Here is a 56,888-nt window from a genome sequence, read left to right on the forward strand (position 1 = left end):
TGAGCCGTTAGCTCAGTCGGTAGAGCATCTGACTTTTAATCAGAGGGTCGACAGTTCGAGCCTGTCACGGCTCATTTCCAGTAGGATCAGTTTAATGCGGGTGTGGCGGAACTGGCAGACGCGCTAGATTTAGGTTCTAGTGGTTATTCAACCGTGGGGGTTCGAGTCCCTTCACCCGCAGCAGTTAGCTGCCCATGGCAGCTGCTTTACTTTTTAGCCGACTTAGCTCAGTTGGTAGAGCATCTGTCTTGTAAACAGGGGGTCGTAGGTTCGAATCCTATAGTCGGCAGTTACCAAAATAATATGCGGAAGTAGTTCAGTGGTAGAACATCACCTTGCCATGGTGGGGGTCGCGGGTTCGAATCCCGTCTTCCGCTTTTCATGAAGACGCCGGGGTGGCGGAATTGGTAGACGCACTGGACTTAAAATCCAGCGGTGAGTAGTCACCGTACCGGTTCGAACCCGGTCCTCGGCAGAATGAACCAAATTTAATATCACGCACCCATAGCGCAATTGGATAGAGTGTCTGACTACGAATCAGAAGGTTGTAGGTTCGACTCCTACTGGGTGCATTTTTTTTAATCGGGAAATAGCTCAGCTTGGTAGAGCACCTGGTTTGGGACCAGGGGGTCGCAGGTTCGAATCCTGTTTTCCCGATGCCAATATAAATTAGTATGCGGAAGTAGTTCAGTGGTAGAACATCACCTTGCCATGGTGGGGGTCGCGGGTTCGAATCCCGTCTTCCGCTTTTCTAATATCGGGAAATAGCTCAGCTTGGTAGAGCGCTACGTTCGGGACGTAGAGGTCGCAGGTTCGAATCCTGTTTTCCCGACTCAGTACAACGATTTAGCCAGTTTGGTTAGACCGTTTTTTTTGTGCTCTCGTTGACAAGCGGGCCACAAACTGGTAACTTAGACCACCAAACCACCATGTTGTTGCCTGACTATAAATGGCATTTGGCAAAGTTCATTAAAATACGTATAATGAAAGTCAAGATTAGTCAAACACGAAAAGGTGGTGATTGCGTGCAAGAGCAAAGTATGTCGGATATTATTGAGGCGTATCTGAACACGATACTCGCTCAGCAACGGCAAATTGAGATTCGCCGCTCTGAAATTGCGGAACGGTTTAACTGCGTACCCTCGCAGATCAATTACGTTCTGAAGACCCGTTTTACACCACAGCGTGGCTACGCTGTGGAAAGTAAGCGTGGCGGGGGCGGGTACATTCGCATCGTTAAGGCCCGGTTACGGGACGAGCAGGAACCCCTAACGGTGATGCGAGCACACATTCCTGACCAGCTTAATGAGACGGATGCCCGTGTGATGACGCAACAATTATTCGACGCGGATGTAATTAATCGCGAGACGGGGAACGCCATGTTGGCGGCGATGAGTCACCGGACTTTGGCGATTACCGATAGTGAATCAGAGCAGGTTATACGAGCACGCCTGATGCGAGCTTTTCTCGATAGTCTGCGGTATGAACGTTAACCACGTTCCGGGAGGTTTAGTATGGACAATTTATTTACGATTAGTGCCAAGAATGTGCTGTTAATTGCACAAGAACAGGCCAAGTCTTTCCACCACCATGCAGTTGGTTCTGAACACATCCTCCTGGCTTTGGTTGTTGAACAAGAAGGGGTTGCGGGCAAGACGTTGCGCCAACTGGGCGTCAACGAGGACGAGGTGCATGACGACATTGAGGCGTTTACCGGCTACGGTACGGTGCCTGATAGTGCCCTGGGTCCAGACAGCTTCCTACCATACTCGCCCAAAGGCAAAGCCATTCTGGCGGCAGCGGGTGACGAAGCTAAGCAAATTGGTGCCGTCAAAATCGGTACGGAGCATATTCTGCTAGGATTACTCCGCGATGATGACACGATTGCCGCCAAGATCATCCAGAATTCAGACCTTTCACTAACTAAATTACGCCAGCTTGTATTAAAGAAAATGGGTGTCACTGAAGGCCAGCAGGCAAAGCGGCCACGTGCGCGCCAACGCCAGTCCGTTGAAACGCCAACTTTGGATGGGTTGGCCCGCGATCTGACCCAAACCGCGCGGGACAATAAGCTTGACCCCGTTGTGGGCCGCAGCCAGGAAATCCACCGGTTGATTCAAGTGTTGGCACGCCGGACCAAGAACAATCCGGTGCTGGTAGGCGAACCAGGTGTGGGTAAAACCGCTGTGGTTGAGGGCTTTGCCCAGCGAATTGTTGCTGGTGATGTGCCCGTTGAGATGCGGGAAAAGCGGTTGATGATGCTCGATATGGGGTCATTGGTTGCCGGCACCAAGTACCGTGGTGAATTTGAGGACCGTTTGAAAAAGGTGATTGAAGAAGTCGCCGCCAACGGTCAGGTTATCCTGTTCATTGATGAGCTGCACACACTGATTGGTGCGGGTGGTGCCGAGGGCGCTATTGACGCCTCTAACATTCTGAAGCCGGCGCTGGCTCGGGGCGAGCTGCAGTTGATAGGTGCTACCACCTTGGACGAATACCAGAAGTATATTGAAAAGGATGCTGCGCTGGAGCGGCGTTTCGCTACCATCCAGGTGGACGAACCTAGCACGGATGACGCGTTCCGTATTCTGCAGGGGTTGCGCCCACGCTACGAACAGCACCACGGCATTACGATTAGCGATGCGGCTTTGAGTGCCGCCGTACAGTTGTCCAACCGTTACATCTCCTCGCGTTTCCTACCGGATAAGGCGATTGACCTCGTGGACGAAGCTGCCGCAATGGTGCGCTTGGACGCCGATGAGCAGCCAACTGCTGCTGACAAAGACGCGCAGAAGTTGGCCAAATTAGTTGCCGACAAGGAACAGGCCATTAGCGACCAGGACTTTGAGGCTGCTGCCAAGATTCGTAGCCGTGAAATGAAGTTGCGGGATAAAATTGCTAATAACGCCGCGGTGGCCGACGCTGAAGACGCCCAGCCACAGGTGCGCACCGACGTGGTTGTTGGTGAGGAGGACATCGCGAAGGTGGTGGCCCAGTGGACTGGCGTTCCGGTGACACAACTGACTAGTAAAGACAGTGAACGTCTGATCAAGTTGGAACGGGTCCTTCACGAGCGTGTGATTGGTCAGGAAGAGGCCGTTAGTGCGGTTGCTCGGGCTATTCGCCGGGCCCGTAGCGGCATCAAGGACCCTAACCGTCCTATTGGTAGTTTCATGTTCCTGGGTCCAACTGGTGTTGGTAAGACTGAGCTTGCTAAGGCGTTGGCCGAGGCCATGTTTGGGAGTGAGGACGCGCTTATCCGGGTGGACATGTCCGAGTACATGGAGAAGTACAGTACCAGTCGTCTGATTGGTGCGGCTCCGGGCTATGTTGGTTACGAGGAAGGCGGCCAGTTGACGGAAAAGGTGCGGAACAAGCCATACTCCGTTGTACTGCTAGATGAGGTCGAGAAGGCCCACCCGGATGTCTTTAACCTCCTCCTACAGGTACTTGATGATGGTTACCTGCGTGATGCAAAGGGGCGGATGGTGGACTTCCGCAACACCATTCTAATTATGACGTCCAACTTGGGTGCGACCGCACTCCGGGATGAGAAGAGCGTCGGCTTTGCAGCTGAAAACCATGGTGACGACTACAAAACCACCAAGAGTAGGGTTCTCGAAGAGCAAAAGAAGTACTTCCGGCCTGAGTTTATTAACCGAATTGACGAGACGATTGTTTTCCACAGTTTGGATAAAAAAGAACTGCACGCCATCGTTAAGTTGATGGCCAAGACCCTGATTAACCGTGTTACGTCAATGGGCATTGGCGTCCGGATTACGCCAGCCGCGGTTGATGCGATTGCCAAAGCCGGCTTTGACCCTGAATACGGGGCCCGGCCGTTACGCCGTGCGCTTCAGACCAAGGTTGAGGACCGTATGAGCGAGATTCTCCTCGCTGGTGATGCGGTGACTGGAGATACGATTGTCATCGGTGCGCGTAAGGGTGCCATCACCTTTGACGTCAAGAAGCAGGAGCATCCTGCCGACGATGCGGTGACCATCGAGTAGTAGCTCGTAGCCATCAACGTCTGACCTATGTTAGACGCTGGACGATAATGTCCCGATTTTTGTTAAACGTGTGCGCGGGTGGCGGTTCTGGCCGCCGTGGGTGCTGTGGGGTACTCCGACTTTGTGGACCGCTCCACGGTGACTGCTGCTAGGGCGAAACCTACAACCGCAAAAACCGCGGTTTCCGGTGCGAATTATAGCCTGCCTGCCCGTACTTGGCAGGCAGGCTATAATTTCGTCGCGCCGTAACTCGCTTCGCTTCGAACGGCGGCAAGCCCCTTACAGCAGTCACCGTGGAGCGGCCCAGTCGTCTTCACACCCCACGGCACCCCCACCGGTCAGAACCACATTTGTGAAAAATATATGAACGAGTTGGTCAACTGCCAATATCGTATCAGTATGGCTAAAGGTATAGACTAACTATCATATCTACAGGATATATCACGGCCCAAGACTCAGATGGTTAATGCATAATTCGTAATCGAGGTAACTGAGATTGTATCTATTGGATTATCAGGAATCCGTGAACGGGCAAAACACGTCTTGTCGTGACGCCTGTTTACTACGGTAGCGAGAGGCCGTGTCGGTTGGACTGGTGAGCAGAGGCGTGTGGGGTCGGAATGGTAACCACTGCCCGGGGGTACACCGCCGTAGGAACGTAGTGACGTACGCGCGACGAGTTTGGAAACTGCTCGGTGGGTTTCCGGGCAGGTTCCAAATCGCGGCGGAAACACGCCTGCACTTGGCGGGTTGGAGCCTTCGCCCTAGCAGTGGATTACCATGGAGCACTCCACACGCCGCAGCTCACCGGTCCAACCGACGCGGCCGGGCGCCACACTGCGTCCAGCGTTCGACCTATTGACACGGACAACACTTGCTGATAATATTAAACACAGTTGCATTTCGGTTACGAAGCAGAAGGCTAAGCGCGATCTATTGTCCGCGCGATGCCGTAGAGAAAGTCAAAAGGGGTAACGTTAAACTTACCGCTTTTGGTTTTTTTTTGCCTGAAACGTCGTAACCGGAGCAGTTGTAATCTGAACTTAATAAATTTTACGTTCTTTTTACAATGGATTGCCGCCAACAAATTAGAGGGGTGAACAACTTGGCAGAGCAGCACTTAGGACACAATGTGAACTACGGTAAGCACCGTACGCGCCGGTCATACTCCCGAATTAAGGAAGTTTTGGACCTGCCAAACCTGATTGAAATTCAGTCGAATTCCTATCAGTGGTTCCTAGATGAAGGCCTGAAGGAAATGTTCGACGATATTATGCCGATCACTGACTTCCAGGGCAACCTGAGTCTGGAATACGTGGATTACCAGTTGCTAGAACCAAAGTACACGGTGGAGGAAGCCCGTCAGCACGACGCCAACTACTCCGCGCCGTTGCACGTAACGCTACGTTTGACGAACCACGAAACTGGTGAAATCAAGTCTCAAGACGTCTTCTTTGGTGATTTCCCGTTGATGACTGAGCAAGGGACCTTCATCATTAACGGTGCTGAGCGAGTTATCGTTTCGCAGTTGGTACGTTCCCCTGGGGTGTACTTCAACTCTGAAATTGACAAAAACAGCCGGACAACTTGGGGTACAACCGTTATTCCAAACCGTGGTGCATGGTTGGAATACGAAACTGACGCCAAGGATATCGCCTACGTCCGGATTGACCGGACGCGGAAGATTCCGCTGACTGAACTGGTGCGCGCACTTGGCTTTGGCTCCGATCAGGACATCATCGACATGTTCGGGGACAGCGATTCGTTGATGCTGACCCTGGAGAAGGATGTGCACAAGAACACGGATGACTCCCGGACTGACGAAGCCCTGAAGGACATCTACGAGCGTTTACGCCCAGGTGAACCAAAGACGGCTGATTCCAGTCGTTCCTTGCTGTACGCACGCTTCTTTGACCCAAAGCGCTACGACATGGCGCGTGTGGGCCGTTACAAGGTCAACAAGAAACTCTCCCTGAAGTCCCGCCTGTTGGGCCAGACGCTGGCAGAAACGCTGGCCGACCCTGATACTGGTGAAGTAATCGCCAAGAAGGGTGACCGCGTTAACCACAAGATGATGGATACGCTGGGTGAATACCTGGACCGCGAAGACTTCAAGACCATCACGTACCAGCCAAACGAAGATGGGGTGCTCCAAGAACCCGTTACTTTGCAGGTAGTGAAGGTGTACTCCCAGGTCACACCAGACAAAGAAGTCAACGTGATTGGTAATGGTCACATTGACGAGATGCTGAAGCACCTGACGCCAGCTGACATCTTGGCTTCCATGAACTACTTCTTGCTGTTGCAAGAGGGTATTGGTTCCACTGATGACATTGACCACTTGGGTAACCGTCGGATTCGTTCGGTCGGCGAGCTTCTGCAGAACCAGTTCCGGATTGGCCTTTCCCGGATGGAACGTGTCGTACGTGAACGGATGTCCATTCAGGACAGTTCGACCGTCACACCACAACAGCTGATTAACATTCGGCCAGTGGTTGCTTCCATTAAGGAATTCTTTGGGTCATCCCAGCTGTCACAATTCATGGACCAGACTAACCCACTGGGCGAATTGACGCACAAGCGTCGTTTGTCCGCCTTGGGACCTGGTGGTTTGACTCGTGACCGTGCTGGTTATGAAGTTCGAGACGTGCACTACACCCACTATGGTCGTATGTGTCCAATCGAAACTCCAGAAGGTCCTAACATCGGTTTGATCAACAGTCTGGCCAGTTACGCCGTGGTCAACCGGTATGGCTTCATTGAAACCCCATACCGTCGTGTTGACTGGACGTCACACAAGGTTACCGACAAGATCGATTACCTGACTGCTGACGAAGAAGATAACTTTGTTGTTGCCCAAGCCAACTCCGTGTTGAACGAAGATGGTACTTTCCGTGACGCGACCGTTTTGGCCCGGCACAAGGATGACAACATTGAAGTCGGCCCAGACAAGGTCGACTACATGGACGTTTCGCCAAAGCAGGTAGTTGCCGTTGCCACGGCCTGCATTCCTTTCTTGGAAAACGACGACTCCAACCGTGCCCTGATGGGTGCCAACATGCAGCGTCAGGCCGTGCCGCTGGTTCGGCCACACGCACCGTTGGTTGCTACGGGGATGGAATACAAAGCTGCGCACGATTCCGGTACGGCTTTGCTAGCTAAGCACCCAGGTCGCGTTGAATACGTTGACGCCAAGGTGATTAAGATTCGCCGTCAGGACGACACCCAGGACGTTTACCGTCTGATGAAGTTCCGTCGCAGTAACGCCAACAAGAACTACAACCAGATTCCAATCGTGCGCTTGGGCGACCAAGTGGATGCGGGTGAAATCATCGCCGATGGTCCCGCAATGGATCAGGGCGAGTTGGCTCTGGGTCAGAACCCAATCATCGCCTTCATGACGTGGAACATGTACAACTACGAAGACGCCATCGTTATGTCGGAGCGGCTCGTTAAGGAAGACATTTACACGTCCATCCATATCGAGGAATACGAATCAGAATCCCGTGACACCAAGCTGGGACCTGAGGAAGTAACGCGCGAAATCCCGAACGTCGGTGATGACGCGTTGAAGGACCTGGACGAAGACGGTATCGTGCGTGTTGGTGCCGAGGTTAAGGATGGTGACATCCTGGTCGGTAAAGTTACGCCTAAGGGTGTGACGGAACTGTCCGCCGAGGAACGTCTGCTGCACGCCATCTTTGGTGAAAAGGCGCGTGAAGTTCGTGATACCTCCCTCCGTGTTCCTCATGGTGGTGGCGGTATTGTGCAGGACGTTAAGATCTTCACCCGTGAAGATGGCGACGAACTGTCTCCGGGTGTGAACATGATGGTTCGTGTTTACATCACGCAGAAACGTAAGATTCAGGTTGGTGACAAGATGGCCGGCCGTCATGGTAACAAGGGTACCGTGTCCATCGTCGTTCCTGAAGAGGACATGCCGTACTTGCCAGACGGTACGCCAGTTGACATCTGCCTGTCGCCAATGGGTGTGCCATCCCGTATGAATATCGGGCAAGTACTCGAATTGCACTTGGGGATGGCCGCACGTAAGTTGGGCATCCACGTGGCAACGCCAGTCTTTGATGGTGCCACCGAAGACGACATGTGGGCAACCGTCAAGGAAGCGGCATGGCTAGTGATGGTAAGAGCGTATTGTACGATGGCCGCACCGGTGAACCGTTCGAAACGCGGGTTGCCGTTGGGGTGATGTACTACATGAAGCTCTCCCACATGGTTGACGACAAGATTCACGCCCGTTCCATTGGACCTTACTCCTTGGTTACGCAGCAGCCACTGGGTGGTAAAGCTCAGTTTGGTGGCCAGCGTTTCGGGGAAATGGAAGTTTGGGCCCTCGAAGCTTACGGTGCTGCTTACACCCTGCAGGAAATTCTGACGTACAAGTCAGATGACGTTGTGGGTCGTGTGAAGACGTACGAAGCCATCGTGAAGGGTGAACCAATTCCACATCCAGGTGTGCCTGAAAGTTTCCGGGTGCTGGTGAAGGAATTGCAGTCACTGGGTCTGGACATGAAGGTGCTCGACACCCAGAAGAACGAAATTGAACTGCGGGACCTCGATGATGACGAGGACGAAGGCGGCTCTGCCGATGCTTTGGCCAAGTTCGCGGCCCAGCAGGAAGAAAAGAAGGCAGCGGAGGCGGAAGCCAAGGCTGCACAGCAAAACGATAACGAATAGGAGGGTACCCTGTGATTGACGTCAACAAGTTTGACAGCATGCAAGTTAACCTGGCATCGCCAGATAAGATTCGCAGCTGGTCGTATGGGGAAGTAAAGAAGCCCGAAACCATCAACTACCGTACGTTGAAGCCAGAGCGTGATGGTCTGTTCGACGAACGTATCTTTGGCCCCACGAAGGACTGGACCTGTGCCTGTGGTAAGTACAAAGGTATTCGGTACAAGGGCATCGTCTGTGACCGTTGTGGTGTGGAAGTAACCCGCGCCAATGTACGTCGCGAGCGGATGGGCCACATTGAGTTGGCTGCACCCGTATCACACATCTGGTACTTCAAGGGCATCCCTAGCCGGATGGGCTTGGTGCTGGACATGTCCCCACGGTCCCTCGAAGAAGTTATCTACTTTGCTTCCTACGTCGTGATCGACCAATGGACACGCCGCTGGTACAAAAGCAGCTGCTGACCGAAAACGAATTCCGTGAAAAGTACGAGGAGTACAACGGTAAGTTTGTGGCCAAGATGGGTGCTGAGGGTGTTAAGGAACTGCTCGAGCAGGTTGACCTGCAAAAGGAAGTTGCTAACCTCAAAGAAAACCTGAAGTCTGCTACCGGACAGAAGCGTACCCGTGCTATCCGCCGGTTGGATATCCTGGATGCGTTCCTGGAATCCGGCAACAAGCCGGAGTGGATGGTTATGGACACGATTCCGGTTATCCCACCGGACTTGCGGCCCATGGTGCAGTTGGAAGGTGGCCGGTTCGCCACTTCCGACCTGAACGATTTGTACCGTCGTGTCATTAACCGTAACAACCGTCTCAAGCGGTTGCTGGACCTGAAGGCACCAAACATCATCGTGCAGAACGAAAAGCGGATGTTGCAGGAAGCCGTGGACGCGTTGATTGATAACGGTCGTCGTGGCCGTCCGGTGACTGGTCCTGGTAACCGTCCGTTGAAGAGTTTGTCTCACCTGCTCAAAGGTAAGCAGGGCCGGTTCCGTCAGAACCTGCTCGGCAAGCGTGTTGACTACTCTGGCCGTTCCGTTATTGACGTTGGCCCAACGCTGAAGTTCTACCAGTGTGGGTTGCCACGTGAAATGGCCTTGGAGCTCTTCAAGCCGTTCGTCATGCGTGAACTGGTTAAGCGTGAATTGGCTAGCAACATCAAGAATGCCCGCCGGAAGATTGACCGTCAGGATGAGGACATCTGGGATGTGCTCGCCGACGTCATCAAGGAACGTCCGGTTCTGCTGAACCGTGCCCCTACTTTGCACCGTTTGGGTATTCAGGCGTTCGAACCCGTTCTGGTTGACGGTAAGGCTATGCGTTTGCACCCAATCGTGTGTGAAGCCTACAACGCCGACTTTGATGGTGACCAAATGGCTATCCACGTGCCGCTGTCTGATGAAGCTCAGGCCGAAGCACGTATGCTGATGCTGGCTGCACACCACATCCTGGCACCTAAGGACGGTAAGCCAATCGTTACGCCTTCTCAAGATATCGTTTTGGGTAACTACTTCCTGACGATTGAAGAGAAGGGTATGGTTGGCGAAGGCATGATCTTCAAGGACCCTGCCGAAGTAATCATGGCGCACGAAGCCGGCGACGTTACTTTGCACACCCGCATCGGTCTGTCAGCTGAAGGCCTGCCAAACAAGCCGTTCAGCGACAACCAGCGTGGCAAGATTATGGTGACGAGTGTTGGTAAGGTGATCTTTAACGAGATTATGCCCGAAGACCTGCCATTCCTGAACGAACCAACGCGTGACAACATCGTTAACGGTGTTCCAGATCAGTACTTCCTGGCTGAAGGTCAGGACATTAACGAGTACTTGGACGACGCAGAGCCAATTAGTCCGTTCAAGAAGGGCTTCTTGTCCGACATCATTGCGGAAGTCTTCAAGACTTACAAGGTGCAGCGGACTAGTGACTTGCTGGATGACATGAAGACCCTTGGTTACACGCAGGCCACTAAGTCTGGGTTGACCGTTGGGGTTGCCGACGTGCCGCATTTGCCTGAAAAGGCCGACATTGTTGAGGCTGCCCACAAGCAGGTTGACATGGTTTCCAAGCAGTTCCGTCGTGGTTTGATCACTGACGATGAACGTCACGAACGCGTTATTTCCATCTGGAACGACGCTAAGGACCAAGTTCAGCAGAAGCTGATTGAACACTTTGACCAGAAGAACCCAATCTCCATGATGAGTGATTCCGGTGCCCGTGGTAACATCTCTAACTTTACGCAGCTTGCCGGTATGCGTGGTCTGATGGCCGCCCCTAACGGTGGGATGATGGAAGTGCCAGTTATCTCGAACTTCCGTGAAGGCCTGTCCGTCATGGAAATGTTCATGAGTACTCATGGTGCCCGTAAAGGTATGACTGATACCGCCCTGAAGACTGCCGATTCTGGTTACCTGACCCGTCGTCTGGTCGATGTTGCCCAGGACGTGATTGTTCGTGAAGAAGACTGTGGCACTGACCGCGGTCTGGTTGTCCGGGCTATCACTGAAGGTAACGAAATGATCGAACCGCTGTACGACCGTCTGGTTGGTCGTTACAACATGAAGACCATTCGCGACCCACAGACTGGCGAAATCCTCGTGCCACGGATGACGTTGATGGACGAAGATCTCGCCCAGAAGGTTGTCGACGCTGGTGTTGAGGAAGTTACAATTCGTTCCGTCTTCTGCTGCAACACCCGTCATGGTGTCTGCCAGAAGTGCTACGGTCGTAACTTGGCTACCGGTGAAGAAGTTGAAGTTGGTGAAGCCGTTGGTACCGTTGCCGCTCAGTCGATCGGTGAACCAGGTACGCAGCTGACCATGCGTAACTTCCATACTGGTGGTGTTGCCGGTGGTGAAGATATCACCCAAGGGCTGCCTCGTGTTCAGGAAATCTTTGAAGCACGTAACCCTAAAGGTCTTGCGGTTATCACCGAGGTTACTGGTGAGATTACTGCGATTGACGAGAACCCGGCAGAGCACACCCGTGAGATCACGGTACAGGCACGACCGATACACGGACGTACAATGTACCTTACGCATCTAGCGTGGCGGTTGCTGAGGGTGATCACGTTGAACGTGGTGACCGTCTGACTGGTGGTTCGATTGACCCTAAGGAACTGATCAAGGTCAGTGACGTAATGGGTACGGAAAACTACCTGCTCAGTGAAGTTCAGAAGGTTTACCGTATGCAAGGGGTTGAAATCGGGGACAAGCACGTTGAAGTAATGGTGCGGCAAATGCTGCGCAAGATTCGCGTGCTGGACCCTGGTGACACCGACATTTTGCCGGGTACCTTGCTGGATATCGGCGACTTCAAGGACCAGAACAAGGACACCATCGTTAGTGGTGGTATTCCAGCAACTGGTCGTGCCGTCCTGTTGGGGATTACGAAGGCTTCCCTGGAGACGAACAGCTTCCTGTCCGCCGCATCATTCCAGGAAACTACGCGTGTTCTGACCGATGCATCCATTCGCGGGAAGAACGACCCACTGGTTGGTTTGAAGGAAAATGTTATCATCGGGAAGATTATTCCTGCTGGTACTGGGATGGCCACGTACCGTCACGAGGAACCAAAGACGGTCGGGACCGTTTCCGACAATGTCTACTCAATCTCCGACATCGAACAGCAGATGAAGCAGTCCGATGCGCAGGATGAAGACACAGATAAGTAAGGACGTGGCTGATAGCCGCGTTACCGAATAAGCACAAAGGGGCTGACCGCGATAGTTGCGGTCAGCCCCTTTGCTGTACATATAAACGATTAACTGTTGCTATTCGACGGCGAGCAGACGGACGTCGCTCACCCCGGTCAGTGATTTGAGCGCGGCGGTGAGGTCGTCTAGAGTCCCGGTTAGACTGGAGACGTCAAAGGAAATGGTCACACTGGCCCATTCGTGGATGGGGATGTTTTGGTTGATGGTGAGGATGTTGGCCTCTGCGTGCGAGAGGGCGGCCAGTACCTCGGACAGCACGCCGCGCGAATGGTGTAGCATTAGCGAAATGACGGCCTTCCGGGTTGCGGGCTGCGAGTCGCAGCGTAGACCAGATCCTTGTACTTGTAGTATGTACCACGACTAATACCGACCTGCTTGACGGCTTCACTGACCTGCTTCACGCTGCCGTTTTCTAACAGTGTGCGGGCGGCGATAACTTTTTCGATGACGTCGGGTAGCATGGAGCTATCGACGATGTAATATTTTTCCATAAGGGTGCTTCCCTTCCGTGTCGCTATGAATTCACTCCGCGCGGTGGTTTGCCCCACTGAGTATCAGTATAATTAATCTTAATATGTTTACCCAAGCAAGACAAGTGTATATGCACCAATTACAGGTAGTGTGAGGTGTAGGAGCGGCAGTCCCGCGATGACGGCGTTCCCAACGAACAGCGCGGGGACGAAGGGGATGCGGCGTGTACGGGAGCATAGGCAATGGCAACAGCCAAGCATGCAGGCGAGAAGTAGGCCCCACAATGTAGGCAGTAGGCCTAAGGTGCAGCTAATGCCCCAATGACGAGCACGTCGGCGCTACCCATGCCGCGGGTACACCAGGCAAAGGCGCCGGTGACCACCATGACGGCGATTGCAACGGCCAGTAGGTGCCAGTCCCGGATGGCACCGTACAGGCAGATGATGGTGCACCAGATTTCGAGCGGGGCGGCGGGGATGCTCATGGTGCGGTAGTCGAGTATCGCAAAGTAGGCTAGGGGGATGAAACACAGTATGGTTTGGGTAGTGGCAAGCCAGGTCATGGGAGTACCTCCAGATAGATTGTCTATAGGTATATTTCGCAGTTGCATGTCCGTTGACTAGGCGTGGGTGGGCGGCAGCGTCGGTTGGACCGGCGAGCTGCGTCTTAGTGGGGTACTGCATGGTAATCCATTGCTAGGGCGAAGGCTGAGTGGTTACGAACGCGGGCGGGGGTTGGGGTTACGGCTTACGTGCCCTGCACCGTAGGTTGCTACGGTGGTGGTTGGCGGTAGCGTCGGTCGGACCGGTGAGCTGCGGCTTGGTGGGGTACTGCATGGTAATCCACTGCTAGGGCGAAACCTCCAACTCACCAAGCCCGGGTGAGTTTCCGGTGCGATTCCAAGCCCGTCCGGAAACCCATCGGCCGGTCTTGGAACTCGTCGCGCCGTACGTCACTGCGTTCCTACGGCGGTGCCCCCTGGCAGTGGATTACCGCGGAGCGCCCACGAAAGCCTCCACTCACCAACCCGTCCGACACGGCCGTCACCCACTACTGTAGCAATCCACGGCGTAGGGAGGGTAAGCCGCAACCCCACCACCGCTTTGCCAGCACTACTCCACTAACTGTACCCATTCAAAGTTATGGTTGACTTTCACCGTGAAAACTTTGTATACTGTCAAAGGTGCTTTTTTTCAGTTTATGCGGTTCACCCGACGCTGACTGGCACCGCGCCAAACTGCCGCCGAAGTGGCCATTTTTTTACAGTTAAAAATGAACCGCCCGGATGTGTGGACTTAAAATATCAGTACCGAAATCGAAAGGAGGAACCTTAGATATGCCAACAATTAACCAACTGGTACGTCAAGGTCGTAAGTCTCATGGCAAGAAGAGTAACGCTCCTGCCTGAACTTTAGCTACAACAGTAAGACAAAGTCTTTGGGTGACAACCCTGCACCACAGAAGCGTGGTGTTGCTACCCGTGTTGGTACGATGACACCAAAGAAGCCTAACTCCGCCCTGCGGAAGTATGCTCGTGTGCGTTTGTCCAACCTGATTGAAGTTACGGCTTACATCCCTGGTGAAGGTCACAACTTGCAGGAACACTCGGTCGTCTTGATCCGTGGTGGTCGTGTAAAGGACTTGCCTGGGGTACGTTACCACATCGTTCGTGGTGCGCTGGATACTGCCGGTGTTGACGGCCGTATGCAGGGCCGTTCCAAGTACGGTGCAAAGCGCCCTAAGAAGTAATTCGTAATTCAATCGCCCGTTAACGGGTAATAATCAATTAGGAGGGTTTTAGGATGCCACGTAAAGGCTACGTAAAAAAACCGAGATGTCCTGCCTGACCCAGTTTACAACTCAAAGCTGGTTACCCGCTTGATCAACCACATGATGATTGATGGTAAGCGTGGTAAGGCGCAGAAGATTCTCTATGATGCATTTGACATTATCAAGGAACAAACTGGTAACGACCCAGTCGAAGTTTTCGAAGAGGCAATGAAGAACGTTATGCCTGTTCTGGAAGTTAAGGCTCGTCGTATCGGTGGTTCTAACTACCAGGTGCCAATCGAAGTTCGTCCAGAACGTCGGACTACTTTGGGCTTGCGTTGGATCGTACAGTACGCACGTTCTCGTGGTGAACACACCATGGACGAGCGTCTGGCCCGCGAACTGATGGATGCCGCCAACAACACTGGTGCAGCCGTTAAGAAGCGTGAAGATACCCACCGTATGGCAGACGCCAACCGGGCATTTGCACACTATCGTTGGTAATATGAAGGGCTATTATATGCGGTTGCTACGCCATATAGTAGCCCTTTCTTTGAACCAAACACAATTCAACAGCACAAACCGTGCTGTCACTCAGTATTAACTTGAGAGGAGTAAATCTTTCACATGGCTAACAAGCGTGAATTCCCACTTGAAAAGACCCGTAACATTGGGATCATGGCCCACATCGACGCTGGTAAGACAACTACCACTGAACGTATCCTGTACTACACGGGTAAGATTCACAAGATCGGTGAAACTCATGACGGTGCTTCCCAGATGGACTGGATGGCTCAGGAACAAGAACGTGGTATCACGATCACTTCCGCCGCTACCACTGCTCACTGGAAGGGCAACCGGATTAACATCATTGATACCCCAGGGCACGTTGACTTCACTATCGAAGTTGAACGTTCCCTCCGTGTCCTAGATGGTGCGATTACCGTTCTGGACGCCCAGGCCGGTGTTGAACCACAGACCGAAAACGTTTGGCGTCAGGCCACCACGTACAGCGTTCCCCGGATTGTGTTCGTCAACAAGATGGACAAGATTGGTGCGGACTTCCAGTACTCCGTTGGTACTATCCGCGACCGTTTGGGTGCTAACGCCCACGCCGTGCAGTTGCCAATCGGTGCCGAGGACAAGTTCGAAGGTGTTATCGACCTGCTTGAAATGAAGGCCGACCTGTACGACGAAGACGAACTCGGGACTGAATGGGATACTGTTGATATCCCAGACGAATACAAGGAACAGGCAGAAGCCGCTCGCCAGGAGCTGGTTGAAGCCGTTGCCGACGTTGACGATGACGTTATGGAGAAGTACCTGAACGGTGACGATATTAGCGTTGCTGAACTGAAGGCCGCTATCCGTAAGGCTACCATCAACTTGGAATTCTTCCCTGTTTTGGCTGGTTCTGCCTTCAAGAACAAAGGTGTGCAGATGTTGCTCGACGCCACTGTGGACTACCTGCCTAGCCCACTGGACGTTAAGCCATACAACGCCACTGACCCTGACTCTGGTGAACAGGTTGAACTGATGGCCGGCGACGACAAGCCTTTTGCCGCTTTGGCCTTCAAGATTGCCACCGACCCATTTGTTGGTCGTCTGACTTTCATCCGTGTTTACACTGGTAGTTTGGAATCCGGTTCTTACGTTGAGAACACGACTAAGGGCAAGCGTGAACGTGTTGGTCGTCTGCTGCAAATGCACAGTAACCACCGTGAAGAAATCCCAGAAGTCTTTTCTGGTGATATCGCCGCCGTTATCGGTTTGAAGAACACCACTACTGGTGACTCCCTGACCGACCAGGATCACCCGTTGGTTCTGGAATCCCTTGAAATTCCTGACCCAGTTATCCAGGTTTCCGTTGAACCTAAGTCCAAGGAAGACCGTGACAAGCTGGACATTGCCATCCAGAAGCTGGCTGAAGAAGACCCAACGTTCCAGGCTGAAACTAACCCTGAAACTGGTGAAACTTTGATTGCTGGGATGGGTGAATTGCACCTGGACATCATGGTTGACCGTATGCGTCGTGAATTCAACGTTGACGCGCAGATTGGTGAACCACAGGTTGCCTACCGTGAAACCTTCACGAAGCAGGCTAGTGCACAAGGTAAGTTTGTGCGTCAGTCTGGTGGTAAAGGTCAGTATGGTGATGTTTGGGTTGAATTCACACCTAACGAAGAGGGTAAGGGCTTCGAATTCGAAGACGCTATCGTCGGTGGTGTTGTTCCTCGTGAATACATTCCATCCGTTGAGCAGGGTCTGAAGGAAGCCATGGCCAATGGTGTATTGGCTGGCTACCCACTGATTGACGTTAAGGCTAAGCTGTATGATGGTTCTTACCACGAAGTCGATTCTTCTGAAGCAGCGTTCAAGGTTGCCGCATCGATGTCCCTGAAGGCCGCTGCGCCTAAGGCTGGTGCCGTTATCCTCGAACCAATCATGAAGGTTGAAGTTGTGGCCCCAGAAGACAACTTTGGTGACGTTATGGGCCAGGTTACTGCTCGTCGTGGCCGCGTTGAAGGTATGGAGGCTCGTGGTAACGCCCAGGTGGTTAACGCCATGGTACCGCTGGCCGAAATGTTCGGTTACGCTACTACCCTGCGTTCTGCAACCCAGGGTCGTGGTACCTTCACGATGACTTTTGACCACTACGAAGCAACGCCTAAGTCTATTCAAGAAGAAATCATCAAGAAGAACGGCGGCCAGTAATTTTTTTTACTGACTGCAAATGAAACGCCCGCACGGTTTTTCGACCGTCGCGGGCGTTTTTTTGTCGACTCGACTTTTATTATAGAAGTAATTTTAAATGATGGTGGCGCCTAGTACGCTACGGAAATGGTTCAGCGCCCATTCCTGACCGCCGGGAGTGAAGGTGGCGGTGGCATCCGCATTGATGGTAATATGGTAGCCGAGATTATACGCGTCAACAGCAGTGTGCAGTACGCAGATGTCGGTGCAAACGCCGACGAGCTCTAGGTCACGAACGTTGCGTTCGCGCAACCAGATATCCAGCGTGGTACCGGCGAAACTCGAATAGCGCGTTTTGGCAAAGGCGTTGACGCGCTCTTGGTCCTGGTGCTGACTGAACCAGTCGCCGGTTCGACCGTAGTAGTCGCGCCCCCAAGTATTGAGTTCGTTGTGCGGCGGGAACAGCTTGGTTTCGGGGTGAAACTGATCGCCAGCCACGTGCAGGTCCGCGGGTAGGTAAACCCAACCGCCTTCTGCAAGCGTCTTATCCGCAGCGGCGACAATTGCCTCGTCAATGGCCTGGGCGGGCGCTCCAGCCGTCAATGCTCCGTCCGTTGCGACAAAATCATTCGTGTAGTCGATGATGAGTAATGCGTTAGTCATAATTTCCTCCTGGTTTGCGGCTGTAGTTAAGATTGGGATGAGTCACTTGACGTGTCTTGACACCTATTCTACAACAGAAAACAATCAATGAAAATGGCCTGCAAACGTCAAGTGGGTGATTCCCTACAATGGTATGGGTAATCCGAACAAGTGGGGGAGCATCAGCCAACGAGGGTCGGCATACGCGAACAATGAAAGTAGCACAATAAACATGCATAAAGGCCTTGAACTCGGGCTTAATATCATGTATACTTACAAAGTTGCAGGTTAATTCGGGGCGCAGTGCGCGTTCCGGAGCGGTTTGCACGAGTATAGCGCAGATGTGAGAGGTTGCGACACGCCCGGCCGCTTTGCCACGGAGAGCGCGACGGAAATTTTCACGGAGCTAGTCTACTAATGATAATAGACGAAGGAGGACACACAATGGCAAAACAGAAGATTCGGATCCGGCTCAAGGCTTACGAGCACCGGATTATCGATCAGTCCGCAGAGAAGATTGTTGAGACCGCAAAGCGCACAGGTGCTACGATCTCTGGCCCAATCCCACTGCCAACGGAGCGTACACTTTACACGGTGCTGCGTTCCCCACATAAGCACAAGGATTCACGGGAACAGTTCGAAATGCGCACGCACAAGCGTCTGATCGACATTGTTAACCCAACGCCAAAGACAGTTGATGCTTTAATGAAGCTTGACTTGCCTAGCGGTGTTGATATCGAGATTAAACTTTAATCTGTAAGAAACTGGAGGTGTACCCATGTCTCGAAAAGGAATCTTAGGTAAAAAGGTCGGCATGACCCAGGTCTTTACTGACAACGGCGAGTTGGTTCCAGTTACTGTCATTGACGTAACTGGCAACACGGTATTGCAGGTTAAGACTGACGCAACTGATGGCTACGAAGCCGTTCAGTTGGGGTTTGGCGACAAGCGTGAAGTTCTGTCCAACAAGCCAGAAGCTGGCCACGCAAAGAAGGCAGACACCACCCCTAAGCGCTTCATTAAGGAGATCCGTGATGTAGCGCTTGATGATTATGAGGTTGGTGCCGAAGTTAAGGCTGACACCTTTGCAGCAGGCGACATCGTGGATGTCACCGGGATTACAAAGGGTCACGGATACCAAGGTAACATCAAGAAAGACGGTCAGCGTCGCGGTCCTATGGCCCACGGTTCTCGCTACCACCGTCGTCCTGGTTCACTTGGTGCCATCATTAATCGTGTGTTCCCTGGTAAGAAGTTGCCAGGCGCATGGGTAACAAGAAGGTTACCATGCAGAACCTCGAAGTTGTGGCTGTAGATACTGACCACAACGCATTGCTCATCAAGGGTAACGTCCCTGGGGCAAACAAGTCCTTTGTTACCGTTCGCACGGCTGTTAAGTCGGTCGCAAAATAAATCACGAAGGGAGGACATTAACAGATGGCTAACGTTACTTTGTACAAGCAAGATGGCTCAGAAAACGGCTCCGTTGAATTAAACGATGCAATTTTCGCCATTGAACCAAACCAGAACGTGGTGTTTGATGCAATCATCATGCAGCGTGCTTCTCTTCGTCAGGGCACCCACGCGGTTAAGAACCGTTCCGCCGTTTCTGGCGGTGGCCGCAAGCCATGGCGTCAGAAGGGTACCGGTCGTGCCCGTCAGGGTTCCATCCGTTCACCACAGTGGCGTGGCGGTGGGATCGTCTTCGGACCAACCCCACGTAGCTACAGCTACAAGCTGCCTAAGAAGGTTCGTCGCCTGGCCCTGAAGTCTGTACTTTCCGAGAAGGTTACAGACCAGAACCTGGTTGTTGTTGACGCTTTGAGCTTCGACGCACCAAAGACGAAGGCATTCGCACAGGCAATGACTGCCCTGAACGCCAACGAAAAGACCTTGGTTGTTCTGGAAGCCGGCAACGACAACGCTGCTTTGGCTGCCCGGAACCTGCCAAACGTCAAGGTGGTTGTTGCTGATGGTATCAACGTTTTGGATATCGTTAACAACAACAAGCTGGTTGTCACACAAGCAGCTCTCCAAAAGATTGAGGAGGTATTCGCATAATGGATGCACGCGATATTATTCTTCGCCCAATCATTACCGAACAGTCTACCGCCGAGATGGACAACCGCAAGTACACGTTCGAAGTTAACCTGAAGGCCGACAAGACCCAGGTTAAGCGCGCAGTCGAAGAAATCTTCGGCGCCAACGTTAAGAACGTCAACATTGCTAATGTTCGCGGCAAGAAGAAGCGCCAGGGTCGTTACGAAGGTATGACTCGTCGTCGTCGCAAGGCGATTGTGACCCTGACTGCTGATTCCAAAGACATCAAGATTTTCGAAGATTAATTCGAAAAATTTTTAAAAGGAGGTTAATAACGTGGCGATTATTAAGTACAAACCAACCACCAACGGTCGTCGTAACATGTCTGGTTCCGACTTTGCCGACATCACCAAGAAGCGTCCTGAACGCTCCCTGTTGGAAAGCCAGAGCCACACCGCCGGCCGTAACGCACATGGACACATTACTGTCCGTCACCGTGGCGGTGGTAACAAGCAGTTCTACCGTGTGATTGATTTCAAGCGGCAGAAGGATGACATTACCGCTAAGGTAACGGCCATCGAATACGATCCAAACCGTACAGCAAACATTGCTTTGCTGACATATGAAGATGGGGTTAAGTCCTACATCCTAGCACCAAAGGGCCTGAAGGTGGGCGACAAGGTTGTTTCTGGCCCTGACGCCGACATTAAGCCTGGTAACACGTTACCATTGACTAACATTCCTGATGGTACTTTGATTCACAACGTTGAATTGAAGCCAGGCAAAGGTGGTCAGTTGGCACGTTCCGCTGGTGCTTCCGCACAGTTGCTGGGTCACGATGGCAAGTACGTCACCGTTCGCCTGTCTTCCGGTGAAGTCCGGATGATCCTCTCCGTCAACCGTGCAACGATTGGTGAAGTTGGTAACGCAGAACACTCACTGATCAGTATTGGTAAGGCCGGTCGCAAGCGTTGGCTCGGTTTCCGTCCAACTGTTCGTGGTTCGGTTATGAACCTAACGATCACCCACATGGTGGTGGTGAAGGTAAGGCTCCTATCGGTCGTCCATCTCCTCTTTCCCCATGGGGTAAGAAGACGTTGGGTAAGAAGACGCGTGATCACAAGGCTAAGTCCGAGAAGTTCATCGTCCGTCACCGTAAGCACAAGTAAACCACTACGATTAGTAGTTAAGGAGGTCACAAAATGGGTCGCAGTCTTAAAAAAAGGACCTTTTGCCGATGCCAGCCTTCTAAAGAAGGTTGAGGCACAGGCAGATAACGAGAAGAAGACCGTCATCAAGACCTGGTCTCGTCGTTCAACTATTTTCCCAAGTTTCATCGGCTACACCTTTGCAGTGTACGATGGCCGGAAGCACGTTCCAGTTTACGTGTCTGAAGACATGGTTGGTCACAAGCTCGGTGAGTTTGTCCCAACACGGACTTTCCGTGGCCACGCCGTTGATGACAAGAAAACCGGCGCACGCTAGAAAGGAGCAATTCAGACATGGCTGAAACAATTACGTCTGCAACCGCAACGGCGAAGACAGTACGAATTGCTGCTCGCAAAGCGCGGTTGGTAATCGACTTGATTCGCGGCCGGAGCGCAGCAGAAGCTCTGGCAATCCTTGAATTCACGCCTCGCGCGGGTTCACCGATCATTGCTAAGGTATTGAAGAGTGCGATTGCTAACGCAGAACACAACTTCGACTTGGATGCACAAAACCTGTACGTCAAGGACGCTTTCGTTAACGAAGGCCCAACCTTGAAGCGGTTCCGTCCACGGGCCAAGGGTTCTGCATCACCAATCAACAAGCGTACGAGTCACATCACCGTGACCGTCGCTGAGCAAGAAGCATAAGGAGGGATAACGCGTGGGTCAAAAAGTAAATCCTAATGGGTTCCGTGTCGGTGTCATTCGTGACTGGGAAGCTAAGTGGTATGCCGAGAAGGACTATGCCACATTCCTGCACGAGGACCTGCACATCCGCGAATTCATTAACAAGAAGCTCGCCGATGCGTCTGTCTCGACCATCGAAATCGAGCGTGCCGCTAACAAGGTCAACATTTCTATCCACACCGCTAAGCCAGGGATGGTTATCGGTAAGGGTGGTGCTCAGGTCGAAGCCCTGCGTAAGGACATCGTTGCCCTGACCGGCCGTAACGTGCACATTAACATTGTTGAAATTAAGAAACCTGACCTGGACGCCAAGTTGGTTGCTGATAACATCACCGACCAGTTGGAACAGCGTATTGCATTCCGTCGCGCAATGAAGCAGACGATGCAGCGCTCAATGCGTGCAGGTGCTAAGGGTATCAAGGTACAGACGTCCGGCCGTTTGAACGGTGCCGACATGTCTCGCCGTGAGCACTATTCCGAAGGGACTGTGCCTCTGCACACTCTGCGTGCGGATATTGATTACTCTTGGCAGGAAGCTAAAACCACTTACGGTAAGCTGGGCGTTAAGGTCTGGATCTACCGTGGTGAAATCTTGCCGGAAAAGGCAAATAACTCTGCGAAGGGAGCGAAGTAACCAATGCTAGTACCTAAGCGTGTTAAGCACCGCCGTGAATTCCGTGGCAAGATGCGTGGCGCCGCAAAGGGCGGCACCAAAGTTGACTTTGGTGAATATGGACTGCAGGCTCTGGAATCCCACTGGATCTCCAACCGTCAGATTGAAGCTGCTCGTGTTGCCATGACCCGTTACATGAAGCGTGGTGGTAAAGTTTGGATCCGTATCTTCCCACACAAGTCCTACACCAGTAAGGGTGTTGGTGTACGTATGGGTAATGGTAAGGGTGCACCAGAAGGCTGGGTAGCCGTTGTTAAGCGCCAGAAGGTGATGTTTGAAGTTGGTGGCGTCTCTAAAGAGGTCGCAACTGAAGCATTGCGTTTGGCTTCTAACAAGCTCCCAATCCGTACCAAGGTGATCGAGCGCCAGGAAGCAGGTGAGCAGAATGAAGGCTAAAGAAATTACCGCATTGAGCACTGCTGAGATGTTGGACAAGGAAAAGCAATACAAAGACGAATTGTTCAACCTCCGTTTCCAGCAGGCAACCGGTCAGCTGGAAAACACTGCTCGTTTGAAGCAGGTTAAGAAGAACATTGCCCGGATTAAGACGGTTCTGCGTCAGCAGCAACTGAACAAATAATCGGAAAGGAGCCCAGTACTTTGGAAGAACGTAATAGTCGTAAAGTTTATCAGGGCCGCGTTGTCTCTGACAAGATGGACAAGACCATTACCGTCGAGGTCAACACTACCAAGACCCACCCGGTATATGGCAAGCGTGTTAAGTACTCCAAGAAGTACTACGCCCAGGATGACGAAAATGCCGCCCACGTAGGTGACACTGTTCGCATCATGGAAACACGTCCTCTGTCAAAGAACAAGCGTTTCCGGTTGCTCGACATTGTCGAGAAGGCCGTTATTATCTAGAGCATTTCGTGACGAAAGGAGGACACAACAGTGATTCAACAAGAAAGTCGCCTCAAAGTGGCAGACAACTCCGGTGCACGCGAAATCCTCGTGATTAAGGTCCTTGGTGGTTCTTACCGCAAGACCGGTAACATCGGTGACGTCGTAGTCGCAACTGTAAAACAGGCAACACCAGGTGGCGTTGTCAAAAAGGCAGATGTCGTTAAGGCTGTGATTGTACGGACTAAGTCAGGTGCTCACCGTACCGACGGTTCATACATCAAGTTTGACGAAAATGCCGCAGTCATCATCAATGATGACAAGACGCCAAAGGGTACGCGTATCTTTGGCCCCGTTGCTCGTGAGTTGCGTGACAACGACTTTATGAAGATCGTTTCACTAGCACCCGAAGTTCTGTAATTTTCATAGGAGGAGGTGCAACATGTTATTCAAAACAGGTGATAAGGTGCGTGTCATGCGTGGAAAAGACGCTGGCAAAGAAGGCACCATCAAGCAGGTCCTGAAGAGTAAGGACCGCGTCATCGTTGAGGGCATCAACATGGTTAAGAAGCACGTGAAGCCGTCGAATACTAACCCTAACGGTGGTATCGTCGATGCTGAAGCAGCAATTCACGTTTCTAACGTCATGTTGCTCAACCCGAAGGACAACAAGCCATCCCGTGTCGGTATCGCCGAACAGGACGGCAAGCGTGTGCGCGTAGCCAAGAAGTCTGGCACCGCTCTCGACAAGTAAAGGAAAGGAGGACCTATTTTTCATGGCAAACCGTTTACAAGAACGTTATAAGCAGGAAATTGCACCGGCGCTGAACAAGCAGTTCAGTTACAAGAGCACGATGCAGACGCCAAAGATTGACAAGATTGTTTTGAACATGGGTGTTGGTGATGCTACACAGAACGCCAAGAACCTTGACGAAGCCGTTAGTGAATTGGCACTGATTTCTGGTCAGCAGCCAATGACGACTAAGGCTAAGAAGTCAATTGCCAACTTCCGTCTGCGTGAAGGCATGCCAATTGGTGCGAAGGTCACCCTTCGTGGCGAGCGGATGTACGACTTCCTGGACAAGTTAATCAACGTTTCCCTACCACGTGTCCGTGACTTCCGCGGTATCTCACCAAAGAGTTTCGACGGTCGTGGCAACTACACCCTGGGTGTACGCGAACAGTTGATTTTCCCAGAAATCGACTATGACAAGGTTAACCACGTACGTGGGCTCGATGTTGTCATTGTTACTACTGCGCAAAATGATGAAGAAGGTCTCGCACTGCTCAAGCAGTTCGGGATGCCATTCGCTAAGTAAGGAGGTCAACCACTTGGCTAAGAAGTCTTTAATTGTAAAGAACCACCGGCCTGCTAAGTTCGCTGTTCAAGAATACACTCGTTGCGAACGCTGTGGTCGGCCACACTCCGTTTACCGCAAGTTCAAGCTTTGCCGGATTTGCCTTCGTGAGTTAGCACACGCCGGTCAGATTCCTGGTTTGAAGAAGGCCAGCTGGTAATCAATTCACTTAGACAAAGGAGGTTAAATCAATGGCTCTGACAGATCCTATTGCAGACTACTTGACTCGCATTCGTAACGCCAACATGGTGCGTCACGAAAGCCTAGAAGTACCTGCTTCCAAGATGAAGAAATCCCTTTCCGAAATCTTGAAGAACGAAGGGTTCATCCGTGACTACGAAGTTATCGATGACGACAAGCAAGGCATGATCCGCATCTTCCTGAAGTACGGGAAGGACAACGAAAAGGTCATCTCTGGTTTGAAGCGTATCAGCAAGCCCGGCTTACGTACTTACGTTAAGGCGGACGCTGTCCCTAAGGTTCTCAATGGTCTCGGGATTGCAATCATTTCCACTTCCAACGGTGTTATCACCGACAAGGAAGCTCGTGCCAAGAACGTCGGTGGCGAAGTACTCGCCTACGTTTGGTAATACAAAATTAACAAAGGAGGTGCCTACCTGTGAGTCGTATTGGTTATAAGGACGTCACGCTGCCAGAAGGGGTTTCTGTTTCCCGCGACGGCAACGTTGTGACCGTTAAGGGTTCCAAGGGTGAACTCACCCGCGAACTGAGCGCCGACATTAAGATGACGGTGGACGGTAACACGGTATCATTTGACCGTGACAACGATAATTTAAAGGCTATCCACGGTACTACCCGTGCCGTATTCAACAACATGGTTGTTGGGGTAACTGAGGGCTTCAAGAAGGACTTGTCTCTGGTCGGTGTTGGTTACCGTGCCCAGATGCAGGGTTCTAAGCTGGTCCTGAACGTTGGTTACTCTCACCCGGTTGAAATGGAAGCACCAGAGGGCGTGAAGGTTGAAGTGCCTAGCACAACTGCCATCACTGTTTCTGGTATCAGCAAAGAGAAGGTTGGCCAGTTCGCCGCTGAAATCCGCGCTGTCCGCTCCCCAGAACCATACAAGGGTAAGGGTATCCGTTACGTCGATGAATATGTTCGGCGTAAGGAAGGTAAGACTGGTAAGTAGTAGTCAGTTATTGGCTGCATAAAACATTTATGAGGTGAACATTGTGATTTCAAAGCCAGATAAGAACAAGACTCGTGCAAAGCGCCACGCGCGTGTACGGGGCAAGATTTCTGGTACGAGCGAGCGCCCACGCTTGAACGTATTCCGTTCCAACAAAAACATCTACGCTCAATTAATTGATGACGTAGCGGGTGTGACGTTAGCAAGTGCCTCCACTCTCGATAAAGAAGTTAAAGCCGATGCTACTAAGACTGAACAAGCCGCAACGGTTGGTGAACTGATTGCCAAGCGTGCCGTTGCTGCTGGTAAGGCCAACGTAGTTTTCGATCGTGGTGGTTACGTCTACCATGGTCGTGTTGCTGCACTAGCCGAGGCTGCTCGCGAGAACGGCCTCGAATTCTAACACAGGAGGAAAAACCTAACATGGCATCATTTATCGATCCAAACCAACTCGATTTGGAAGACGAAGTCGTCGCTATCAACCGAGTTACTAAAGTTGTCAAGGGTGGTCGCCGCCTGCGTTTCGCTGCTATTGCGATTGTTGGTGACAAGAACGGCCACGTCGGCCTTGGTACTGGGAAGGCTCAGGAAGTTCCTGAAGCTATCCGCAAGGCCGTTGAAAACGGTAAGAAGAACCTGATTGCAGTGCCACGTGTTGGTACTACGATTCCGCACGAAGTGATTGGTCACTACGGCGCTGGTGAAGTGCTGTTGAAGCCATCCGTTGAAGGTTCTGGGGTTGCCGCTGGTGGTGCCGTCCGTGCCGTTATGGAATTGGCCGGTATCGGTGATATCACTAGTAAGTCCCTTGGTCGTAACACACCAATCAACATGGTTCGTGCTACCATCGAAGGCTTGAAGCAGCTGAAGACCGCTGAAGAAGTTGCTGATCTGCGCGGCGTGTCCGTTGCACACCTACAAGACTAGGAGGTAGTCAACAATGGCTCAATTGAAAATCACGTTGACTCGGTCTGCGGCACACCGTCTGCCGAAGCAGCGCAAGATTGTCAAGGAATTTGGCCTGGGCCGTGTGAACAGCTCGGTTATCAAGCCAGATAACGCCGCAACTCGTGGTGTTATCAACCAGATTTCCCACCTGGTTTCCGTTGAAGAAGTTAAGGACTAACAAAACTATATACAAGGAGGTGCGCACATCCATGAAGTTACACGAACTCACTCCAAGTGAAGGTTCACGTCACAGCCGCAAGCGTCTTGGCCGTGGTACTTCTAGCGGTCAGGGTAAGACTGCCGGTAAGGGTACTAAGGGTCAATTGGCACGTCAGGGTGGCAAGACTCGTCTTGGGTTTGAAGGTGGCCAGATGCCACTGTTCCGTCGTATGCCTAAGCGCGGTTTCAAGAACGTTAACCGCAAGGACTACGCCGTAATCAACCTGGCAGACCTGAACCGTTTTGATGATGGTACTGAGGTTACTCCAGCATTGCTCGTTGAGAGTGGCTTGGTTAAGAACGAACTCGACGGTATCAAGCTGTTGGGTAACGGTGAATTAACCAAGAAGCTGACCATCAAGGTAGCAAAAGCATCCGCAACTGCTAAAGAAGCTGTTGCAGCAGCAGGCGGTTCGATTGAGGTGATCTAATGATTGCGACCCTCAAAAACGCTCTCAAGGTAAAGGACATCCGGCACAAGATGTTGTTCACCCTGATCGTTTTGCTGGTTTACCGGTTAGGCGCAAGTATTTCGGTACCTGGGATTGATGCTGGTCAACTCACTAAGATGGGTGATACCGGCCTCATTTCCATTCTATCGACCGTCAGTGGTGGTGGCCTGTCGAACTACTCCATCTTTGCTTTGGGGGTTTCGCCATACATTACCGCACAGATTATCATTCAACTGTTACAGATGGACATCGTGCCGAAGTTTGTTGAATGGAGTAAACAGGGTGAAGTTGGTCGGCGCAAGCTGAACCAGATTACCCGTTACCTGACCATTATCTTGGCTTTTGTCCAGGGTATTGGTATCACCGCTGGGTTCCAAGTGCTTTCCCAATACGGGTTGGTCAAGGATCCTAGCGTTGAGCAGTACATCGTCATCGGGATTATTTTGACCGGTGGTACGATGCTACTGACTTGGATGGGTGAGCAAATTACCGATAAAGGTCTGGGCAATGGTGTGTCCATGATTATCTTTGCCGGTATCATTGCTCGCCTCCCATCCGGGATTCAGGAAATCTGGACGGACCAAATTACGAACAACAACGCAGCGGATCGTTGGCAGGGAGCCCTCTTCATGGCGGGTCTCGTGGTACTGGTCATCGTTGTCGTTGCGTTCGTAACCTGGGTGCAACAAGCTAACCGTAAAATTCCGATTCAGTACACGCGCCGTGTGACCAGTGCGGGCGACAATTCCTACTTGCCCCTCAAGGTTAACGTTGCCGGTGTGATCCCCGTCATCTTTGCCAGCTCATTAATTGTGACGCCACAAACTATTTTGATGGCGTTCCAAAAGAGTCATGGCAGTGATGGTTGGTACATCACATTGACTAACATCTTTAGCCTAGAGAAGCCAATCGGGATTGTTTTGTACACCGTACTGATTGTTTTGTTCACGTTCTTCTACGCCTTTGTCCAGGTTAACCCGGAAAAGCTGTCGGAGAACTTGGTCAAACAGGGTAGTTACATTCCGGGTGTTTGGCCCGGTAAGGAAACGGAAAAATTCGTTTCCCGGATTCTCATGCGGTTGTCCGTTGTCGGGGCCCTCTTCCTTGGGTTGATTGCCCTGATGCCACAGTTAGCAGCGTTGCTGTGGAACTTACCACAGTCAATTGGTTTGGGTGGTACCAGCCTGTTGATCGTGGTCATGACAGCCATTGAGTTGGTACGCCAGCTGGATGGGTTGCTCATGAAACGCGAATACGTTGGCTTCATTCAGGGCGACCTGGTGAAGAAATAGCTAAACGGAGGCTACAAAAAGTGAATCTGATTTTAATGGGTCTACCAGGCGCGGGTAAGGGTACTCAAGCCGAGAAAATCGTCGTGAAGTACCCAATTGCTCACATTAGTACTGGCGACATGTTCCGGGCAGCGATGGCTAACGGTACTGAGCTCGGCAAACAAGCCAAGTCCTATATGGACCAGGGCCAGTTGGTGCCAGACGAAGTCACTGAAGGTCTCGTCAAGGAGCGTCTGCAGGAACCAGATACTGAATCTGGTTACATGCTGGATGGTTTCCCACGGACGATTGCCCAGGCGGAGGCGTTGACTGATATCACCGCCGAGCTGAACAAGCCGTTGGATGCGGTCATCAACATTGACGTTGACCCAAAAATCCTGGCTGACCGTCTGAGCGCACGTTATATCTGCAAAACCTGTGGGGCAACATACAACAAGTTGTACCATAACCCCAAGGTTGAAGGAACCTGCGACCGCTGTGGTGGTCACGAGTTCTTCCAGCGGGATGACGATAAGCCAGAAACCGTTCAGAACCGTCTGCAGGTAAACATTGAAATGAACACGCCCCTGCTTGATTTCTACGCCGACCGGAAGTTGCTGTACACCGTTAATGGTGATCAGGATATTGACGCGGTGTTCGCAGAGATTGAAAAAAAATTCTCGCGGCTATGGCCTAACTCGAGGATGGCACCGTCTGTCGGCTGACAGACTTGTTTTCAACTTGCGAACTTTGTGGTACACTGCTTTGGTGTGCCGGACGGTCGGCGCCCATTTTTGGGTGCGTGATTAATTGTGACCAAAACGGACGAGGAGGAAAAGGTTTCGTGGCAAAAGACGATGTCATTGAGATTCAGGGCACCGTGGTGGATAGCTACCCAACGCGATGTTTAAAGTAAAGCTTGAAAACGATGCAGAAATTCTCGCGCACGTTTCCGGTAAGATTCGGATGCACTACATTCGGATTCTGCCTGGTGACCGCGTGACGGTGGAGTTATCTCCATACGACCTGACAAAGGGTCGGATTACTTACCGTTTCAAGTAGTCAACACAGGAGGCATTTTAAAGATGAAAGTACGTCCATCTGTTAAGAAAATGTGTGAGCACTGCAAGGTTGTCCGCCGCAAGGGCCGCGTGATGATTATTTGCTCTGCAAACCCAAAGCACAAGCAGCGCCAAGGATAATAACTAACACTAAAATAGGAGGTGTCATCACATGGCTCGTATTGCAGGTATTGATTTACCCCGCAACAAGCAAATTGTCATCGGTCTGACTTACATTTACGGTATCGGTAACACGACTGCGCGTAAGATTGTCGCAGCAGCCGGCGTTCCCGAAAATGTTCGTGTTGCAGACCTGACTCCTGACCAGGAAGACAAGCTGCGTGCGGAAGTAGATAACGTTCGTGTCGAAGGTGATCTGCGTCGTGAAGTTAGCATGAACATTAAGCGGCTTCAGGAAATTGGCTCATACCGTGGCATGCGCCACCGTCGTGGTCTGCCAGTTCGCGGTCAGCACACCAAGAACAACGCACGTACTCGCAAGGGTAAGAAGACTACCATTGCTGGTAAGAAGAAATAATAAAGGAGGTCTGTACTGATGGCAACAAGGAAAACAACGCGCAAGCGTCGTGTGCGTAAGCACATCGAAAGCGGTGTTGCGCACATCCACGCCACTTTCAACAACACTTTGGTCATGATTACTGATGCCCAAGGTAACGCAGTGGCTTGGTCTTCTGCTGGTGCACTTGGCTTCAAGGGCTCCCGTAAGTCCACGCCATACGCTGCACAAATGGCTGCAGAAGCAGCTGCTAAGGAAGCAATGGAACACGGCATGAAGTCCGTTGAAGTAGCCGTTAAGGGTCCTGGTTCGGGCCGTGAAGCTGCTATTCGTGCCATTCAGGCTGCCGGTATTGACGTTACGGCTATTCGCGACGTTACACCAGTGCCTCACAATGGTTCTCGTCCTCCAAAGCGTCGTCGGGTGTAGTTCGCATGCCCTACGCTTTGTTGAGCGCGTGGGTATGTCGCACATCACTCTCGATTTGAAAGGGGTACACAATAGATGATTGAATTTGAAAAGCCAAACATCACCAAGGTTGAAGAAGACAACAACTACGGTAAGTTTGTCGTCGAGCCACTCGAACGCGGGTATGGTACTACGCTCGGCAATTCGTTGCGGCGAATTTTGCTTTCATCTTTGCCTGGGGCAGCGGTTTCCAGCGTACACATTGATGGCGTCGTGCATGAATTCTCGACGATTGATGGTGTATTGGAAGACGTCACCCAGATTATCCTCAACATTAAGAAGCTTGCTTTGAAGGTTGAGGGTGAGGAAGAGGACAAGAAGGCCACCATCTTGGTCGAGGGTCCGGCTGTCGTGACAGCTGCGGACATCAAAACAGATGCTGACGTTGAGGTATTGAACCCTGACCAGTACATCTGTACCATTGCCGAAGGCGGTCGCCTGGAAATGGAAATGACGATCAAGACTGGTCGTGGGTATGTTCCGGCTGATCAGAACAAGTCTGACGACCAGCCGATTGGGGTCATCGCTGTGGATTCCATCTTTACCCCAATTAGTAAAGTTAACTACACGGTTGAGAGTGCTCGTGTGGGCCGTCGCAGTGATTTTGATAAGCTGACGTTGGATGTCTGGACGAACGGGTCAATTACCCCTAGTGCAGCCATTGCGTTGGCCGCCAAGATTTTGACGGATCACCTGGCAATCTTTGTCAACCTGACTGATGACGCCAAGAACGCCGACATCATGGTTGAAAAGGAAGACAGTCAGCGTGAAAAGTTACTTGATATGACTATCGAGGAACTGGACCTGTCTGTTCGTTCTTACAACTGTCTGAAGCGTGCCGGTATCAACACCGTTCAGGAATTGACCGACAAGACTGAAGCAGAAATGATGAAGGTACGTAACCTCGGCCGGAAGTCGCTTGAAGAAGTTAAGAACAAGCTGTCCGACTTGGGCCTTAGCCTACGTCAAGAAGACTAATTGTAAAGGAGGAATAACACATGAGTTACCGGAAATTGGGCCGTACTAGTTCCCAGCGTAAGGCATTGCTCCGTGACCTGACTACTGACTTGATTATCAATGAACGTATCGTCACGACGGAAGCCCGCGCGAAGGAAATTCGTTCGACTACTGAAAAGATGATTACGTTGGGTAAGCATGGTGACCTGCACGCACGTCGTCAGGCTGCTGCGTTTGTTCGCAACGAAATTGCCGATGTTACTGAAGAAGGGGACGCAGTTGTGGTTACATCCGCATTGCAGAAGCTGTTCACTGACCTGGCAAAGCGTTACGAAGGCCGCAATGGTGGTTACACCCGGATTATGAAGACTAGCCCACGGCGTGGTGACGCCGCACCGATGGTTATCATCGAGCTGGTTTAATTATTCAGGTGGCATCTTGATGCCACAACCAGGCGGGTCGCACCCGGCTGGACGGATCAAGACGTGTGCGTAAGCAATTGCGTGCACCACTAAGTAAAACCGAATCGACCCTCGTTGGCCGATTCACTTTGATCATTTGATCGATGGAGCGTTACGATGATGGGTGCCACAGAGCGGAGTGGGGCGTTCAGAAGCTGAGCATTAACTTGACGTTGACGGAGGCGGTTTTCGCCGTAGTCAATGTCGGGTTAAGCGCAAGCTTCTGCCCCACGCAGCTCGACTCAGCTAATGTAAATTAGCACGTGGTATGGCCTATAGTGCCGGGGCGACGGTCCTCTTAGTCTAGCTTGCGAGTGCCAGGGCAACCTGGTCCTCCATCATTAAATGATTTTCTACATAGCAATTAAACGGTGGTTCACTTTGCGCAAGGGTGACCGCGGTTCAGCAACGTTGCTAGGGCGGGTCGTGATGGCCCGCCTTTTTGGTACCCACAAATGAATGTGAGGCCGACGTCGATACCATAACCGTCGCTGTCAACAGTACCCGTGCCTGTGTTATCATAATTGGGTTAAACATACAGACTAAGACCAGTGAGAGGGGTGCCGCGTTTGGAACCAGTCATTAATATTGAGGACCTATCGTTCCGGTATCGGGATGCTGAACAAGATGCTTTACGGCACGTCTCGATGAGCATTCAACCTGGCGAATGGGTTGCCATTATTGGCCGTAATGGTAGTGGTAAGAGCACCCTTGCTGGCAACATTATCGGATTACTCGAACCAGAGCGGGGCCAGGTTACCAGTGGTCACGTGACGGTGAGCGGTTTACCACTGGACGATGAACACGTGTGGGATATCCGTGATCATGTCGGGGTGGTCTTCCAAAATCCGGATAACCAGTTTGTCGGTGCTACCGTTGCGGACGATATTGCCTTTGGAATGGAAAATCGTGCGGTGCCCCGGGAAGAGATGCACGAACGTGTGGCTGCGGCCCTGACTGCTGTCAACATGAGCGACTTTGCCGAGCGTGAACCGGCCCGGCTTTCTGGTGGGCAAAAGCAACGGGTGGCGATTGCCGGCATTGTGGCGCAGGCACCCGATATCATCATTCTCGATGAAGCCACATCAATGCTGGACCCGGCCGGACGCCGTGAGGTCATCGACCTGGTGACGCAGTTGCAGCATGAGCGCCACATGACCGTTTTGTCCATTACGCACGACCTCAGCGAAGCGGCGCGTGCCGACCGGATTATCATGCTGCTCACGGTGAGGTGGCCGACGTTGGCACGCCCGCGGAGATTTTTACCCGCGGACACGAACTGGCCGATAACGGACTGGACGTACCGTATCCGGAGCAACTCAAAGCGGCGTTGCGGGGCCGCGGCATTCAGGTGCCGAACGAATACTTTACGGAGAAAGGACTGGTGGATTACTTATGGACATTACGTTCGACCATGTAAGCTATACCTACCAGCCGGCACGCCGTTTGCGGGCGCGGGTCTGCGTGACGTGTCGACCACAATTCGTGGTGGCGAATACACGGCTATTATCGGCCATACCGGCTCGGGTAAATCGACCCTACTACAGCACCTGAACGCGTTACTGAAACCGACTGAGGGTACCGTCACGATTGGCGACCGGGTGATTACCCCGACAACGAATAACAAACACCTGCGGCCACTACGCCAGCAGGTGGGCATGGTCTTTCAGTTTCCTGAAAGCCAGCTTTTTGAATCCACCGTGCAGCGTGACATTGCCTTTGGTCCGGAAAACTTCGGCATGGGCAAAGACGAAGCCGCCCAGCTGGCTGCCGACACCGCCAAGTTGGTGGGGTTACCCGACGATGTTTTGGGGCGTTCCCCCTTCGACCTCTCTGGTGGACAAATGCGCCGTGTCGCCATTGCGGGCGTGCTGGCAATGCAGCCGTCCGTACTGGTGCTAGACGAGCCTACCGCCGGGCTGGATCCTGCCGGCCGACGCGACTTGATGGCGCTGTTTGCGCAATTGCACCGGGAGCAAGGGTTGACCATCGTTTTGGTGACGCACCAGATGGACGATGTGGCCGACTTTGCGGAACACGTCCTCGTCATGGACGGTGGTGCCCTGGTCAAGGAAGGCACCCCGCGGGAGATTTTTGCGGATGCCGAGTGGTTACAGGCGCACAGCCTAGCGCTACCGACTACTACCCGGATGGCCGGAGAATTAACCGAGCGGGGCTTTCACTTTGACCGCGTACCGCTGACGTTAGCGGAGCTCGCCGATGGGCTTGCACCACAGTTAGGGGGCTCACTTGATGAATAGTATGCTACTGGGACGCTATATTCCCGGCAATTCGCCGGTGCACCAACTCGATCCGCGCACCAAGCTATTGGGGTGTTTCTATTACATCGGCATCGTGTTCCTGGCAAATAACTGGATTACCTACGCGCTATTATTTGTGCTCACGCTAGGTCTGTTGCCCCTGGCGCGCGTGCGCTTGGGCTTCTTTCTCCGCGGACTACGGGCCATCATGTTTCTAATTCTGTTTACGGTGCTACTGCAGCTCTTCTTCACGACCGGGGGACACGTCTGGTGGCAGTGGGGATGGCTAACCGTGACGAGCAAAGGTGTACTGAACGCCGTGTACATTTTGTGCCGGTTGGTGCTCATCATCTTTGCGTCCACGTTACTGACGCTGACCACGCAGCCACTGGGACTCGCAGACGCGGTGGAGTCCATCCTCAAGCCGCTGAAGAAAATCCACGTACCGGTAACGGAACTCGCACTGATGTTGTCAATTGCGCTCCGCTTTGTGCCTACGCTGATGGACCAGACCACCAAGACGATGAACGCACAACGAGCGCGGGGCGTCGACTTCGGTAGTGGCGGCCCCATTAAACAACTTAAGTCGATTGTTCCGCTGTTCATTCCGCTGTTTGTGTCGGCATTTTCCATGGCCGACGACTTGGCGACGGCTATGGAAGCCCGGGGTTTTCGTGGCGGCGACGGCCGTACCCGCTATCGGGCCTTGGCCTACCATCGGGGGGACGTCGTGGCCGCTATTTTATTGGTGGCGGTAACCGTAGTACTGATTGTTTTGCGGACACATTGATGTGCAAAGGGGAATTGAAGTTTGGCTCACTATCGAATTACTGTTAAATATGACGGCACCAAGTTTGCGGGGTACCAGGTGCAACCACATCAACGCACGGTCCAGGGTGTGATTCAACGGGCGCTCGCCAAGATGGCTAAGGTGCCCTACATCCACGTCGACGGCTCCGGCCGGACTGACTCGGGTGTGCACGCACTGGGACAAGTGATCACCTTCGACACGCCCATCGATATCCCGGACCGCAACATGCTTGCGGCGCTGAACAGCATGATGCCGCTCGACATTTTGGTGTTGGAGTGTGCGCATGCCCCGGATGATTTCCATGCCCGTTACTCAGCGGTGGGCAAGCGCTACATGTACCGGGTGGCGCTAGGCAAGTACACTGACCCGCTCAAGCGTTTGTACACGGGTCACTATCCGTACAAAGTGGATGCGCAACGGATTCAGACCGCGTTACGGGACCTGGTGGGTACGCACGACTTCACGAGCTTTGCCGCGAGCGGTGGACAGATAGAGGATAAGGTGCGGACCATTTACGAGGCCACGTGCACCGAGGACACGCTCAACAATGAGTTGCGGTTTGAGTTCTATGGTAACGGCTTTCTGTACAACATGGTGCGGATTATGGTCGCGACGGCGCTAGAAATTGGTAATGGCCGCCGGGATCTGCACGACTTTGAGCGCGTGCTGGCCGCCAAGGATCGCCAGCAGGCGCGGGGGACGGCGCCTGCATCCGGATTATACCTGCAACAGGTTTATTACCCGGGAAATAATGCGGGCGCGACCATCTAGCATCGCATCTGGACGCGCAAAGTAGCGGCGGTGACTGGGCTACTTTGCGGGGGGGGGATGCTCGCCGTCGATTCGCGGCAAATTCAGGATAGAACACGCCTGGACGCGTTGACGTTCACCGTGATATTTGATATTATATTAGCTGGTATTGTTTGCCCCACGTAAGCCCCGGAATCTTACTAGTGTCAAACAAACACAGAACATTGGAGGAAACTCATCATGAGTAAGTCATTTATGGCCAAGCCAGGTGAAATTGACCGCAAGTGGTACGTTATCGACGCTACCGACATTGCGCTTGGTCGCTTGGCATCCGTTGTTGCCACTATCCTGCGTGGTAAGAACAAGCCTACATTCACACCAAACGTAGATACTGGTGATAACGTGATTGTTATCAACGCAAGCAAGGTTAAGTTGACGGGTCGTAAGGCTACGGACAAGATCTACTACCACCACAGCCAGCATCCAGGTGGGTTGAAGCACGAAGTCGCTGGCGACTTGCGTGAAAACAACCCAGAACGTTTGATTGAATACGCCGTTAAGAAGATGTTGCCAACCAAGAACACGCTGGGTCACCAGCAGTTCCTGAAGCTGCATGTTTACGCAGGCGCTGACCACAAGCACGAGGCCCAGAAGCCAGAAGTGCTTGACATCAAGGGCTTGATTTAAGGAGGATACACATGGCAGACGTAGTATACAGCGGCACTGGTCGCCGCAAGAACTCCGTAGCCCGCGTACGTTTGGTACCTGGGAGCGGCAAGATTACGATGAATGGTAAAGATGCTAGTGAATACATGCCATTCAACACTTTGATTCAAGATATTAACCAGCCATTTGACTTGACTGAAACCAAGGGTCAGTACGACGTCTTGGTTAACGTTAATGGTGGTGGTTTCACCGGCCAGGCCGGCGCAACCCGTCACGGTATTTCCCGTGCGCTGTTGACTGTTGACCCTGACTTCCGTGCTGTCTTGAAGAAGGCCGGCATGCTGACTCGTGACCCTCGTATGAAGGAACGTAAGAAGCCAGGTCTGAAGAAGGCTCGTAAGGCTAGTCAGTTCTCCAAGCGTTAATTCGCGCAGAGAAATGCTGCTACAACAGCATTCAGACGAATGTTTTACCAAATCGGTCACCCTCCAATGGGTGGCTGATTTTTTTTACTCAATGCATCTGGTAAAATGGTGGCAAAGGGGGTGGGCCAATGCCCGCATTTACGCGCCAGGACGCTTTAAACGTTATGAACGATCTGGGACTACCCGATGACAACAATTTTCTCTACGCATTTGCAACTAAGCCACTAAAAAAATGAAGTAATCTGGAACGTGTTATCGAATGTACCGCAACTTTTCAGTGCATTCTTTGAATATCCGGTGGTTATGGTTTTTACGGAAAATAAGATATACGTACATGCCGTCGGTGGCAAACATAAAGGGGAAACTACAGTATTCAACAATGCTCAAATTGCAGAATTTGAAATTCGCACGTCAGCTATGCAGTCCAATATAGAGTTCTCATATGAAGGCAAACCGTTGCGTTTCTGGTTTATGGCCGACTCAACAGGACGATTAGCTTATGTTCATGAAAATTATGAAAGCTTAGCTACTAAACGCTGGTTTGATTTAATCTAGTTTTGCTCACAGGTGCTGGTAAAATAGGCTCTTCGTCAGGTAGAATTAATGTGTTTTGTGAAGCATCTAGACCTTAATTGGTCTAGGTGCTTTTATTTTTTTGCGCATACATCTGTTAATGTGATTGCAAGGGAGGCGGACCAATGCCATTTTTTTAGACTGGAAATTAGGTTACAACTATAATGATTTCTGAGAAGTAAATCAAAGGAGTTTTAAACTATGAAAATTGCGATTATTGGTGCTACGGGCCACGTTGGCTCTGCAGTGACGGCTGGGGCGTTGCGCCAGGACCACGAGGTGACGGCGATTCTACGCCTTAATCCCCCCCAGATAAGGGCAAACTCGACAGTGCTGTCAAGGTGGTTGAACACGACGCACTAGCCTTGGCGAAAGAAGATTTATCTGGCTAGGACGCCATTGTGGACGGCTTTGCTTCCCCACAGTCTTATCAGCACATCGACGTTGCCGCAAACCTGATTAAGGCGTTTCCGGAAGATGACAAGACCAAATTGATCTTTGTTATTGGTTCCTCCACCTTGGAGAAAGCTGACGGAACCACGCTTTTGGCCGATAACCAGAAGCAATTCGCTGGTGCGCCTTGGCTGGCTGCAATGGTGCAACAATCCCGGAAATTTGAAATGCTCAAGTGGGTCACGAACGTCAACTGGACGGCGGTCACGCCAAACACTGATTTTGAACTCGGCGAAAAAACTGGTTTCAAACTCGGTGGTGATCAGGTATTGACGCCCACCGTTGAAGACAAGTCGCTGATCTCGTTTGGCAACTTCGCGGCAGCAATCTTAGACTAAATCGAACAGAACAAGCACCCGCAACAGCGGTTCTCCGTCATCAACGCCTAAAGATGACTGATAGACAAAAACGGTAACAGCATTAGCAGACTTCATTAACCGTAAAATGGGGATAGTGAGCAACTGAAGTGTCCTTTAATTTTTAGACTTCTTGTCTAACTTTTGTGTGTTGCCTCAATAATAGCTTAGATCAAAATATCCTGGTGGCCATTAATCAACGTTGCACCAACATGCTGCTGAACAGTTTGTTTGAAAGGTTACAGCGATAGAGGGGATAATCGGGTCATTCGAACTGAGGAATGTGTGGGTCCTGCACACGGGTTACTTGTGCATCCTGAAATGACCCGCGTGAACTTAATTGCCGGCTATGATAAATTAACACTGCTACCTGCGGAAATTTCCCTTAGGTGGTCAAAGCCCTGGGCCAATACGGGACATAATGGCCCTGTTGGACAACAAACGCGGCTATTTTCGGTTACTAAAGTTGTCTATAATGATGGCAATCAATAAGGAGGGCCACGCATTATGACGACAAAAAAAAATTCTATGATATTGCTTTGGATCAGACGGATAAGCAGGCCGTTGCCGACCGTGCCGAGATTCGCGAGTTGCTCGAGTATGAGCGCTACACGCGTGACAACAGCCTGTATGCGCAGGAGGCAGCCTGTTACAGCGATGATGCGCAGATTCACGTGTCGTGGTATGACGGTCCAGCAAAGGGCTATTTTGCCAAAGTGGCGCAGGCAAACGGTGGTGGTGCAAAGCACAAGATCAATTACACTGCCGTTTGGGTTAATGGCAACAAGGCTATCGGCGAAATGCCCGTGATGATGCTGTCACCCAGGATTAAGCTCGACGGGCAAGCGGTCGATTTGCAATCCTATGCCCGTATTTTCACCCGATTGGAGAAGCAGGACGGTGTCTGGAAGATTATGGATGGCGACTGCATCTACGAACGTGATGAACTGATTCCCGTCATCCCTGGTCAACCTATCAAGATTGATACGGCTGAACTCGCGGGCTACCGTGAAAGTTACCAAGGCCTTTGCTACGTACTGGCACGAACCGGGATGCAAGGTAGTGACGACCTACCTGGTGATGATCAGCCCAATACGGTAGAGCAAGTCTATAGTGCAGCCAGTCAGTGGTTCTTTGCTTAGCTTCCTGTGCACACTGCAGTAACCGTCCCTCAATATGTCACCGTGGACCAACAGAATTGCTCCTGATTAATGGGGCGGTCTGTTGGTCCACATTTGTATTATGCTCGACGGACCCCGCGCGTTAAATATCCAAACCCATTGCCCCTCGCAAGCCACTAACGCTAAGCTCGACACTTTTTTTCACGAATCTGTTCGGGCGTTAGGGACAGCTTACCGGCTAGACGCAAGCGGAGTAACGATAGAATTGTGTTGGCCGAAAAGCTGACGATAATGGTGGCGTCGTTAAGCGAATAGTCCGTTGCCTTCGTGATGGCTTCAGCCATGCGGGTGGAGACGTCATCGCGAATTTGGCGAATACGTCCAGAATGGTCATCCTGAAACAGAATGTACGAATAGAACTCCTGGTTGGCCAGGAAAAAGGCGGTCAGGGTATTAATCAGTAACCCCCGTTCGGCTAAGTAATCTTTGACCGCGTGCTGGCTAAGGCGGTCAAGTAAATCAACGCGGGCATCATCGACATAGGTGTTAACCAGATCCTCGATGGTGTCGTAGTGGAGGTAAAAAGTTTTACGGTTAATACCAGTCTTTTTGGCCAAAGCGGTTACACGAATCGGTTGTTCATGGTGCATAATCATTTCTTCAAACGCGGTACGAATGGCTTGTTCAGTTCGGGCTGCGCGGATATCCTGTTTTTGTTGTGCCATAATGTCCTCCGTTGCAAAAAAAACTTACGCCACAATTTAACCATAAATGGGACATAAACCCCAAAAAAAATTTTTTTTATGGGTTGGGGTTAACTGCAGACATGTTAGACTCGTTTTCATCAACCAAGATTTGGGGTAATGAGAGGAAGTATTAGCATGCTGAAGGCTGAATTAAAGTACATTACTAGCCACCGCCTATTGTTGGTTGCACTCATCATTATTGCGCTAATTCCATCAATATATGCGGTCACCTTTCTGAAATCAATGTGGGACCCGTACGGCAAGACGGGGGACCTCCCCGTGGCCATAGTGAACCACGATCAGTCCGCGACGATGAACGGTCAAAAGCTAACGCTCGGCCATAACTTGGCGTCTACACTCAAGGATAGTAAAAGTCTGGATTTTGAGGTGGTGTCGGCGCGTAAAGCGCACCAGGGGTTGAAGCAGGGCAAGTATTACGGTGTTTACACCATTCCCGCCAACTTTTCCAAGAACGCAACCACGGTGTTTTCCCGGCATCCCCGGCAGCTCCAGCTTCATCTCGAAACCAGCTCCGGCCATAACTTTTTTTGCCGGTAAAATCGCCACTACGGCTGCCAGCAACATGCAGCGACAATTGAACGGTCAACTGAACGCGGCCTACACTAAGACCCTCGCGGCCGGGCTGAACAAAGTTGGGCGGGGGATGGCCACGGCAAGTACCGGTGCTGGAAAGCTGGCTAAGGGTAGTGCCACACTCCAATCGGGTAGCCAGCAGTTAACCAGTGGCCTGCAGACTTCTGCTGACGGCGAGCAGCGGTTGGCAACGAGTGCGGGTCAGTTAGCTAGTGGTAGTGCAGAATATGTTGCTGGCGTGCATTCTGCCAGCGCGGGTAGTCAGACGCTGGCGGGTGGCTTGGCGCAAAGTGCGAGTGGTGCACAAAGTGTGGGCAGTGGGGCGCAGAAACTCAGTGCTAACCTGGCAACTTTGCAGTCGGGTAGCCAAACTTTAGCTTCACAGTCCGCAGCGTTTAGCGCGCAGCTCAAGCAGTTTGCCCAGACTTTGGCTGCCAGCAATACTGGTGCTGCTAGTCAGCAGTTGGCCACATTGTTGCAGGCGACCGCCCAGACCCTCAACGCCGAGGGCCAGGCTCAGAGCGCAGCCATTGATCAAACTAAGAGCAACGTGGCGGCGACTGCTGCACAACTTAACTTGAACGCTGACCAAACCGCACAGCTGCAGACGGCAGCCACAAGTGCGTATAGTGCTACGGCAGCCAAGCAGTCGGCGAGCGTGCAGCCCCTGCTGACACAGCTGCAGTCGGCGCTGACCACCCTGAGTGGGTCGGCTGATCAATCGTCCAAGCTTAGTACCGCGCTCGACCAGCTCACGACGGGTGCCGACCGGTTAACCGCCGGCACCACGCAGATTGCGAATGGTGCGGCGGAGCTCAGTGCCGGTAGTACACAGCTAGTGGCGGGTAGTACGCAGCTGGCTAACGGTTCCGGGAAACTTTTGGCGGGAGCGACCAACCTGAATTCTGGTTTGGCCGTCCTGAGTAGCAAGGGCCAAACGTTAAGCACGGGGGCTGGTCAGTTGGCAACCGGTGCCAGCACTTTAGCGGCTGGTGGGAGCCAACTCGTTTCCGGCAGTAACCAGCTACAAAGTGGGACTGCCAGTCTGAGCACTGGTAGTCAAACCTTAGCCAAGAAGCTGAACGCCGGTGCCAGCGCGGTACCGAAGCTGAAGGTCACGCAGGCCACTACCAAGATGTTGACTAGCCCGACGACCGTAAAGGCGTACGAACGCGATTCCGTCCCGAACAACGGGACGGCTATGGCACCATACATGGCGGGGGTGGCTCTTTACGTGCTCGCGCTAGCGGTCAACCTGATGTATGACACGGTCAGCCCGCACACTAAGCCTAAAAATGGTGTGCAATGGTGGGCCAGCAAGTCGGTCATTATCAACGGCGTGGCCGTCCTGGGTGGGACACTGGAGTATCTATTCCTGCGCACCATTGCAGGTTTAAAGCCGGAGCAGGGTTTCGCAACCTGGTTAGTCATTGTCCTGACGGCGTTAGTCCTGATGAACATGGTTACCTGGCTCAACCTCGCGCTGAAGCAGTTAGGATCCTTTGTGGCCATGGTACTACTGGTCTTGCAGCTATCCAGTTCGGCCGGAACGTACCCGATCGTTTTGAGCGGCACGTTCTTCGAAAGACTACACCCATACCTACCCATCAGCTACACGGTTGACGCTTTGCGGCATACCATCATGATGAGTGATTGGCCGAGCACGGACTTGTGGGTACTGATAGGCTTCTTTATCGCCTTTGCCGCGCTTTTGCTGCTGAACTATACGCGCCGTTTTTTTGCGGACCAGTCCCAGTGCTTTTAGTGACGAGGACAGCAAAGAAATAGACAATTCAATTGGCTAACAGATATGCCCCGCAGGCTGTGCTTGCGGGACATTTTTATCTAACTAGCAAAATTTTTTTTGGCCGAATTGGCTGTCCACCCCACGATACGTGTAAGGCTGAACTCCCCATCATTCTGTATAATTGGTATATACCATCGGCAGCAATCGATGTATTGACGGATTTGGTCTAGACCTCTAACATAAGTGTTGTTATCTAGTAAGCGCTTTATTTTGGGCCATGGTTAACGTGACCAGAACAAAGCGTACCTTATGAGGAGGTGCAGTTATGCAGAAGTTTATGGATTGGTTGCAGGCAACCGTGATGCCACCAATGGCGCGAATCGGGAACAACAAGTACTTGGTTTCGATTCGTAATGGTCTGGTGCTCACGTTGCCCGCAATTATTTCTGGATCCGTGTTTATGATTCTGGCCAACATACCGATACCGGTGTGGACCCACTTCATCAAACCCTATGTGGGGATGATGGGGGTCGCGGTGAACGCGTCGTTCGGGATTATTTCCCTACTGGCCGTCATCGGGATTGGTTTTCAGTTGTCACAGGAATTAGGGGTCGACGCAATTTCGGGGGCAGGGTTGTCCACGATGGCGTTCATCCTGTTGTCGTTTAACGATAAGTTCACACTCGACACGGCGAATTTTTCTTCGTCCGGATTATTTACTGCCATTATTACGGCGTTCGTGTCGGTGTCGATCTTCAACTTTTTCAAGAAGCGCGACATTGTGATTAAGCTACCCGCGGGTGTGCCGCCGGCCGTATCGAACTCCTTTGTGGCTTTGATTCCGGGATTTGTCATTTTGATATTGTTCTGGACGGTCCGTGTACCGCTCGGCATCGACGTTAACCAGGTGTACAAGCCATTTTCCACCCGTTGCTATTCGCGATGAACACGTTGCCAGGCATTCTGGTATACACGTTGCTGGTCTCGCTACTATGGGTCTGCGGGATTCACGGGGACATGACGCTTGAGGGCATCGCGGATCCCATCTTCCTCCAGTTCTTGACCGCGAACGCGACGGCGCTGGCGCACCACCAACCACTGCCGTACAACACCGCGATGGGTTTCTCCAGCCTCTTTGTCAACGTTGGGGGTACCGGCGCGACAATCACGTTGGTGCTACTGATGCTGTTTTCAAAGTCAAAGACGTATCGGGACCTCGGGCGGCTCGCGTTTCCGAGTGCGCTGTTTGAGATCAACGAACCCGTCATCTTTGGGTTCCCACTGGTTATGAATCCCATCACCATGATTCCGTTTATCGTGGTACCATTGGTGCTGGCAACCGGGAGTTTCCTGTTGATGAGCATTGGCTGGGTCTCGGCGCCGTCCGCGATGGTACCGTGGACCATGCCGCCAATTATTGGTCCCCTGATGGCCACCAACTGGGATTGGCGCGCCGCTGTTTGGTCCGCAGTTGAGTTGGTGATCGCAACCGCGGCCTACTACCCGTTCCTCAAGGCGGCTGAAAAGCAGATGCTGACGGACGAGCAGAAGCAGGTAACCGCAGCGGATCAGTAGAGACGTTTTGTTGTTGGCCTGGAGGAGGAAAAAAAATGACGACGAATTATCGTTTAGACGCGGCGAGCAACCGCGCAGCCTTTTACCAACTGTATTTATACGCGTTTAACGGGCAGGATACCGACGCCCGGCGGCAGTTCTTCAATGCCCGATACGCTCACGCCTGGATTTACGGCATACAGCACGATGGGGCGTTGACCTCTGGGCTGTATAGCTTGCCGTTCACGGTGGATTTTCACGGCGTCGATTACCGGATGAACGGCATTGGCGACGTGATGACGGCCCCCGAGTTTTCCGGACACGGTGGGGCGGGGACGCTAATCAAAGCCGCGTTGGCAGACATGCTGGAGCAGCACGTAACGCTGTCGTATCTGGCCCCGTTCTCGTATAGTTATTACCGCCGCTTTGGGTATGAACAGGTGTTCAACCACGTGACCTACACCATTAACCGTGGTGACGTGCCGCAATACCGCCCACAAACCGCAGCCGGCCGCGTTGTGCGGAGCAGCCTTGCGGACGCTTTGTCCGTGATTAAGCCATTGTACGCGCAAAGGCGGGCGGAACTGTCCGGTGGCCTCGTGCGTGAGGACTGGTGGTGGGATTACCTCACGCTCAAGAACCAGTGGGACGCCGCCGTTTACTACGACAACCATGATGTGGCGCAGGGCTACATGGTGTACAAGCGGTCCGCGACGACGCTCACGGTGCACAAGTTGTTAACCAACACAACGGCCGCCTTTGAGCAGTTGGCCGCGTTTACGTTCCGGCACGGCAACACCTTTGCGCAATTGCGGTACGAGTCGGCGGATAGTCGTTACCATGGCGATTGGTTTGCAAATCCGGATACCGTGGTCACGGTGGTGACGCCGTACATGATGGCCCGGATTGTTGACCTGGCTGATTTTAGCCAACGTTATCCGTACCGGCACGACTTTGAACCGGTACGGATTGCGGTTACGGATAACACGCTGTCAGCGAATAACGGTACGTGGTCTTTGAGTCGGGCTGACAGCAAGGTGACCGTGGAGCGGACCACGGATTCGGTGGATATCAGCGTCTCGATTCAGCAGCTGACCAAGGCCATGATGGGCACCACGAGTTTAACGACCCTCCTGCAAAGGGGCGAGGGCAGTGGCGACCTAGACGCGGCGCAACGGTTAGACCGGGCGTTACAGGACGCAGAGCCACAGGTGAATGATTATTTCTGATAGTTTATGTACGCAAAGAGGAGAGTGGACCACAATGCGGTTAGCTCCCGAGCACTAACGCAATAATGCCGATATTCCCGAACCTAGGAATATCGGCATTATTGTGTTAGGCACAGGGAGCTGCATTGTGGTCCGCGTTTGTAGGCCGGCTTCTCACCATAACTCCGATCGGTCAGAAGCGGCCGGCGTCGATGTGCATAGTTTTGGTGCAGCTGCGAACTATGAGCGGTCTCCTCCCTGCGTTTCTACAACTAGTCTACAATCACGTAAGACTTAATTGCCTGCCGCTGGTCCATGGCCTGGTAGGCGGCGTCGATGTCGTCCAGCTTGAAAGTCTTGGTGAAGACCTTACCCGGGTGAATTTCACCTTGAGGACGGCGTCTAGCAGTAACTGCTTGTCGTACGTCGTAACGGAAGCGGGGCCACCCGCAATCCGCGTGTTGCGGTAGAACAGTGGCTGCATGTCCATCTTCGGGTTGTGCGGCACACCCACACGGCCGACGGTGGCGCCAGGACGGCCACAGCGCACCGCCGTATCGACGGCCTGCTCGGTACCGACACATTCCAACACCGCGTCGGCGCCTTCGCCGTTGGTTAGTTCCATGACTTTGGCAATGCCTTCATCCCCGCGTTCAGCGACGACGTCTGTGGCCCCAAAGTCGCGGGCGAGGGCGGCGCGGTCCTCGTGCCGACTCATGGCGATAATCCGCTTGGCGCCGCGCATCTTGGCGGACAGCACGCCACTCAGACCCACCGCACCGTCGCCGACCACCACAACGGTATCGCCGCGCTGCACTTCAGCGACGCGGGCGGCGTGGTAACCGGTGGCCATGACGTCGGCCAGGGATAGCAATGACTTCAGCATTTCTTCGCTGTAGTCCTCCGGCTTCCCGGGAATCTTGACCAGCGACCACTCACCGTGCTGGTAACGCATGTACTGCGCCTGCGCACCCATCGTGAAGTTGTCGTCGTGGTTCAAGCAGCCGCCCTCAAAGCCGGCGCGGCAAGCGGCACAGTGACCACAACCGTGGGTAAATGGAGCAATCACAAAGTCGCCCGGAATCAGCGTCGTAATGGCATCACCGACTGATTCCACAATCGCTAGAGCTTCGTGACCGGGGTTCTGGGAGTGCTCCGCAACTTTGTCTAGGCCACGGTAGCTCCACAGGTCGGACCCACAGACACACGTCCGCACGACGCGCAAAATAACGTCGTCGTCCGCCTGGATGGTGGGCATCGCCACGTCCTCGACGGCGACCTGACCTGGTTTGATAAAAATCGTATCCTTCATGAAAATAGCCTCCAAATAAGTGGGTATATTTGCTGGAAGATGGTCGGTATATAACGTTCATCCGGCCAACCCGTTAGTTTCATTATGCCCGTTCTCCTGCTGAAAAGATAATACTTCTTTGCTAGGGGGTGTATGCCTGATACGTATAGTTGCCCCTACCTACTGCGTTGTTTTAATGAGTAGCAGCGCCTGTTTCTGCACTTTGCGCATGATCCGGATAATCTGGTACCGCGACAGCCCGAGCGTTGCGGCCACCTCGGTGTTGTTCAGGCCGCGGTACCGGAGCTGCAGGACGTCACGCTCGTGCGCGTGGAGGGTGCTGAGGAGCTGGTCGTAAAACTCATGGCGCTCGGCGTCGAGCTGGGTGTCCCCTGGCGCCGCAAAGTCGCGCAGGGAACCGCTAGGCAAATCGCAGGATACTAGCGGCGCGATTTCTGCGCGCCGCTGTAGAACGCGGACCTTATCCAGGAGGTTGAGGTAGACAAAGTGGCCGGCCAACCGGTTGAATTTGGTGATATCCGTCACCGTCACCCGTGCGTCCTGGTAGGAACAATAGTAGTTAATGTAGAAGATTGTGGCCTCTTGTAGCCAATCATCGAAGTCTCCACGGTGCCGCCTGATTCCTAGCCTGTACAAAGCGTGGTAAATCACGCCTTTGTGTGCTTGTAAAAAGTCGTGGGCCTCCTGCCAACAGCGCGTATCATGTTGCTTGTTCATTGTTACCTCCAGCCGGCGGGGCGCGCTCCCGCGGGTGTTTTATTATGTAGCGCTACGGGCACCATCATGCCATGGGTGTGCCGTGTTGGCGTGTGACCGGGGGTAGCTGGTGGGTCCCGACCGTGTTAGTGATTGGTGGCAGGTGGGTTGCGGAAGTGCAACGGGAATTTGCGTAAAACGCCGGTATGAGTACATTGATCAACGAAGTTGTGTGGACGATGTGACGCTTGTTACGCGTTTCAAGGTAGCGTGAACGCGGTGTTGTTGGTATATTGAATAACAACCGTCATCCCGATTCTCACAAATTAGCGAAAACGTGAAAAAATGGACAGACTCAAACCATTGAGCTGTGGCGCCGAGGCCGTAGAATGAATATATAAATAAAGCGGCGTGCGGGTAACAGTAATTGTTCTGTGTGCGTGTATAAAGACGGTAAAAGCGTAGGAGAGTTTATTGTGCACACCGCGGCTGAGGATGGGTGATTAAGATGATTTATGGGACGGATACTACTACTGGACGGGTAGTGGGCATGATGGCTGGGATACCCCTACAACCGGCGGGAATTCCGGCCCCGCGGTACACGGGGGTCGATTACTACGCGGGGGTGCGCTCTGCCACCGTTGCTCGTAGCCGTGCACGGGTGGACGCATACTTAGCTCACGCGCGGGTAGCCGAGCATGAGGCAATTGCGCGGCAGCTGGTGCCGCGGTACTACTTTGTGTTGAAGTCGGCTGCGAGTGTTTACTTAGTCCGGGCCCGGAATTCACGCCAGGCGGGCCAGCTACTGACGGAGACCGTGGGGACGGCCGCAACCGTCACGAGTCGGGTGCAAATCAGTCAGGAGAGCGCCTTCGTGATGATCGACTTGAATTGTAACGCCGCCTTTGCGCGCGCCACGGTTAGTTTCTTAGCGACCAACTCGGTTTTCACTGGCGTTATTGTGCAGGAGCAGGTAGTGGAGACCGGCACGTTAGTCATGATTTAGGTTACGGGGGTTGGGCCCGTGTCCATGGAGTATAGGGTATGAATGCAGAATATACATTAACGATTAATGCGTACAAAGCCGAGTTGGGTGATTGGCACAAGTTCCGCCGGGCCGTGCGGCTACCGCACCGCGAATTGGTGGCGGCCCTGTACGTCATGACCGCAGGAACGGCTGCATTACTGCTGGTGCAGGCGGTGGCACTCCACCAGCAGGGCGGGATTGACCTACCACAATTGTTGCTGTTGGTGGGACTGGCGTTGGCCAACCAGCCATATTTGTTGGGCGGCTGGTTGTACGTCCTAATCACCTTTGCGTTACTCCTCCTCGCGAGTAGCATCGTCGGTGTGCGCCGCTACCGCACGGCACGGCGGCTATACCGCGGCTGGATTGACGGCACGAACTCCGTGGACACACTGTACATGGAGCCGCTGATTGATAACTTGTGTGTTGTCTACACGGCGCAGAGCGTGCCGACCGCCGCGTTGCCAGTCATGCTGGCCCGTTTTGCTTATGCAAGCCAGGGAAATGATGACTACTCGCAGCAGGCGGCCAACGAGTGGCAGGAGGTCCTGCAGACGGCGAGCCGGCAACTGATTAGTCGGCAGGAGGTGCTGGCAAAGGTGATCCAGGTCACGCGGCCGTTTGGGTCGGTTGCGCCCGTAGATATCACGACCACCACGACCCAGCGTCAGGTAAGCCTACTAGCCTTACCAGGTGGGCACACGACGGTGGCGCTGGGGATGCAGGCCGGGCAGCGTACCGTGTTTTTCAAGTTGCGGTTGGCGACCCCGGCGCTACAACCAGCGTGGGGTAATATTCAGTTCGCATAGAAAGTCCCGCTACTCAATGTGGCGGGGCTTTTCTGTGGTTGGCGTTTGTATTAGCACGGGTGGCTTTGTTATAATGCACAGCGTTTGCAGAAACTTTGTGCGTGGGGTGTTAATATGCAGAATACAATCTGGCGTTGGCGTGATGCGGCCGCGGTGTTTAGTGGTGGCTGTTTGGGCGGTGCTGCCCGCTACGGCGTAGGTCTATGGTTCCACGATGGCACTAACCTCCTAGGAACTACGGCCGTTAACCTGACTGGCAGTTTTTTTATTGGCCCTCATCACGTATGGTTTAGCGTTGTATGTGGACCTACCGGACTGGCTCATTTTGGCGCTAGGAACCGGCTTTGTGGGGGCGTTCACTACTTTTTCCACTTTGTTTGTAAACGTGGTGGCGCATGCTGCAAGCCAGCCGCGTTCGTGGCGGTGATGCTGGTGGTTAATCTAGTGGGTGGTTTAGCCGCCGCCATGCTGGGATATTGGGTGGCAACGGCGTGGGCCGAGAGGTATAACAAATGGTGATTTTAATTGCGGTAGGCGCCGGGGTGGGTGCCGTGGCCCGCTATGCCCTCACCACGTGGGGCAAAGTCTGGTGGCCGGGTCAACCGTTGGCGACCGTGGTTATTAACGTGACGGGCGCGTTGCTTGCGGGCGTGATTACGGGGTTGATGTTGCCAGCGGCCTGGGCGGTGGTGCTACTCACCGGGTTTTGTGGCGGCTACACCACCTTCTCGACCATGATGGTGGACGCGATGATTTTACTGCGTAAACGCGATTGGTGGGGCTGGCTGTGGTACTTTCTCGGCAGTAGCGTCCTGGGTATTGTCGCCGTCATTATCGGTATGACGGTCGGTATGGGGATGCACTAAACGGCAGATGTTTGCCTACATGTGCAGGGATACATAAGACTGGAACCAATCTCACTGCTGGTGGGGTTGGTATTTTTTTTGTCTTGAAACCCGGGTTTTTGATCAAGACAGAGGATGCCACAATAACGTGAAACTGACGTCAATAAAATGACGTGTCACATTGTTTCTAGTGTGTCCGAAAACATTTCTTGTCAGTCTTACGCACACAAACGCCCGTTTGCGGGCAATGTTGTCAAAATTGCGGATTTTTTTCTAGATATACCTAAAAATACTTTACAATGAATTTTGGGGTTGTATACTAATGTTGGTTTCAAATTTACTCGATTAATTCGAGGGTGCCACACGCATGTGGCAGTCGGGGAAGCGTGACAGGCGTTCTCTCCGGCAGAAAGGGGAATAACATGAAGAATGCACCAGAAACACCCCGCAAGCATAAACTCATTGAGTATGCGAACGGGCCGTCGTTGGAGGAAATCAACGGCACGGTCGAAGTACCGAAAGGCAAAGGCTTTTGGCGAACGTTATTCGCCTATTCTGGGCCAGGTGCGCTGGTTGCCGTGGGTTATATGGACCCAGGTAACTGGTCAACGAGTATTACTGGTGGGCAGAACTTCCAGTACTTGCTGATGTCCGTTATCTTGATTTCGAGCTTAATCGCTATGTTGTTACAAAACATGGCGGCTAAGCTGGGGATTGTTAGTCAGATGGACTTGGCACAGGCAATTCGCGCCCGTACCAGTAAGACGTTGGGGATTATCTTGTGGATTATGACGGAGTTTGCCATCATGGCCACTGATATTGCGGAGGTTATTGGTGCCGCCATTGCCCTATACCTGTTGTTCCACATTCCGCTAGTCATCGCGGTTTTCGTGACTGTATTTGATGTGCTGCTATTATTGTTACTCACGAAAATCGGTTTCCGGAAGATTGAGGCCATCGTGGTCTGCCTGATTATGGTGATCCTACTGGTCTTTGTTTACCAAGTTGCATTGTCAAACCCTGACTGGGGTGGCATCATCAAGGGCTTGGTACCAAGCGCGGGCACGGTAGCCTCCCACCCCAAGGTTAACGATGAGTCCATTGAGCGGGGCACTCGGGATTATTGGTGCGACCGTGATGCCACATAACCTCTACCTGCACTCCGCAATTTCACAAACGCGGAAAATCAACCATGACGATCCCGAAGAAGTAGCTACGGCCGTACGGTTTAGCCAGTGGGACTCAAACATCCAACTCACCTTTGCCTTCGTGGTTAACTCGTTACTGCTGATTATGGGTGTCGCAGTCTTCAAGAGTGGCGCCGTGAAGGACCCATCATTCTTCGGTCTGTTCAAGGCTCTGTCCGATACCACGATGTTGAGTAACGGGGTGTTGATTGCCGTGGCCAAGTCGGGGATCCTGTCCATTCTGTTTGCCGTCGCCTTGCTGGCATCCGGCCAAAACTCCACGATTACTGGGACCCTAACCGGTCAGGTCATTATGGAAGGGTTTATCCACATGCGGATGCCGTTATGGGCCCGCCGTCTGGTGACCCGTCTAATTTCCGTAATTCCCGTGCTGGTTTGTGTGTGGATGACACGGAACCTACCGGCAGTGGATGAGCATGAGGCGCTGAATAACCTGATGAATAATTCGCAGGTCTTCCTGGCGTTCGCCTTACCGTTCTCGATGTTGCCGCTGCTGATGATGACGGACAGCCGCGCAGAAATGGGCCAGCGGTTCAAAAACTCTTTGTGGGTCAAAGTCTGTGGCTGGGTGTCCGTAGTTGGTTTGACGGTGCTGAACGTGATCAGTTTGCCTGACGCCTTTGCCGGATTTCTCGGTGATGGCGCGGCTGCGGGCCAGGTACAAATGGCCCACATTATGGCCTATGTTGCCATCTTCGCCGTTCTGGCTTTGCTGGCATGGTGCACGGCCGATCTGTACCGCGGCAACAAGAAGCTGATGCAGCTGCAAGGCGACGCCCACCACGACGTTGCGGAGGAGGCATAAACCATGGATAAAGACTTTAAGAAGATTTTGGTCGGCGTTGACGATTCGGAGGATGCCTTAGCTGCGTTCCGTTACGCGATTCACCGGGCCAAAGCCGACGACGCAGAGCTAATCATTGCGTCCGTGTTGGAATCCGACGAGATGAACGTGTACCAGGCGTTGACCAAGGATTACGTGCACGGTGAGCGGGCTGAATTGGCCGAGCACTTGAACAAGTACGTTGAGTTAGCCGAAAAGGCTGGAATTAAGAATGTGCGCGCGGTGATTGGCGAAGGGGATGCAGGTGAGACCATCATCAAGCAAATTATCCCCAAAGTGGATCCGGACCTACTCATTATTGGCGCGATGGCCAAAAAGGGTATTGCCCGCCACTTTGGTAGTCAGGCGGCATACATGGCTAAGTACGCGGAGATTTCCGTGTTGGTAGTACGAAATTAAGTATTAACAGTTTAATATCACAGGGACGACAGCGCCTGGTGGGGATGAGATTAACCCCGCCAGGCGCTGTTGTTTGCTGTGGAAATGGTTATCGGCGGCATACAGTTATTAGCCCGTGTGACGTGTATAATAACACTTAGTTGGCAAACGAACTGCGTGTAATTGAGGAGGCGGTGAAGCATTAATGGAGCGTGAACAATTATTTTTGGCCCGCATGAAGCAGCAGGGCCTAATTAACCCTAGTGAGGACCTCGAGCAGGTATTCCAAACGACCATTGGGATGCAGGCACAGCAGCAACGCCAGACCGAGGTGGGGATTGCCTTGCGCACCCGCAAAGTGACATACACTGACCTGCTGGCACGTTATCAAAGTGGCCGGGTTGTCCGGACGTGGGCGCAGCGGTGGACGTACCAATTGTTGCAGCGTGACGACTGGGAGCTAATTATCGCTGCTCGCCGCGGTGAAAGCTTGCCGCAAACGTATTTCCGTGGTGAGCGGGCTCGCATCATGAGTCTGGCCGACAAGTTGGCGGTGGACTTACATCCCGGCCAGGTAATGACGCAGGAGGACGCTATGTCGTTGTTAGCGCATCACGCTGATACGAACGGTGACCACCATTTGTGGTACGTAGTGATGCAGATTTTGGCTGCTCGGGGCTTAGTGACCTTTAATCCTGCGTTGACGGGGTTACAGACCGAGATACGGGTGATGCCTGCGCCCACGGTGGACACTGACGTGGCGATGCGGCAGCTGATGGACCGCTTTGTGCGTGGCTTTGGCCCGGTGCGGCTCGCGGACTTTTGTAAGTGGGCTGGTATCGGTGCTAGTCGGGCTCGGGCCAACTGGCAACAGTGTGCTGCACAGTGGCAGCCGGTTGGCGAACCTGGCGACGGGTTGTACGTGGCGGCCAGTATAGCAGCGTTACCAGACGACACTTTGACCGGACGGGCTTTGCTCGTGGGTGGTTTTGACGGCACGCTAACCGCGTATGCAGACAAAGGCTGGTTGGCGGTGCCACCCGCCAAGTTATGGACGGCAAATGGTATCCTCAAACCCTTTGTCATCATTGATGGCGTGATTGGCGGCACCTGGTCCACGCGGTGGCGCGGCGACAAAGTTGATTTCGCGTTCGAGACGTGGCGGAGTGTTCCGCGGCGGTTGCGGACTCAGATTGAGGCGCAGTGTGAGCGGGTGGCACGGTTCTTTAATGTTGCGGTGGGTTCGATTTCCTATTAGCAGTGTTTAGTTAAACGTACGCTCGATTGGCGATTTTAGCCGGTGAGGGTGGCGTGGGGTACAGCGACTTTCTGGAACGTTCCACGGTGACCGCTACAGTGGCTGGTCGTACTGGCATGGTGGCTCCGGTTGAACGGCTGGGCCCCGCGACCGGCTACGTGCCTCACGCTCACGCCCGTGCCGGGCTACGGCGAATTGCCGTAGCCCGATAAACCCACTCGGTCTAGCCAATTTGATTCTGGGGTCGCTCAAGTGACAGTCTGCGACGGTCACTTGAGTTGACTCCCGGTAAGGGCTAAAGCCCAAACCGGAAGTAAACCAACAGAACTTCGGGCATGCAGCCGTCGCGGGGACCAGCCGCTCAACCTCCACCACCACGCCAGTACGACCAACGGTAGATGTTGATCGGTACGGGGTCGGTCGGAGCCGCACCCTACCGTACAGAACCACAGTTGCGAACGGATTTATGAATGATTTGGTCCACATCTAACATCTTAACGGCAAGAACATTCGGAATCCCGCGGGTGCGTTTTGAAACGAAGGTGTCATGCCCAGAGACGTTGTTAGCTCATCAGCCCGGCCAACGCTGCCGTCGACCGCTACCGAAGCAACCACGGCGTAGGCACGTAAGCCGCAGTCCCAAGGCCCACCCGCGCGTTCGAAACCGACTAACCCCTTACTATGTATGGCTTCAATTTCCGATTAATGGTGGCGCGGTCCACCGTGAAATGGTATTCTATCTATAAATTATGAACGGAGGGGTCGGCATGTCTAGCTCAATGTTGAACTGGTTACAGCAAAAAAAATGCAATTATTTACATTTTGACGTCTAAGTGGACCAGTGCGCACTTTTTTTTAGCGCAACATTGAGTAACTAGACGTTAACGACTCTAATAAACCGTACTCGCGGAGCGCGGTTGGGGGTGGTCGCTAATGCGTCCGCCTTTTTTTGGTACCCACAGAACGTTCGGGGTACGTTTAGAGTCCTCACAGTGAGGACAATTATATGATTAAACAACGGAATATTATCAGCGCGTATGTATACACCTTTGTGTCGTGGTTTGGTATCACCAACTTGTGGGTAATTTATCTTGGGCAGCAGGGCCTGTCACTCGTACAAATTGGGTTATGTGAGAGTATCTTCCACGTGGCGAGCTTTTTGTTTGAGGTGCCGTCGGGAGTGCTGGCCGACCGGTTCAGCTACAAGACCGTGCTCTTTGCCAGTAGGATAACCACCATTGCTAGTGCGGTACTGATGCTGGTGGGGCAAAGCTGGTGGTGGTTTGCCGTCAGCTTTGTGGTGAGTGCGTGGTCGTACAACCTCCAATCTGGCACGCTGGAAGCGCTGGTGTACGAGTCGCTGGCTCCGGCCACCCGCGAGGCGCAGTATGCCCGGGCAACCAGCATGATGGGCTCGTTAAGCGAAATTGCGGCGACGGCGGGCGTGATTGTTGCCGGCATCTTCGTGCACTGGCACTTCAGTTGGGTGTACCGCATTCAGATACTGCTCGCCCTCGTGGGGTTACTATGCGTAGCGAGTTTGCGCACGCCTGCTGGCCGGAGCGCGACCGGCAAAGACGCGGCGCCCCGACAGACCGTAGTCACCATCGTTCGGGCGGCTGGTCACGTACTGCGCACGCAGCCGGCGTTGCGCAACCTGATGGTACTCGACGCAAGCCTGAGTGCGGTAGCGACCGCGTACTATTATTACTTCCAGAACGTTATGACGACGCACCACTGGAGTAGTCCGATGATTAGCGGATTAATGTTGACGGGGTCGTTGTTAGCGGTGGTCGGGATGCAGTTGCTACCGTGGATTCAGCGGCGTATCGGGCGGTTTGCGCTCTTGCTGGGGATGACGCTCCTCATGGTCGTGGCACTACTGCGCGGGGGTCCACATTGTCCCCGTGATGGTCGCCCTCTACCTGGTGGGCCAAACGGTGGACGCGGTCATTTACCCGTTGTTCAACACGTACTACAACGCCATGATTCCGGATGGACAGCGGGCAACTTTGCTATCCGTGGCCAGTATGCTGTTTTCCGTTGTGATGGTGGTGCTCTTCCCGGTTGTCGGCTGGGGTATCAGCCGCTGGGGTTTCAACGCTACCTTTGCAGGGCTCGGCGTCGTGATGAGCGTCATCGTGGCCGTCTGGGCCGTGGGGCAAAGACGTGGTGGCAGGTGATGTAGCGGTCCATGCGGGCTGCTGTTGGGGAACGGTGTTGCTGATGGTCATCATCAGCCTGGGTGGGCGTCCCCACGCTATTGTGGTCGTGGTCGCGCACTCCCGCGGTAGTCACGAACTTTTGCCAGCATTGGGTGACCAGTTGGCTAAACCTTTGTGGTTCAACACCGAGTGATCTGAGCGGGATGACGAGAATGGTGCCCGGCAGTTCGGCCTGATAATACTGCGGACGCTGGCCAACCCAAAAACGGGCGCGTTTTTGACTGCGTGCAGAACGCGTTGTTGCCCGCAAACCGTATTGAGCGGGATTACGGACGCAAACAATGTAGAGGGAGCGGCTACCATAGTTGTAATCCGGTACTGTGCGTAGCTCAAAGTGGGTGATATCCGACCACGACGCGGTTGTGACGTTGCCAAAATGCTGGTAAGTGATTCCGGATGCGGTTAAACTCACCCGGGGCTTGCCGGTGGCGTGCACAATCGCCCATACTAGTAGTATGATTACGCATACCATTACGAAGACGATGGCCAGGCTGATAGTCATGTCCCGCATGGCGTGCGGCTGACGGTGTCCCTGAGTGCGGACACCGACGGTTATTACAACGAAGATGAGTGCCACCATTTCGATGGGGATAAGGGCTAGAATGCGATCGGTATTTTGGTATAAAAAGTAAGGTGGGTGGGGCTCGTCGATGAGACCTTGGTTGAGCTGCTGTAGCCAGGGCTTCTCGCGCGTAAAGCCGTTACGCTCATG

The 56,888-nt window shown here is 52.9% G+C and carries 55 protein-coding genes, 9 tRNA genes and 13 pseudogenes (1 of these 77 running past the window's edge); 69 read left to right on the top strand and 8 right to left on the bottom strand.

Translation table 11 applies throughout. The features are described 5' to 3' along the window. Position 1 precedes the first annotated feature (1 nt). The 13 genes and pseudogenes from JCM12539_RS03375 to rpoC all read left to right on the top strand — a co-directional run bounded on the left by JCM12539_RS03375 (position 2) and on the right by rpoC (position 12,377). Positions 2-74, top strand: a tRNA-Lys gene (locus JCM12539_RS03375). Positions 75-96: 22 nt separating this feature from the next. Beyond that, positions 97-180: transfer RNA gene (locus JCM12539_RS03380), tRNA-Leu, on the top strand. Positions 181-216: 36 nt separating this feature from the next. Then, a tRNA-Thr gene (locus tag JCM12539_RS03385) sits at positions 217-289 on the top strand. 16 nt (positions 290-305) lie between these two features. Continuing rightward, positions 306-377 (top strand) — tRNA-Gly (locus JCM12539_RS03390). A 12-nt stretch (positions 378-389) separates the two neighbouring features. Next, positions 390-475: transfer RNA gene (locus JCM12539_RS03395), tRNA-Leu, on the top strand. A 23-nt stretch (positions 476-498) separates the two neighbouring features. After that, positions 499-572: transfer RNA gene (locus tag JCM12539_RS03400), tRNA-Arg, on the top strand. Positions 573-583: 11 nt separating this feature from the next. Beyond that, positions 584-657 (top strand) — tRNA-Pro (locus JCM12539_RS03405). Between the two features lie 19 nt (positions 658-676). After that, positions 677-748 (top strand) — tRNA-Gly (locus JCM12539_RS03410). 10 nt (positions 749-758) lie between these two features. Further along, positions 759-832: transfer RNA gene (locus JCM12539_RS03415), tRNA-Pro, on the top strand. Positions 833-1,025: 193 nt separating this feature from the next. Continuing rightward, positions 1,026-1,493 (top strand): CtsR family transcriptional regulator, encoded by a 468-nt coding sequence (locus JCM12539_RS03420; RefSeq protein WP_054649257.1) that lies wholly within the window; start codon positions 1,026-1,028, stop codon positions 1,491-1,493. Between the two features lie 21 nt (positions 1,494-1,514). Then, positions 1,515-4,010, top strand: coding sequence for an ATP-dependent Clp protease ATP-binding subunit (locus tag JCM12539_RS03425; RefSeq protein WP_054649259.1), 2,496 nt, complete (start codon positions 1,515-1,517; stop codon positions 4,008-4,010). Positions 4,011-5,079: 1,069 nt separating this feature from the next. Further along, positions 5,080-8,708, top strand: a pseudogene (gene rpoB, locus JCM12539_RS03430) (DNA-directed RNA polymerase subunit beta). Between the two features lie 11 nt (positions 8,709-8,719). Then, positions 8,720-12,377 (top strand): annotated as a pseudogene (gene rpoC / locus JCM12539_RS13045) (DNA-directed RNA polymerase subunit beta'). 99 nt (positions 12,378-12,476) lie between these two features. Here rpoC and JCM12539_RS13390 read toward each other — a convergent pair. Together JCM12539_RS13390 and JCM12539_RS03445 are read right to left on the bottom strand one after the other, a co-directional pair. Then, positions 12,477-12,910 (bottom strand): annotated as a pseudogene (locus JCM12539_RS13390) (ACT domain-containing protein). Positions 12,911-13,188: 278 nt separating this feature from the next. Then, the gene (locus JCM12539_RS03445) at positions 13,189-13,452 is read right to left on the bottom strand and encodes a hypothetical protein (protein WP_054649261.1); all 264 of its coding nucleotides are present in this window, start codon (positions 13,450-13,452) and stop codon (positions 13,189-13,191) included. Positions 13,453-14,226: 774 nt separating this feature from the next. Here JCM12539_RS03445 and rpsL point away from each other — a divergent pair. The 3 genes and pseudogenes from rpsL to fusA all read left to right on the top strand — a co-directional run bounded on the left by rpsL (position 14,227) and on the right by fusA (position 17,375). Continuing rightward, positions 14,227-14,639 (top strand): annotated as a pseudogene (gene rpsL / locus JCM12539_RS03450) (30S ribosomal protein S12). Positions 14,640-14,692: 53 nt separating this feature from the next. Continuing rightward, positions 14,693-15,164, top strand: a pseudogene (gene rpsG, locus JCM12539_RS03455) (30S ribosomal protein S7). 123 nt (positions 15,165-15,287) lie between these two features. After that, positions 15,288-17,375: an elongation factor G gene (gene fusA / locus JCM12539_RS03460; RefSeq protein WP_054649267.1), complete on the top strand. Its 2,088-nt coding sequence runs from the start codon at positions 15,288-15,290 to the stop codon at positions 17,373-17,375. A gap of 93 nt (positions 17,376-17,468) precedes the next feature. Here the strand turns inward: fusA and JCM12539_RS03465 are convergent, their stop codons facing one another. Further along, positions 17,469-18,017 (bottom strand): cysteine hydrolase family protein, encoded by a 549-nt coding sequence (locus tag JCM12539_RS03465; protein WP_054649269.1) that lies wholly within the window; start codon positions 18,015-18,017, stop codon positions 17,469-17,471. A gap of 423 nt (positions 18,018-18,440) precedes the next feature. Here JCM12539_RS03465 and rpsJ point away from each other — a divergent pair, with 423 nt between their 5' ends. The 39 genes and pseudogenes from rpsJ to JCM12539_RS03645 all read left to right on the top strand — a co-directional run bounded on the left by rpsJ (position 18,441) and on the right by JCM12539_RS03645 (position 39,746). After that, positions 18,441-18,749: a 30S ribosomal protein S10 gene (gene rpsJ / locus JCM12539_RS03470; RefSeq protein ID WP_054649271.1), complete on the top strand. Its 309-nt coding sequence runs from the start codon at positions 18,441-18,443 to the stop codon at positions 18,747-18,749. A gap of 25 nt (positions 18,750-18,774) precedes the next feature. Then, positions 18,775-19,409: pseudogene (rplC, locus tag JCM12539_RS03475) on the top strand (50S ribosomal protein L3). 24 nt (positions 19,410-19,433) lie between these two features. Beyond that, a complete protein-coding gene (gene rplD, locus JCM12539_RS03480) occupies positions 19,434-20,057 on the top strand; it encodes a 50S ribosomal protein L4 (RefSeq protein ID WP_054649275.1) in 624 nt (207 codons plus the stop codon). Continuing rightward, complete coding sequence (gene rplW / locus JCM12539_RS03485; RefSeq protein WP_054649277.1) at positions 20,057-20,341, top strand: 50S ribosomal protein L23; 285 nt, start codon at positions 20,057-20,059, stop codon at positions 20,339-20,341. The genes rplD and rplW overlap by 1 nt, the downstream gene beginning before the upstream one ends. 31 nt (positions 20,342-20,372) lie before the next feature. Beyond that, a pseudogene (gene rplB, locus JCM12539_RS03490) lies at positions 20,373-21,205 on the top strand (50S ribosomal protein L2). Further along, on the top strand, positions 21,150-21,521 hold the full coding sequence (rpsS, locus tag JCM12539_RS12575; protein ID WP_082405319.1) for a 30S ribosomal protein S19: 372 nt from the start codon (positions 21,150-21,152) through the stop codon (positions 21,519-21,521). The pseudogene rplB and the gene rpsS overlap by 56 nt, the downstream one beginning before the upstream one ends. A gap of 17 nt (positions 21,522-21,538) precedes the next feature. Next, entirely contained in the window at positions 21,539-21,892 is a 354-nt protein-coding gene (rplV, locus tag JCM12539_RS03495; protein ID WP_054649279.1) for a 50S ribosomal protein L22, read from the top strand. Between the two features lie 13 nt (positions 21,893-21,905). Further along, entirely contained in the window at positions 21,906-22,565 is a 660-nt protein-coding gene (gene rpsC / locus JCM12539_RS03500; protein WP_054649281.1) for a 30S ribosomal protein S3, read from the top strand. Positions 22,566-22,568: 3 nt separating this feature from the next. Next, positions 22,569-23,000 (top strand): 50S ribosomal protein L16, encoded by a 432-nt coding sequence (gene rplP, locus JCM12539_RS03505; protein ID WP_054649283.1) that lies wholly within the window; start codon positions 22,569-22,571, stop codon positions 22,998-23,000. After that, on the top strand, positions 22,990-23,184 hold the full coding sequence (rpmC, locus tag JCM12539_RS03510) for a 50S ribosomal protein L29 (RefSeq protein ID WP_054649285.1): 195 nt from the start codon (positions 22,990-22,992) through the stop codon (positions 23,182-23,184). The genes rplP and rpmC overlap by 11 nt, the downstream gene beginning before the upstream one ends. Before the next feature lie 20 nt (positions 23,185-23,204). Further along, positions 23,205-23,468, top strand: a complete 264-nt coding sequence (rpsQ, locus tag JCM12539_RS03515) for a 30S ribosomal protein S17 (RefSeq protein ID WP_054649287.1) — start codon at positions 23,205-23,207, stop codon at positions 23,466-23,468. Positions 23,469-23,498: 30 nt separating this feature from the next. Further along, positions 23,499-23,867 (top strand): 50S ribosomal protein L14, encoded by a 369-nt coding sequence (gene rplN, locus JCM12539_RS03520; protein ID WP_054649289.1) that lies wholly within the window; start codon positions 23,499-23,501, stop codon positions 23,865-23,867. Between the two features lie 22 nt (positions 23,868-23,889). Beyond that, on the top strand, positions 23,890-24,201 hold the full coding sequence (rplX, locus tag JCM12539_RS03525) for a 50S ribosomal protein L24 (RefSeq protein ID WP_054649291.1): 312 nt from the start codon (positions 23,890-23,892) through the stop codon (positions 24,199-24,201). Positions 24,202-24,223: 22 nt separating this feature from the next. Beyond that, positions 24,224-24,766, top strand: coding sequence for a 50S ribosomal protein L5 (rplE, locus tag JCM12539_RS03530; protein WP_054649293.1), 543 nt, complete (start codon positions 24,224-24,226; stop codon positions 24,764-24,766). 13 nt (positions 24,767-24,779) lie between these two features. Beyond that, positions 24,780-24,965: a type Z 30S ribosomal protein S14 gene (locus tag JCM12539_RS12580; RefSeq protein WP_054750925.1), complete on the top strand. Its 186-nt coding sequence runs from the start codon at positions 24,780-24,782 to the stop codon at positions 24,963-24,965. A gap of 31 nt (positions 24,966-24,996) precedes the next feature. Continuing rightward, on the top strand, positions 24,997-25,395 hold the full coding sequence (rpsH, locus tag JCM12539_RS03535; protein ID WP_054649295.1) for a 30S ribosomal protein S8: 399 nt from the start codon (positions 24,997-24,999) through the stop codon (positions 25,393-25,395). A 29-nt stretch (positions 25,396-25,424) separates the two neighbouring features. After that, entirely contained in the window at positions 25,425-25,955 is a 531-nt protein-coding gene (gene rplF / locus JCM12539_RS03540; RefSeq protein ID WP_054649297.1) for a 50S ribosomal protein L6, read from the top strand. A gap of 34 nt (positions 25,956-25,989) precedes the next feature. After that, positions 25,990-26,358: a 50S ribosomal protein L18 gene (gene rplR, locus JCM12539_RS03545; protein WP_054649299.1), complete on the top strand. Its 369-nt coding sequence runs from the start codon at positions 25,990-25,992 to the stop codon at positions 26,356-26,358. Positions 26,359-26,378: 20 nt separating this feature from the next. Continuing rightward, on the top strand, positions 26,379-26,882 hold the full coding sequence (rpsE, locus tag JCM12539_RS03550; RefSeq protein WP_054649301.1) for a 30S ribosomal protein S5: 504 nt from the start codon (positions 26,379-26,381) through the stop codon (positions 26,880-26,882). Between the two features lie 13 nt (positions 26,883-26,895). After that, positions 26,896-27,081, top strand: a complete 186-nt coding sequence (gene rpmD, locus JCM12539_RS03555; RefSeq protein ID WP_054649303.1) for a 50S ribosomal protein L30 — start codon at positions 26,896-26,898, stop codon at positions 27,079-27,081. 31 nt (positions 27,082-27,112) lie between these two features. Next, positions 27,113-27,553, top strand: coding sequence for a 50S ribosomal protein L15 (gene rplO / locus JCM12539_RS03560; RefSeq protein WP_054649305.1), 441 nt, complete (start codon positions 27,113-27,115; stop codon positions 27,551-27,553). After that, entirely contained in the window at positions 27,553-28,866 is a 1,314-nt protein-coding gene (gene secY / locus JCM12539_RS03565; protein WP_054649307.1) for a preprotein translocase subunit SecY, read from the top strand. Before rplO ends, secY begins: the two co-directional genes overlap by 1 nt. Positions 28,867-28,886: 20 nt before the next feature. After that, positions 28,887-29,570, top strand: coding sequence for an adenylate kinase (locus tag JCM12539_RS03570; protein ID WP_054649309.1), 684 nt, complete (start codon positions 28,887-28,889; stop codon positions 29,568-29,570). Between the two features lie 119 nt (positions 29,571-29,689). Further along, positions 29,690-29,907: pseudogene (infA, locus tag JCM12539_RS03575) on the top strand (translation initiation factor IF-1). Between the two features lie 23 nt (positions 29,908-29,930). Further along, positions 29,931-30,047, top strand: a complete 117-nt coding sequence (gene rpmJ, locus JCM12539_RS12585; protein ID WP_003567518.1) for a 50S ribosomal protein L36 — start codon at positions 29,931-29,933, stop codon at positions 30,045-30,047. 31 nt (positions 30,048-30,078) lie between these two features. Continuing rightward, positions 30,079-30,444, top strand: a complete 366-nt coding sequence (gene rpsM, locus JCM12539_RS03580) for a 30S ribosomal protein S13 (RefSeq protein ID WP_054649310.1) — start codon at positions 30,079-30,081, stop codon at positions 30,442-30,444. Positions 30,445-30,462: 18 nt separating this feature from the next. Next, complete coding sequence (gene rpsK, locus JCM12539_RS03585) at positions 30,463-30,852, top strand: 30S ribosomal protein S11 (RefSeq protein WP_054649312.1); 390 nt, start codon at positions 30,463-30,465, stop codon at positions 30,850-30,852. 75 nt (positions 30,853-30,927) lie between these two features. Continuing rightward, positions 30,928-31,869, top strand: coding sequence for a DNA-directed RNA polymerase subunit alpha (locus tag JCM12539_RS03590; RefSeq protein WP_054649313.1), 942 nt, complete (start codon positions 30,928-30,930; stop codon positions 31,867-31,869). A 20-nt stretch (positions 31,870-31,889) separates the two neighbouring features. Further along, on the top strand, positions 31,890-32,270 hold the full coding sequence (gene rplQ / locus JCM12539_RS03595; protein WP_054649315.1) for a 50S ribosomal protein L17: 381 nt from the start codon (positions 31,890-31,892) through the stop codon (positions 32,268-32,270). Positions 32,271-32,878: 608 nt separating this feature from the next. After that, a pseudogene (locus tag JCM12539_RS13860) lies at positions 32,879-33,729 on the top strand (energy-coupling factor ABC transporter ATP-binding protein). Beyond that, a pseudogene (locus JCM12539_RS13865) lies at positions 33,705-34,570 on the top strand (energy-coupling factor ABC transporter ATP-binding protein). Before JCM12539_RS13860 ends, JCM12539_RS13865 begins: the two co-directional pseudogenes overlap by 25 nt. Continuing rightward, positions 34,563-35,360, top strand: a complete 798-nt coding sequence (locus JCM12539_RS03615; protein WP_056956650.1) for an energy-coupling factor transporter transmembrane component T family protein — start codon at positions 34,563-34,565, stop codon at positions 35,358-35,360. Before JCM12539_RS13865 ends, JCM12539_RS03615 begins: the two are co-directional and overlap by 8 nt. 21 nt (positions 35,361-35,381) lie before the next feature. Next, entirely contained in the window at positions 35,382-36,152 is a 771-nt protein-coding gene (truA, locus tag JCM12539_RS03620) for a tRNA pseudouridine(38-40) synthase TruA (RefSeq protein WP_054649321.1), read from the top strand. Between the two features lie 219 nt (positions 36,153-36,371). Further along, the gene (gene rplM, locus JCM12539_RS03625) at positions 36,372-36,818 is read left to right on the top strand and encodes a 50S ribosomal protein L13 (protein WP_054649323.1); all 447 of its coding nucleotides are present in this window, start codon (positions 36,372-36,374) and stop codon (positions 36,816-36,818) included. 11 nt (positions 36,819-36,829) lie between these two features. Further along, a complete protein-coding gene (gene rpsI, locus JCM12539_RS03630; RefSeq protein WP_054649325.1) occupies positions 36,830-37,222 on the top strand; it encodes a 30S ribosomal protein S9 in 393 nt (130 codons plus the stop codon). A 249-nt stretch (positions 37,223-37,471) separates the two neighbouring features. Continuing rightward, the gene (locus tag JCM12539_RS03635) at positions 37,472-37,777 is read left to right on the top strand and encodes a hypothetical protein (RefSeq protein WP_156302037.1); all 306 of its coding nucleotides are present in this window, start codon (positions 37,472-37,474) and stop codon (positions 37,775-37,777) included. A gap of 219 nt (positions 37,778-37,996) precedes the next feature. Then, the gene (locus tag JCM12539_RS13065) at positions 37,997-38,158 is read left to right on the top strand and encodes an NmrA family NAD(P)-binding protein (RefSeq protein WP_156302039.1); all 162 of its coding nucleotides are present in this window, start codon (positions 37,997-37,999) and stop codon (positions 38,156-38,158) included. Positions 38,159-38,196: 38 nt separating this feature from the next. Continuing rightward, entirely contained in the window at positions 38,197-38,586 is a 390-nt protein-coding gene (locus tag JCM12539_RS03640) for an NAD(P)-dependent oxidoreductase (protein ID WP_082405320.1), read from the top strand. A 557-nt stretch (positions 38,587-39,143) separates the two neighbouring features. Next, positions 39,144-39,746, top strand: a complete 603-nt coding sequence (locus JCM12539_RS03645) for a nuclear transport factor 2 family protein (protein WP_054649329.1) — start codon at positions 39,144-39,146, stop codon at positions 39,744-39,746. A 161-nt stretch (positions 39,747-39,907) separates the two neighbouring features. Here JCM12539_RS03645 and JCM12539_RS03650 read toward each other — a convergent pair whose 3' ends face one another. Continuing rightward, positions 39,908-40,450: a TetR/AcrR family transcriptional regulator gene (locus JCM12539_RS03650; RefSeq protein WP_054649331.1), complete on the bottom strand. Its 543-nt coding sequence runs from the start codon at positions 40,448-40,450 to the stop codon at positions 39,908-39,910. Between the two features lie 156 nt (positions 40,451-40,606). On the opposite strand from JCM12539_RS03650, the gene JCM12539_RS03655 reads away from it, so the two are divergent. From JCM12539_RS03655 to JCM12539_RS03670, 5 genes are all read left to right on the top strand, one after another. Further along, entirely contained in the window at positions 40,607-41,029 is a 423-nt protein-coding gene (locus JCM12539_RS03655; protein WP_054649333.1) for a YhgE/Pip domain-containing protein, read from the top strand. Between the two features lie 25 nt (positions 41,030-41,054). Further along, a complete protein-coding gene (locus JCM12539_RS03660) occupies positions 41,055-42,830 on the top strand; it encodes a YhgE/Pip family protein (protein WP_054649335.1) in 1,776 nt (591 codons plus the stop codon). Positions 42,831-43,137: 307 nt separating this feature from the next. Then, positions 43,138-43,758, top strand: coding sequence for a PTS transporter subunit EIIC (locus tag JCM12539_RS14535; RefSeq protein ID WP_263849736.1), 621 nt, complete (start codon positions 43,138-43,140; stop codon positions 43,756-43,758). Further along, the gene (locus JCM12539_RS14540) at positions 43,755-44,387 is read left to right on the top strand and encodes a PTS sugar transporter subunit IIC (RefSeq protein WP_263849737.1); all 633 of its coding nucleotides are present in this window, start codon (positions 43,755-43,757) and stop codon (positions 44,385-44,387) included. Before JCM12539_RS14535 ends, JCM12539_RS14540 begins: the two co-directional genes overlap by 4 nt. A gap of 35 nt (positions 44,388-44,422) precedes the next feature. Beyond that, complete coding sequence (locus tag JCM12539_RS03670) at positions 44,423-45,595, top strand: GNAT family N-acetyltransferase (RefSeq protein WP_054649337.1); 1,173 nt, start codon at positions 44,423-44,425, stop codon at positions 45,593-45,595. A 251-nt stretch (positions 45,596-45,846) separates the two neighbouring features. Here JCM12539_RS03670 and JCM12539_RS03675 read toward each other — a convergent pair. Together JCM12539_RS03675 and JCM12539_RS03680 are read right to left on the bottom strand one after the other, a co-directional pair. Then, a pseudogene (locus JCM12539_RS03675) lies at positions 45,847-46,886 on the bottom strand (zinc-binding dehydrogenase). Between the two features lie 159 nt (positions 46,887-47,045). Further along, positions 47,046-47,603, bottom strand: a complete 558-nt coding sequence (locus JCM12539_RS03680; RefSeq protein WP_054649339.1) for a sigma-70 RNA polymerase sigma factor region 4 domain-containing protein — start codon at positions 47,601-47,603, stop codon at positions 47,046-47,048. A 478-nt stretch (positions 47,604-48,081) separates the two neighbouring features. Between JCM12539_RS03680 and JCM12539_RS03685 the strand changes: the two genes are divergently transcribed. The 9 genes and pseudogenes from JCM12539_RS03685 (at position 48,082) to JCM12539_RS03725 (ending at position 56,139) form a co-directional block, all read left to right on the top strand. Beyond that, a complete protein-coding gene (locus JCM12539_RS03685; protein WP_156302041.1) occupies positions 48,082-48,588 on the top strand; it encodes a hypothetical protein in 507 nt (168 codons plus the stop codon). Between the two features lie 38 nt (positions 48,589-48,626). Beyond that, the gene (locus JCM12539_RS03690; protein WP_054649343.1) at positions 48,627-49,418 is read left to right on the top strand and encodes a hypothetical protein; all 792 of its coding nucleotides are present in this window, start codon (positions 48,627-48,629) and stop codon (positions 49,416-49,418) included. A gap of 114 nt (positions 49,419-49,532) precedes the next feature. Next, positions 49,533-49,937 (top strand): annotated as a pseudogene (locus tag JCM12539_RS13870) (fluoride efflux transporter FluC). Continuing rightward, entirely contained in the window at positions 49,931-50,284 is a 354-nt protein-coding gene (locus tag JCM12539_RS03700) for a fluoride efflux transporter FluC (RefSeq protein ID WP_054649345.1), read from the top strand. Before JCM12539_RS13870 ends, JCM12539_RS03700 begins: the two are co-directional and overlap by 7 nt. Positions 50,285-50,685: 401 nt before the next feature. Then, positions 50,686-52,276 (top strand): annotated as a pseudogene (locus JCM12539_RS03705) (Nramp family divalent metal transporter). Between the two features lie 3 nt (positions 52,277-52,279). Then, positions 52,280-52,714, top strand: coding sequence for a universal stress protein (locus JCM12539_RS03710; protein ID WP_054649347.1), 435 nt, complete (start codon positions 52,280-52,282; stop codon positions 52,712-52,714). Between the two features lie 184 nt (positions 52,715-52,898). Continuing rightward, a complete protein-coding gene (locus JCM12539_RS03715) occupies positions 52,899-53,951 on the top strand; it encodes a DNA glycosylase AlkZ-like family protein (protein ID WP_054649349.1) in 1,053 nt (350 codons plus the stop codon). Positions 53,952-53,977: 26 nt separating this feature from the next. Beyond that, on the top strand, positions 53,978-54,163 hold the full coding sequence (locus tag JCM12539_RS03720) for a hypothetical protein (RefSeq protein WP_054649351.1): 186 nt from the start codon (positions 53,978-53,980) through the stop codon (positions 54,161-54,163). 794 nt (positions 54,164-54,957) lie between these two features. Further along, positions 54,958-56,139, top strand: a complete 1,182-nt coding sequence (locus JCM12539_RS03725) for an MFS transporter (protein WP_054649353.1) — start codon at positions 54,958-54,960, stop codon at positions 56,137-56,139. On the opposite strand, the gene JCM12539_RS13070 is transcribed toward JCM12539_RS03725, so the two are convergent. Continuing rightward, positions 56,088-56,687: a hypothetical protein gene (locus JCM12539_RS13070; RefSeq protein ID WP_156302042.1), complete on the bottom strand. Its 600-nt coding sequence runs from the start codon at positions 56,685-56,687 to the stop codon at positions 56,088-56,090. The two genes, JCM12539_RS03725 and JCM12539_RS13070, sit on opposite strands and share 52 nt — an antisense overlap. 86 nt (positions 56,688-56,773) lie before the next feature. After that, positions 56,774-56,888, bottom strand: the 3' end of a protein-coding gene (locus JCM12539_RS03730; protein WP_054649355.1) for a hypothetical protein. It continues 350 nt past the right edge of the window; only the last 115 of its 465 coding nucleotides appear in the window; its start codon lies beyond the right edge, outside the window — the gene reads right to left on this strand; it ends in the stop codon at positions 56,774-56,776.

It is taken from the genome of Lacticaseibacillus pantheris DSM 15945 = JCM 12539 = NBRC 106106, assembly GCF_001311175.1.
Lineage (GTDB): Bacteria > Bacillota > Bacilli > Lactobacillales > Lactobacillaceae > Lacticaseibacillus > Lacticaseibacillus pantheris.

What these genes read in the sequence shown, in the direction of transcription:
- JCM12539_RS03465 (WP_054649269.1), bottom strand. Translation starts at nt 18,017, where the DNA reads ATGACTAACGCATTACTCATCATCGACTACACGAATGATTTTGTCGCA.
- JCM12539_RS03445 (WP_054649261.1), bottom strand. Translation starts at nt 13,452, where the DNA reads ATGACCTGGCTTGCCACTACCCAAACCATACTGTGTTTCATCCCCCTA.
- secY (WP_054649307.1), top strand. Translation starts at nt 27,553, where the DNA reads ATGATTGCGACCCTCAAAAACGCTCTCAAGGTAAAGGACATCCGGCAC.
- rpsM (WP_054649310.1), top strand. Translation starts at nt 30,079, where the DNA reads ATGGCTCGTATTGCAGGTATTGATTTACCCCGCAACAAGCAAATTGTC.
- rplX (WP_054649291.1), top strand. Translation starts at nt 23,890, where the DNA reads ATGTTATTCAAAACAGGTGATAAGGTGCGTGTCATGCGTGGAAAAGAC.
- rplO (WP_054649305.1), top strand. Translation starts at nt 27,113, where the DNA reads ATGAAGTTACACGAACTCACTCCAAGTGAAGGTTCACGTCACAGCCGC.
- JCM12539_RS03690 (WP_054649343.1), top strand. Translation starts at nt 48,627, where the DNA reads ATGAATGCAGAATATACATTAACGATTAATGCGTACAAAGCCGAGTTG.
- rpsK (WP_054649312.1), top strand. Translation starts at nt 30,463, where the DNA reads ATGGCAACAAGGAAAACAACGCGCAAGCGTCGTGTGCGTAAGCACATC.
- rpsJ (WP_054649271.1), top strand. Translation starts at nt 18,441, where the DNA reads ATGGCAAAACAGAAGATTCGGATCCGGCTCAAGGCTTACGAGCACCGG.
- JCM12539_RS14540 (WP_263849737.1), top strand. Translation starts at nt 43,755, where the DNA reads ATGAACACGTTGCCAGGCATTCTGGTATACACGTTGCTGGTCTCGCTA.
- rpsI (WP_054649325.1), top strand. Translation starts at nt 36,830, where the DNA reads ATGGCAGACGTAGTATACAGCGGCACTGGTCGCCGCAAGAACTCCGTA.
- rplQ (WP_054649315.1), top strand. Translation starts at nt 31,890, where the DNA reads ATGAGTTACCGGAAATTGGGCCGTACTAGTTCCCAGCGTAAGGCATTG.
- JCM12539_RS03650 (WP_054649331.1), bottom strand. Translation starts at nt 40,450, where the DNA reads ATGGCACAACAAAAACAGGATATCCGCGCAGCCCGAACTGAACAAGCC.
- rpsH (WP_054649295.1), top strand. Translation starts at nt 24,997, where the DNA reads ATGGCTCTGACAGATCCTATTGCAGACTACTTGACTCGCATTCGTAAC.
- rplE (WP_054649293.1), top strand. Translation starts at nt 24,224, where the DNA reads ATGGCAAACCGTTTACAAGAACGTTATAAGCAGGAAATTGCACCGGCG.
- rplW (WP_054649277.1), top strand. Translation starts at nt 20,057, where the DNA reads ATGGATGCACGCGATATTATTCTTCGCCCAATCATTACCGAACAGTCT.
- rpmD (WP_054649303.1), top strand. Translation starts at nt 26,896, where the DNA reads ATGGCTCAATTGAAAATCACGTTGACTCGGTCTGCGGCACACCGTCTG.
- rplP (WP_054649283.1), top strand. Translation starts at nt 22,569, where the DNA reads ATGCTAGTACCTAAGCGTGTTAAGCACCGCCGTGAATTCCGTGGCAAG.
- JCM12539_RS13065 (WP_156302039.1), top strand. Translation starts at nt 37,997, where the DNA reads ATGAAAATTGCGATTATTGGTGCTACGGGCCACGTTGGCTCTGCAGTG.
- fusA (WP_054649267.1), top strand. Translation starts at nt 15,288, where the DNA reads ATGGCTAACAAGCGTGAATTCCCACTTGAAAAGACCCGTAACATTGGG.
- JCM12539_RS03700 (WP_054649345.1), top strand. Translation starts at nt 49,931, where the DNA reads ATGGTGATTTTAATTGCGGTAGGCGCCGGGGTGGGTGCCGTGGCCCGC.
- JCM12539_RS14535 (WP_263849736.1), top strand. Translation starts at nt 43,138, where the DNA reads ATGCAGAAGTTTATGGATTGGTTGCAGGCAACCGTGATGCCACCAATG.
- JCM12539_RS03670 (WP_054649337.1), top strand. Translation starts at nt 44,423, where the DNA reads ATGACGACGAATTATCGTTTAGACGCGGCGAGCAACCGCGCAGCCTTT.
- JCM12539_RS03680 (WP_054649339.1), bottom strand. Translation starts at nt 47,603, where the DNA reads ATGAACAAGCAACATGATACGCGCTGTTGGCAGGAGGCCCACGACTTT.
- JCM12539_RS03715 (WP_054649349.1), top strand. Translation starts at nt 52,899, where the DNA reads ATGGAGCGTGAACAATTATTTTTGGCCCGCATGAAGCAGCAGGGCCTA.
- JCM12539_RS03710 (WP_054649347.1), top strand. Translation starts at nt 52,280, where the DNA reads ATGGATAAAGACTTTAAGAAGATTTTGGTCGGCGTTGACGATTCGGAG.
- rplD (WP_054649275.1), top strand. Translation starts at nt 19,434, where the DNA reads ATGGCTAACGTTACTTTGTACAAGCAAGATGGCTCAGAAAACGGCTCC.
- rpsE (WP_054649301.1), top strand. Translation starts at nt 26,379, where the DNA reads ATGGCATCATTTATCGATCCAAACCAACTCGATTTGGAAGACGAAGTC.
- JCM12539_RS13070 (WP_156302042.1), bottom strand. Translation starts at nt 56,687, where the DNA reads ATGCGGGACATGACTATCAGCCTGGCCATCGTCTTCGTAATGGTATGC.
- JCM12539_RS03425 (WP_054649259.1), top strand. Translation starts at nt 1,515, where the DNA reads ATGGACAATTTATTTACGATTAGTGCCAAGAATGTGCTGTTAATTGCA.
- JCM12539_RS03615 (WP_056956650.1), top strand. Translation starts at nt 34,563, where the DNA reads ATGAATAGTATGCTACTGGGACGCTATATTCCCGGCAATTCGCCGGTG.
- rpmC (WP_054649285.1), top strand. Translation starts at nt 22,990, where the DNA reads ATGAAGGCTAAAGAAATTACCGCATTGAGCACTGCTGAGATGTTGGAC.
- JCM12539_RS03725 (WP_054649353.1), top strand. Translation starts at nt 54,958, where the DNA reads ATGATTAAACAACGGAATATTATCAGCGCGTATGTATACACCTTTGTG.
- JCM12539_RS03660 (WP_054649335.1), top strand. Translation starts at nt 41,055, where the DNA reads ATGCAGCGACAATTGAACGGTCAACTGAACGCGGCCTACACTAAGACC.
- rpmJ (WP_003567518.1), top strand. Translation starts at nt 29,931, where the DNA reads ATGAAAGTACGTCCATCTGTTAAGAAAATGTGTGAGCACTGCAAGGTT.
- rplV (WP_054649279.1), top strand. Translation starts at nt 21,539, where the DNA reads ATGGCTGAAACAATTACGTCTGCAACCGCAACGGCGAAGACAGTACGA.
- JCM12539_RS03590 (WP_054649313.1), top strand. Translation starts at nt 30,928, where the DNA reads ATGATTGAATTTGAAAAGCCAAACATCACCAAGGTTGAAGAAGACAAC.
- JCM12539_RS03655 (WP_054649333.1), top strand. Translation starts at nt 40,607, where the DNA reads ATGCTGAAGGCTGAATTAAAGTACATTACTAGCCACCGCCTATTGTTG.
- rplM (WP_054649323.1), top strand. Translation starts at nt 36,372, where the DNA reads ATGAGTAAGTCATTTATGGCCAAGCCAGGTGAAATTGACCGCAAGTGG.